General features: G+C 72.2%; 51 protein-coding genes and 2 pseudogenes (2 of these 53 only partly in view). 31 read left to right on the top strand and 22 right to left on the bottom strand.

The window, feature by feature from the left end; translation table 11 throughout:
• Positions 1–553, bottom strand: the 5' portion of a protein-coding gene (locus ACFY2L_RS01695) for a mechanosensitive ion channel family protein (RefSeq protein ID WP_390655859.1). It extends 542 nt beyond the left edge of the window; the window shows 553 of its 1,095 coding nt (coding positions 1–553); the start codon lies at positions 551–553; its stop codon lies beyond the left edge, outside the window.
• 98 nt (positions 554–651) lie between these two features.
• Between ACFY2L_RS01695 and ACFY2L_RS01690 the strand changes: the two genes are divergently transcribed.
• Positions 652–1,221 (top strand): dienelactone hydrolase family protein, encoded by a 570-nt coding sequence (locus ACFY2L_RS01690; protein WP_390655860.1) that lies wholly within the window; start codon positions 652–654, stop codon positions 1,219–1,221.
• 5 nt (positions 1,222–1,226) lie between these two features.
• Here the strand turns inward: ACFY2L_RS01690 and ACFY2L_RS01685 are convergent, their stop codons facing one another.
• The 4 genes from ACFY2L_RS01685 to ACFY2L_RS01670 form a co-directional block, all read right to left on the bottom strand.
• Positions 1,227–2,909, bottom strand: coding sequence for an alkaline phosphatase D family protein (locus tag ACFY2L_RS01685; protein WP_390821241.1), 1,683 nt, complete (start codon positions 2,907–2,909; stop codon positions 1,227–1,229).
• An 81-nt stretch (positions 2,910–2,990) separates the two neighbouring features.
• Positions 2,991–3,803 (bottom strand): DsbA family protein, encoded by an 813-nt coding sequence (locus ACFY2L_RS01680; RefSeq protein ID WP_390655862.1) that lies wholly within the window; start codon positions 3,801–3,803, stop codon positions 2,991–2,993.
• 117 nt (positions 3,804–3,920) lie between these two features.
• Positions 3,921–4,622 (bottom strand): hypothetical protein, encoded by a 702-nt coding sequence (locus ACFY2L_RS01675; protein ID WP_390655863.1) that lies wholly within the window; start codon positions 4,620–4,622, stop codon positions 3,921–3,923.
• An 81-nt stretch (positions 4,623–4,703) separates the two neighbouring features.
• Positions 4,704–6,029 (bottom strand): DUF2252 domain-containing protein, encoded by a 1,326-nt coding sequence (locus ACFY2L_RS01670; RefSeq protein ID WP_390821239.1) that lies wholly within the window; start codon positions 6,027–6,029, stop codon positions 4,704–4,706.
• Between the two features lie 203 nt (positions 6,030–6,232).
• Here ACFY2L_RS01670 and dnaE point away from each other — a divergent pair, with 203 nt between their 5' ends.
• Positions 6,233–9,772, top strand: a complete 3,540-nt coding sequence (gene dnaE, locus ACFY2L_RS01665) for a DNA polymerase III subunit alpha (RefSeq protein ID WP_390655865.1) — start codon at positions 6,233–6,235, stop codon at positions 9,770–9,772.
• A 91-nt stretch (positions 9,773–9,863) separates the two neighbouring features.
• On the opposite strand, the gene ACFY2L_RS01660 is transcribed toward dnaE, so the two are convergent.
• On the bottom strand, positions 9,864–10,028 hold the full coding sequence (locus ACFY2L_RS01660) for a hypothetical protein (protein WP_390655866.1): 165 nt from the start codon (positions 10,026–10,028) through the stop codon (positions 9,864–9,866).
• 224 nt (positions 10,029–10,252) lie between these two features.
• Between ACFY2L_RS01660 and ACFY2L_RS01655 the strand changes: the two genes are divergently transcribed.
• From ACFY2L_RS01655 to ACFY2L_RS01640, 4 genes are all read left to right on the top strand, one after another.
• Positions 10,253–11,473, top strand: coding sequence for an NYN domain-containing protein (locus tag ACFY2L_RS01655; RefSeq protein WP_390655867.1), 1,221 nt, complete (start codon positions 10,253–10,255; stop codon positions 11,471–11,473).
• 118 nt (positions 11,474–11,591) lie between these two features.
• Entirely contained in the window at positions 11,592–12,566 is a 975-nt protein-coding gene (locus ACFY2L_RS01650; protein WP_390821689.1) for an ABC transporter ATP-binding protein, read from the top strand.
• 88 nt (positions 12,567–12,654) lie between these two features.
• A complete protein-coding gene (locus ACFY2L_RS01645) occupies positions 12,655–13,476 on the top strand; it encodes an ABC transporter permease (RefSeq protein WP_390821238.1) in 822 nt (273 codons plus the stop codon).
• 34 nt (positions 13,477–13,510) lie between these two features.
• Entirely contained in the window at positions 13,511–14,200 is a 690-nt protein-coding gene (locus ACFY2L_RS01640; RefSeq protein ID WP_390655869.1) for a hypothetical protein, read from the top strand.
• 475 nt (positions 14,201–14,675) lie between these two features.
• Here the strand turns inward: ACFY2L_RS01640 and ybaK are convergent, their stop codons facing one another.
• The 4 genes from ybaK to ACFY2L_RS01620 all read right to left on the bottom strand — a co-directional run bounded on the left by ybaK (position 14,676) and on the right by ACFY2L_RS01620 (position 18,750).
• On the bottom strand, positions 14,676–15,179 hold the full coding sequence (gene ybaK / locus ACFY2L_RS01635; protein ID WP_390655870.1) for a Cys-tRNA(Pro) deacylase: 504 nt from the start codon (positions 15,177–15,179) through the stop codon (positions 14,676–14,678).
• Positions 15,180–15,207: 28 nt separating this feature from the next.
• Positions 15,208–15,948 carry an LON peptidase substrate-binding domain-containing protein gene (locus ACFY2L_RS01630; RefSeq protein ID WP_390655871.1) on the bottom strand — a complete coding sequence of 247 codons (741 nt, stop codon included), beginning with the start codon at positions 15,946–15,948 and terminating at the stop codon, positions 15,208–15,210.
• 11 nt (positions 15,949–15,959) lie between these two features.
• Complete coding sequence (locus ACFY2L_RS01625) at positions 15,960–17,006, bottom strand: hypothetical protein (RefSeq protein WP_390655872.1); 1,047 nt, start codon at positions 17,004–17,006, stop codon at positions 15,960–15,962.
• 166 nt (positions 17,007–17,172) lie between these two features.
• Complete coding sequence (locus tag ACFY2L_RS01620; protein ID WP_390656198.1) at positions 17,173–18,750, bottom strand: oxidoreductase; 1,578 nt, start codon at positions 18,748–18,750, stop codon at positions 17,173–17,175.
• 178 nt (positions 18,751–18,928) lie between these two features.
• Between ACFY2L_RS01620 and hisD the strand changes: the two genes are divergently transcribed.
• The 8 genes from hisD to hisF are packed head-to-tail and all read left to right on the top strand — an operon-like array spanning position 18,929 to position 24,635.
• Positions 18,929–20,254: a histidinol dehydrogenase gene (hisD, locus tag ACFY2L_RS01615; protein ID WP_390655873.1), complete on the top strand. Its 1,326-nt coding sequence runs from the start codon at positions 18,929–18,931 to the stop codon at positions 20,252–20,254.
• A complete protein-coding gene (locus ACFY2L_RS01610; RefSeq protein ID WP_390655874.1) occupies positions 20,251–21,360 on the top strand; it encodes a histidinol-phosphate transaminase in 1,110 nt (369 codons plus the stop codon). Before hisD ends, ACFY2L_RS01610 begins: the two co-directional genes overlap by 4 nt.
• On the top strand, positions 21,357–21,950 hold the full coding sequence (gene hisB, locus ACFY2L_RS01605; RefSeq protein ID WP_133910108.1) for an imidazoleglycerol-phosphate dehydratase HisB: 594 nt from the start codon (positions 21,357–21,359) through the stop codon (positions 21,948–21,950). The genes ACFY2L_RS01610 and hisB overlap by 4 nt, the downstream gene beginning before the upstream one ends.
• 4 nt (positions 21,951–21,954) lie before the next feature.
• Positions 21,955–22,119 (top strand): hypothetical protein, encoded by a 165-nt coding sequence (locus tag ACFY2L_RS01600; RefSeq protein WP_390655875.1) that lies wholly within the window; start codon positions 21,955–21,957, stop codon positions 22,117–22,119.
• Complete coding sequence (gene hisH / locus ACFY2L_RS01595; RefSeq protein ID WP_390655876.1) at positions 22,116–22,760, top strand: imidazole glycerol phosphate synthase subunit HisH; 645 nt, start codon at positions 22,116–22,118, stop codon at positions 22,758–22,760. The genes ACFY2L_RS01600 and hisH overlap by 4 nt, the downstream gene beginning before the upstream one ends.
• Entirely contained in the window at positions 22,757–23,482 is a 726-nt protein-coding gene (gene priA, locus ACFY2L_RS01590) for a bifunctional 1-(5-phosphoribosyl)-5-((5-phosphoribosylamino)methylideneamino)imidazole-4-carboxamide isomerase/phosphoribosylanthranilate isomerase PriA (protein ID WP_390655877.1), read from the top strand. Before hisH ends, priA begins: the two co-directional genes overlap by 4 nt.
• The gene (locus tag ACFY2L_RS01585) at positions 23,479–23,883 is read left to right on the top strand and encodes a RidA family protein (protein ID WP_390655878.1); all 405 of its coding nucleotides are present in this window, start codon (positions 23,479–23,481) and stop codon (positions 23,881–23,883) included. Before priA ends, ACFY2L_RS01585 begins: the two co-directional genes overlap by 4 nt.
• The gene (hisF, locus tag ACFY2L_RS01580; protein WP_390655879.1) at positions 23,880–24,635 is read left to right on the top strand and encodes an imidazole glycerol phosphate synthase subunit HisF; all 756 of its coding nucleotides are present in this window, start codon (positions 23,880–23,882) and stop codon (positions 24,633–24,635) included. Before ACFY2L_RS01585 ends, hisF begins: the two co-directional genes overlap by 4 nt.
• Positions 24,636–24,825: 190 nt before the next feature.
• On the opposite strand, the gene ACFY2L_RS01575 is transcribed toward hisF, so the two are convergent.
• Together ACFY2L_RS01575 and ACFY2L_RS01570 are read right to left on the bottom strand one after the other, a co-directional pair.
• Positions 24,826–25,224 carry a VOC family protein gene (locus tag ACFY2L_RS01575; protein WP_390655880.1) on the bottom strand — a complete coding sequence of 133 codons (399 nt, stop codon included), beginning with the start codon at positions 25,222–25,224 and terminating at the stop codon, positions 24,826–24,828.
• A gap of 23 nt (positions 25,225–25,247) precedes the next feature.
• Positions 25,248–25,883 carry a TIGR03085 family metal-binding protein gene (locus ACFY2L_RS01570; RefSeq protein ID WP_390655881.1) on the bottom strand — a complete coding sequence of 212 codons (636 nt, stop codon included), beginning with the start codon at positions 25,881–25,883 and terminating at the stop codon, positions 25,248–25,250.
• A gap of 83 nt (positions 25,884–25,966) precedes the next feature.
• On the opposite strand from ACFY2L_RS01570, the gene hisI reads away from it, so the two are divergent.
• The 11 genes from hisI (at position 25,967) to lgt (ending at position 34,855) form a co-directional block, all read left to right on the top strand.
• On the top strand, positions 25,967–26,362 hold the full coding sequence (gene hisI, locus ACFY2L_RS01565; protein ID WP_390655882.1) for a phosphoribosyl-AMP cyclohydrolase: 396 nt from the start codon (positions 25,967–25,969) through the stop codon (positions 26,360–26,362).
• An 11-nt stretch (positions 26,363–26,373) separates the two neighbouring features.
• Positions 26,374–27,852 carry an anthranilate synthase component I gene (locus ACFY2L_RS01560; protein WP_390655883.1) on the top strand — a complete coding sequence of 493 codons (1,479 nt, stop codon included), beginning with the start codon at positions 26,374–26,376 and terminating at the stop codon, positions 27,850–27,852.
• Positions 27,853–27,923: 71 nt separating this feature from the next.
• Positions 27,924–28,571 (top strand): TIGR02234 family membrane protein, encoded by a 648-nt coding sequence (locus ACFY2L_RS01555; protein ID WP_390655884.1) that lies wholly within the window; start codon positions 27,924–27,926, stop codon positions 28,569–28,571.
• Between the two features lie 143 nt (positions 28,572–28,714).
• On the top strand, positions 28,715–28,972 hold the full coding sequence (locus ACFY2L_RS01550; RefSeq protein WP_390655885.1) for an HGxxPAAW family protein: 258 nt from the start codon (positions 28,715–28,717) through the stop codon (positions 28,970–28,972).
• 79 nt (positions 28,973–29,051) lie between these two features.
• Positions 29,052–29,486, top strand: a complete 435-nt coding sequence (locus tag ACFY2L_RS01545; protein ID WP_390821237.1) for a DUF2752 domain-containing protein — start codon at positions 29,052–29,054, stop codon at positions 29,484–29,486.
• Between the two features lie 156 nt (positions 29,487–29,642).
• Complete coding sequence (gene trpC, locus ACFY2L_RS01540; protein WP_390655887.1) at positions 29,643–30,452, top strand: indole-3-glycerol phosphate synthase TrpC; 810 nt, start codon at positions 29,643–29,645, stop codon at positions 30,450–30,452.
• Positions 30,453–30,473: 21 nt separating this feature from the next.
• A complete protein-coding gene (trpM, locus tag ACFY2L_RS01535; protein WP_390655888.1) occupies positions 30,474–30,647 on the top strand; it encodes a tryptophan biosynthesis modulator TrpM in 174 nt (57 codons plus the stop codon).
• Between the two features lie 106 nt (positions 30,648–30,753).
• Positions 30,754–32,037, top strand: a complete 1,284-nt coding sequence (gene trpB, locus ACFY2L_RS01530) for a tryptophan synthase subunit beta (protein ID WP_390655889.1) — start codon at positions 30,754–30,756, stop codon at positions 32,035–32,037.
• Positions 32,034–32,852 (top strand): tryptophan synthase subunit alpha, encoded by an 819-nt coding sequence (trpA, locus tag ACFY2L_RS01525; protein WP_390655890.1) that lies wholly within the window; start codon positions 32,034–32,036, stop codon positions 32,850–32,852. Before trpB ends, trpA begins: the two co-directional genes overlap by 4 nt.
• A gap of 79 nt (positions 32,853–32,931) precedes the next feature.
• Positions 32,932–33,708 carry a DsbA family protein gene (locus ACFY2L_RS01520; protein ID WP_390821236.1) on the top strand — a complete coding sequence of 259 codons (777 nt, stop codon included), beginning with the start codon at positions 32,932–32,934 and terminating at the stop codon, positions 33,706–33,708.
• An 82-nt stretch (positions 33,709–33,790) separates the two neighbouring features.
• A complete protein-coding gene (lgt, locus tag ACFY2L_RS01515; protein WP_390821235.1) occupies positions 33,791–34,855 on the top strand; it encodes a prolipoprotein diacylglyceryl transferase in 1,065 nt (354 codons plus the stop codon).
• Between the two features lie 75 nt (positions 34,856–34,930).
• Here lgt and ACFY2L_RS01510 read toward each other — a convergent pair whose 3' ends face one another.
• The 6 genes and pseudogenes from ACFY2L_RS01510 to ACFY2L_RS01485 all read right to left on the bottom strand — a co-directional run bounded on the left by ACFY2L_RS01510 (position 34,931) and on the right by ACFY2L_RS01485 (position 42,388).
• On the bottom strand, positions 34,931–35,764 hold the full coding sequence (locus tag ACFY2L_RS01510) for an HpcH/HpaI aldolase/citrate lyase family protein (protein WP_390821234.1): 834 nt from the start codon (positions 35,762–35,764) through the stop codon (positions 34,931–34,933).
• Entirely contained in the window at positions 35,761–36,978 is a 1,218-nt protein-coding gene (locus ACFY2L_RS01505; RefSeq protein WP_390821233.1) for a CaiB/BaiF CoA transferase family protein, read from the bottom strand. Before ACFY2L_RS01505 ends, ACFY2L_RS01510 begins: the two co-directional genes overlap by 4 nt.
• A 94-nt stretch (positions 36,979–37,072) precedes the next feature.
• Positions 37,073–38,485, bottom strand: coding sequence for an ADP-ribosylglycohydrolase family protein (locus ACFY2L_RS01500; protein ID WP_390821232.1), 1,413 nt, complete (start codon positions 38,483–38,485; stop codon positions 37,073–37,075).
• Entirely contained in the window at positions 38,473–39,639 is a 1,167-nt protein-coding gene (locus ACFY2L_RS01495) for an ADP-ribosylglycohydrolase family protein (RefSeq protein WP_390655896.1), read from the bottom strand. The genes ACFY2L_RS01500 and ACFY2L_RS01495 overlap by 13 nt, the downstream gene beginning before the upstream one ends.
• A gap of 8 nt (positions 39,640–39,647) precedes the next feature.
• Positions 39,648–40,898 (bottom strand): annotated as a pseudogene (locus ACFY2L_RS01490) (ADP-ribosylglycohydrolase family protein); the annotation flags it as partial.
• A gap of 422 nt (positions 40,899–41,320) precedes the next feature.
• Positions 41,321–42,388, bottom strand: coding sequence for an ADP-ribosylglycohydrolase family protein (locus ACFY2L_RS01485; protein WP_390821230.1), 1,068 nt, complete (start codon positions 42,386–42,388; stop codon positions 41,321–41,323).
• A gap of 283 nt (positions 42,389–42,671) precedes the next feature.
• Between ACFY2L_RS01485 and ACFY2L_RS01480 the strand changes: the two genes are divergently transcribed.
• The 5 genes and pseudogenes from ACFY2L_RS01480 (at position 42,672) to ACFY2L_RS01460 (ending at position 51,665) form a co-directional block, all read left to right on the top strand.
• Positions 42,672–43,403: a VIT1/CCC1 transporter family protein gene (locus ACFY2L_RS01480; protein WP_390655899.1), complete on the top strand. Its 732-nt coding sequence runs from the start codon at positions 42,672–42,674 to the stop codon at positions 43,401–43,403.
• A 374-nt stretch (positions 43,404–43,777) separates the two neighbouring features.
• Positions 43,778–48,379, top strand: coding sequence for a glutamate synthase large subunit (gene gltB / locus ACFY2L_RS01475; protein ID WP_390655900.1), 4,602 nt, complete (start codon positions 43,778–43,780; stop codon positions 48,377–48,379).
• Positions 48,372–49,835: a glutamate synthase subunit beta gene (locus ACFY2L_RS01470; RefSeq protein WP_390655901.1), complete on the top strand. Its 1,464-nt coding sequence runs from the start codon at positions 48,372–48,374 to the stop codon at positions 49,833–49,835. Before gltB ends, ACFY2L_RS01470 begins: the two co-directional genes overlap by 8 nt.
• Before the next feature lie 533 nt (positions 49,836–50,368).
• Positions 50,369–50,867, top strand: a pseudogene (locus tag ACFY2L_RS01465) (ABC transporter ATP-binding protein); the annotation flags it as partial.
• Between the two features lie 75 nt (positions 50,868–50,942).
• Positions 50,943–51,665, top strand: a complete 723-nt coding sequence (locus tag ACFY2L_RS01460; RefSeq protein WP_390821229.1) for a vWA domain-containing protein — start codon at positions 50,943–50,945, stop codon at positions 51,663–51,665.
• 5 nt (positions 51,666–51,670) lie between these two features.
• Here the strand turns inward: ACFY2L_RS01460 and ACFY2L_RS01455 are convergent, their stop codons facing one another.
• A complete protein-coding gene (locus tag ACFY2L_RS01455; RefSeq protein WP_390655903.1) occupies positions 51,671–52,843 on the bottom strand; it encodes a GDSL-type esterase/lipase family protein in 1,173 nt (390 codons plus the stop codon).
• The gene (locus tag ACFY2L_RS01450) at positions 52,840–53,412 is read right to left on the bottom strand and encodes a TetR/AcrR family transcriptional regulator (protein ID WP_390656199.1); all 573 of its coding nucleotides are present in this window, start codon (positions 53,410–53,412) and stop codon (positions 52,840–52,842) included. Before ACFY2L_RS01450 ends, ACFY2L_RS01455 begins: the two co-directional genes overlap by 4 nt.
• Before the next feature lie 70 nt (positions 53,413–53,482).
• On the opposite strand from ACFY2L_RS01450, the gene ACFY2L_RS01445 reads away from it, so the two are divergent.
• Positions 53,483–53,974 carry an FBP domain-containing protein gene (locus tag ACFY2L_RS01445; protein ID WP_390655904.1) on the top strand — a complete coding sequence of 164 codons (492 nt, stop codon included), beginning with the start codon at positions 53,483–53,485 and terminating at the stop codon, positions 53,972–53,974.
• 3 nt (positions 53,975–53,977) lie between these two features.
• Here the strand turns inward: ACFY2L_RS01445 and ACFY2L_RS01440 are convergent, their stop codons facing one another.
• Together ACFY2L_RS01440 and ACFY2L_RS01435 are read right to left on the bottom strand one after the other, a co-directional pair.
• Positions 53,978–54,931 (bottom strand): acyl-CoA dehydrogenase family protein, encoded by a 954-nt coding sequence (locus tag ACFY2L_RS01440; protein ID WP_390655905.1) that lies wholly within the window; start codon positions 54,929–54,931, stop codon positions 53,978–53,980.
• On the bottom strand, positions 54,931–56,027 hold the 3' portion of the coding sequence (locus ACFY2L_RS01435; protein ID WP_390821228.1) for an acyl-CoA dehydrogenase family protein. 43 nt of this gene lie beyond the right edge of the window; only the last 1,097 of its 1,140 coding nucleotides appear in the window; its start codon lies beyond the right edge, outside the window — the gene reads right to left on this strand; its stop codon occupies positions 54,931–54,933. The genes ACFY2L_RS01440 and ACFY2L_RS01435 overlap by 1 nt, the downstream gene beginning before the upstream one ends.

Raw genomic sequence — 56,027 nt, 5'->3', positions numbered from 1 at the left:
GCCCGGCGAACATGTTGCTGAGCGTCGACTGGGCGGCCACACCGGCGACGATGCCGAGGATGCCGGCCGAGGCCAGCAGCGAGGCACCCGCCGCGCGCATCGCCGGGAACGTCAGCAGCATCGCCGCCACCGCCACCACCCCGACGACGGCCGACACCACCCGCATGATCAGCGACACCTGGGTGCGGACCCGCCGCACCCGGGCCGGGTCGCGGTGCACGCGCGCGTAGCGGGAGTACGACGTCTCGACGATCGCCGCCGCGATGCGGATCACCAGCCAGGCGGCCGAGCCGATCAGCACCAGGGTGAGCACCTGGCCGATCCCGGTCCGGTGGTCCTCCAGCAGCTGCGCCTCGTCGTACGCCCCTCTCAGCATCGCCGCGCACAGCACCAGCTGATACGGAATGCGGCCACGGCGCAGCAGACCCCACAGCGGGGTCTCCGGATGCCGTCGGTCGGCCTTGGACAGCAGACGGTCGGTGGCCCAGCCGATGAGTATTCCCAGTACGACCGAACCGCCGACCACGATCACGGGTCGGAGCAGGTTCTCCATGCCTTCGAACGTAACCGGGTCCGCGCGACCTTGAACATGCGGTTTCTGTGAGGAGGCGCACGCACAGGGTCGTCGGTGCAGGCTGGCACCATGGGCGCATGAACATCATGCTCTTTCACTCGACCTACGGACTGCGTCCCGCGGTGCGCGCGGCGGCCGACCGGCTGCGCGCGGCCGGCCACGAGGTGTGGACGCCGGACCTCTTCGAGGGGCGTACGTTCGGGACGGCCGAGGAGGGCATGGCCCACAAGGAGGAGATCGGCAAGGACGAGCTGCTGAGGAGAGCCGTCCTGGCCGCCGCGCCCTACTCGGAGCGAGGGCTCGTGTACGCCGGTTTCTCGCTGGGCGCGTCGATCGCCCAGACCCTCGCCCTCGGCGACGAGAAGGCGCGCGGCCTGCTCCTCCTGCACGGCACCTCGGACCTCGCGCCCCATGTCTCGGTGGACGGGCTGCCGGTCCAGCTGCACGTGGCCGAGCCGGATCCGTTCGAGACCGACGACTGGCTGAGCGCCTGGTACCTGCAGATGGGCAGAGCGGGCGCCGACGTGGAGATCTACCGGTACGCGGGCGCCGGGCACCTGTACACCGATCCCGGCCTGCCGGACTACGACGCGGAGGCCGCCGAGGCCACCTGGCGGGTGGCACTCGGCTTCCTCGAGTCGCTCTAGCCGGCTCAGACCGGGTCGTACGTCCGCTCCACCTTCTGCGTACCGCTGCGCGTGCGGTACGAACGCCACCAGGAGGAGGTCGCGGTGGCGCTGGTGCGGTCGGACAGGACGTAGTAGTCCATCTGCGCGCGGCCGGCGGTGATGTCCAGGACGCCGTAGCCGTGGCGGTCGGTGTCGACGAAGTGGACGTGCCGGTTGGCCGCCTTGATGATCGGCGCGGCGATCGCGGTGAGGGTGCCCTCGGGGACCTTCACGATGTCGTCGAGGTTGTCGGAGGTCACCGAGGTGACCACGAACTCCGTGGCGGCCGAGGCCGACAGGGGGTAGGTCCCGGCGTCCACGGGCACGTCGTTGGCCCACGCCATGTGGATGTCACCGGTCAGGAAGACGGTGTTGCCGATGGCGTTCGAGCGCAGGTGGGCCAGGAGTTCGCGGCGGTCGTCGGTGTAGCCGTCCCACTGGTCGGTGTTGAGGGCCAGGCCCTCCTGGGGCAGGCCGAGCAGCTTGGCGAGCGGCTTGAGCAGGTCCGCCGAGAGGGAGCCGATGGCGAACGGCGAGATCATCACGGAGTTGCCGACCAGCCGCCAGGTGGTGTCCGACGCCTTCAGGCCTGCCTTCAGCCAGTCGAGCTGGGCACGGCCGGTGAGCGTGCGGTCCGGGTCGTCCACCGAGCCGTTGCCGACCTTGACCTGCTGTGAGCGGAAGGAGCGCAGGTCGAGCAGGGACAGGTCGGCCAGCTTGCCGAAGCGCAGCCGGCGGTAGGTGGTGCCGGCGATCGCCGGGCGGACCGGCATCCACTCGAAGTAGGCCTGTTTGGCGGCCGCCTGACGGGCCGCCCAGGTGCCCTCGGTGCCCTCGGTGTGGTTCTCGGCGCCGCCCGACCAGGTGTCGTTGGCGAACTCGTGGTCGTCCCAGATCGCGACGACGGGCGCCTTGGCGTGCAGGGCCTGCAGATCGGGGTCCGTCTTGTACTTGCCGTGCCGGGTGCGGTAGTCGGCGAGCGTGAGGATCTCGTGCGTGGGCGAGGTCTGCCGTACGACGGTGCCGCGCGCGCCGTACTCGCCGGTGCCGTACTCGTAGATGTAGTCGCCGAGGTGCAGCCAGGCGTCCAGGTCGCCGCGGGCCGCAAGATGACGGTACGAGGAGAAGTAGCCGGCCTCCCAGTTGGCGCAGGAGACCACGCCGAAGCGCAGGTTCGCCACCGAGGCGTCCGCCGCCGGCGCGGTGCGGGTGCGCGCCACCGGGGAGTCCGTGCCGCCGGCCGAGAAGCGGAACCAGTAGTCGGTGGCCTGCTCCAGGCCGCGGATGTCGGCCTTCACGGTGTGGTCGGAGGCGGCCGTCGCGGTGGTGGAGCCCTGGGCGACGACGTTCGTCAGCGCCTTGTCCCTGGCCACGGTCCAGCTGACCTCGACGTCCTGGCCGAGCCCCGAGCCCGGCACCGCCTCGGCGGAGGGCGTCACCCGGGTCCACAGCAGGATGCCGTCGGGCAGCGGGTCGCCGGAGGCGAGACCGTGCAGGAAGGACGGAGTGTCCGCGGCGGCGCGGGCCGGCAGGGCGGCGGCGAGCGGGCCGGCCAGCACGGCAGTGGCCGCCGCGGCCTTGACGACCGTACGGCGGCGCGGAGACAGCGCGTTGGGGCGCTCTGACGAGGTGTCGGCGCTCTCGGAGGATCTGAATCGACTGGTCACGGACGATGAGATTACTGACCAGTACGACAAAAGAGCGGGCGAACGTGTAAATGTTCGCCCGCTCTTTGACTCAGCGTCGGATCAGGCCTTGAGCGCCGCCTCGATCGCCGTGTTGAAGTCGGCGACGGTCATCGGCGCGTTCTTCCCGTCGGAGCCGGTGAGGGTCTTGCCGTCCATCTTCAGGGTCGGGGTGCCCGAGACGCCGCTCTTGTCGAAGGTCTTCGACATCTCCAGCGCCCACCGGTCGTAGGTGCCGTTCTTCACGGCCTTCTGGAACTCGGTGTTGTCCTTCAGCTCCGGGACGGTGTTCGCCACCTTGATCAGGTAGGAGTCGTCCTTGAACTTGTCCTCGCTCTCGTCGGGGTGGTACTTCGCCGAGTACATCGCGGTCTTGTACTCGAGGAACGCCTCGGGGCTGACGTCGAGCGCGGCCCCCAGGGCGCTCAGCGCGTTCTTGGAGCCCTCACCGGTCAGGCTGCGGTCGAGGAAGGTGGCGCCGACGTACTGGAGCTTGAACTTGCCGTCGTCGTAGTCCTTCTTCACCGTCGCGCCGACGGTCTGCTCGAACTGGGCGCAGACCGGGCAGCGCGCGTCCTCGTACATCACGAGGGTCTTCTTGGCGCTGTCCTTGCCGAGGACGACGGTCGTGCCGTTCTTGCCGCTGGTGTTGGCCGGCTTGACCAGCTCGGCGGTCTTGGCCTCCTCCCAGTAGCTCGGCTTGTTGGCCTGGACGACGGCGTAACCTATGCCGCCGGCCGCGGCCAGCACGCCGACGGCCGAAGCGGCCACGATGAGCTGCCGCCTGACCTTCGCCCGCTTGGCCTGCTTCTCGCGCTCGATGCGCAGCCGCTCCCGGGCCGCCGTCTTCGCCGCCTGGCTGTTCCGCTTGCTCATGTCGGTGTTCTCCATCAGGGATGCGCACGGGTCGTGCGCGGATACGTGTGAGGGACTGCTCGTGCTCGTGAGGTGCGCGGGCGAGGCCGCGCGAAGGGTGTCTCCGGGCCGTGCCGCTCAGGCGGCGAGGCCGAGGGCGGCCGGGCGCGGTGGTCCGCGCCGGCCCAGGGAGTGCACGAGGATCCGGTCCCTGGCGGTGGCCGTGCGGTGCGCGGGCCGCGGCAGGCGGCGGGCCGCCGGGGCGCGTCGTACGGTCACGGCGGCGACCGCCAGCAGCAGCGGCCGGAAGGTGGTCGCGGCGGTCGCCCGCAGCAGCTGGGCCAGCGCCCGCTCGCCCCGGCGCAGCCAGGCGGCCGCGATCAGGCCGACGGTGACGTGCGCGCCGAGCAGCAGCCAGGCGGTGGCCGGGTCGGCGTGGGCGAGGAGCCCGCCGAGCCGTTCGGGGTCGGTGCCGGTGACCTGGGCCAGGGGGGCGCCGACGCGGGTGCCGTCGCCGCACAGGACGTTCCAGCCGACCGAGGCCAGCGGGCCTGCCACCGGGCCGCCCGCGCGGCCGTAGCAGACGTGCTGGCCCGTGGTGAAGACGGTGTCGGCCGCCAGCTCCAGCGGGATCAGCAGGGCGGCGATCCGCCCGAAGCCGCACTCGCGGCCCGCGAGGGCGTACGCGAGGACGAACACGGCGGCCGCGACGGCGGCCACCGTGTTGAACGGCAGCGGGGCCCGGGACAGCAGGACGTGCGACGCGGTGCTGAGCGTCACGACGACTGCCGTGAACAGCGCCGCGCGTACGGCTCTGAGTCGGGTCCCGGATATGTCCATGGCGGAGGAAGTCTGTCACGCACTCCCGTAAGAGACCCCTAAAGGGGCCCTGTGAGACGGCGGACCGTTAGCGAGCTGTTGTCACAGACCGGGGATCCGGCCGTTGCGGAACAGGTCGACGAAGATCTGGTGGTCCGCACGCGCGCGTGCGCCGTAGCTGTGCGCGAAGTCCACCAGGAGGGGGGAGAAGCCCGCCTCGTCGGCCGCGATCGCCGCGTCGATGGCCCGCTCGGTGGAGAACGGCACCAGCGACTCGCCGGAGGTGTCGTCCGCCGCCGCGTGCATCGTCGCCGTGGCGCGGCCCAGGTCGGCGACGACGCCCGCGATCTCCTCCGGGTCGTCGATGTCGCCCCAGTCCAGGTCCACGGCGTACGGCGAGACCTCGGCGACCAGCTGGCCCGCGCCGTCCAGCTCGGTCCAGCCCAGCCACGGGTCGGCGTGCTGCTGGAGGGCGCGCTGCGAGATCACCGTGCGGTGGCCCTCGTGCTGGAAGTAGCCGCGGATCGCCGGGTCGGTGATGTGACGGGAGACGGCCGGGGTCTGGGCCTGCTTGATGTAGATCACGACATCGTTCTCCAGGGCGTCGGTGTGGCCCTCCAGGAGGATGTTGTACGAGGGCAGCCCGGCCGAGCCGATGCCGATGCCGCGGCGGCCGACGACGTCCTTGACGCGGTAGGAGTCGGGGCGGGACAGGGACGCCTCCGGCAGGGTCTCCAGATAGCCGTCGAAGGCCGCGAGCACCTTGTAGCGGGTGGCCGCGTCCAGCTCGATGGAGCCGCCGCCCGGCGCGAAGCGGCGCTCGAAGTCGCGGATCTCCGTCATGGAGTCCAGGAGGCCGAAGCGGGTCAGCGAGCGGGCGTCGCGCAGCGCGTCCAGCAGCGGGCCCTGAGCGGTGTCCAGGGTGAACGGCGGAACCTCGTCGTTCTTGGCGCCGGAGGCCAGCGCGCGGATGCGCTCGCGGTACGCGCCCGCGTACACCTGCACCAGCTCGGTGATCTGGTCGTCGCTGAGCGCCTTCGCGTAGCCGATGAGGGCGATCGAGGCGGAGAGGCGCTTGAGGTCCCAGGTGAAGGGGCCGACGTACGCCTCGTCGAAGTCGTTGACGTTGAAGATCAGCCGGCCGGTGGCGTCCATGTACGTGCCGAAGTTCTCCGCGTGCAGGTCGCCGTGGATCCACACGCGCGAGGTGCGCTCGTCGAGGAACGGGCCGCCCAGCTTCTCCCCGTCCAGGTCGTGGTAGAAGAGCGCCGCCGTGCCCCGGTAGAAGGCGAACGCCGAGGCCGCCATCTTGCGGAACTTCACACGGAACGCGGCCGGGTCGGCGGCCAGGAGCTCGCCGAACGCGGTGTCGAAGACGGCGAGGATCTCCTCGCCGCGGTGCTCGTCGTTGAGCTGCTGAACCGACATCGCGGGTGCCTCCTGGTGCATGACGTGTACGACAGCGTTTCTGTCGTCTCCAACGGGCGGAGCCGCGCGGAAGTGCCCGCGGACCCCGGTGTGAAGGTACGCGGGGAAGCGGTCCGAGTGTCAGTGGCGAGGCATAGACTTCGACGCTGACCCCCGGACTGTCCCCCAGCCCGTCGTCGAGTGTTTCCCTTGGAGGCCACGCCGTGTCAAAGCCGCCGTTCACGCACCTGCACGTCCACACCCAGTACTCGCTGCTGGACGGTGCCGCGCGGCTGAAGGACATGTTCAACGCGTGCAACGAGATGGGCATGACCCACATCGCCATGTCCGACCACGGCAACCTCCACGGGGCGTACGACTTCTACCACTCCGCGAAGAAGGCCGGAATCACCCCGATCATCGGGATCGAGGCGTATGTCGCCCCCGAGTCGCGGCGCAACAAGCGCAAGATCCAGTGGGGCCAGCCGCACCAGAAGCGCGACGACGTCTCCGGTTCCGGCGGCTACACCCACAAGACGATCTGGGCGGCGAACGCGACCGGCCTGCACAACCTCTTCCGGCTCTCCTCGGACGCGTACGCCGAGGGCTGGCTGCAGAAGTGGCCCCGCATGGACAAGGAGACCATCGCCAAGTGGTCCGAGGGGCTCATCGCCTCCACCGGCTGCCCCTCCGGCGAGCTCCAGACCCGGCTGCGCCTCGGCCAGTACGACGAGGCCCTGAAGGCGGCCGCCGACTACCAGGACATCTTCGGCAAGGACCGCTACTTCCTGGAGCTGATGGACCACGGCATCGACATCGAGCACCGGGTCCGCGACGGTCTGCTGGAGATCGGCAAGAAGCTCGGCATCCCGCCGCTGGTGACGAACGACTCGCACTACACGTACGCGCACGAGGCGACCGCCCACGACGCCCTGCTGTGCATCCAGACCGGCAAGAACCTCTCCGACCCGGACCGCTTCAAGTTCGACGGGACCGGCTACTACCTGAAGTCCACGGAGGAGATGTACGCCATCGACTCCTCGGACGCCTGGCAGGAGGGCTGCGCCAACACGCTCCTGGTGGCCGAGCAGGTCGACACCACCGGGATGTTCGAGAAGCGCGACCTCATGCCCAAGTTCGACATCCCGGAGGGCTACACCGAGGTCAGCTGGTTCCGCGAGGAGACCATGCGCGGCATGCACCGCCGCTTCCCCGACGGCATCCCGGACGACCGTATGAAGCAGGTCGAGTACGAGATGGACACCATCATCTCGATGGGCTTCCCGGGCTACTTCCTCGTCGTCGCCGACTTCATCATGTGGGCCAAGAAGCAGGGCATCGCGGTCGGCCCCGGCCGAGGCTCCGCGGCCGGTTCGATCGTCGCGTACGCCCTCGGCATCACCGACCTCGACCCCATCCCGCACGGTCTGATCTTCGAGCGGTTCCTCAACCCCGAGCGCATCTCGATGCCCGATGTCGACATCGACTTCGACGAGCGTCGGCGCGTCGAGGTGATCCGGTACGTGACCGAGAAGTACGGCGCCGACAAGGTCGCCATGATCGGCACGTACGGCACCATCAAGGCCAAGAACGCGATCAAGGACTCCGCGCGCGTGCTGGGCTACCCGTACGCGATGGGCGACCGCATCACCAAGGCCATGCCCGCCGACGTCCTCGGCAAGGGCATCCCGCTCTCCGGCATCACCGACCCCGCCCACCCCCGCTACTCGGAGGCGGGCGAGGTCCGCTCGATGTACGAGAACGAGCCGGACGTGAAGAAGGTCATCGACACCGCGCGCGGGGTGGAGGGCCTGGTCCGGCAGATGGGTGTGCACGCCGCCGGCGTGATCATGTCCAGCGAGACCATCACCGAGCACGTCCCGGTCTGGGTGAGGCACACCGACGGCGTGACCATCACCCAGTGGGACTACCCGAGCTGTGAGTCGCTCGGCCTGCTGAAGATGGACTTCCTGGGCCTGCGCAACCTCACGATCATGGACGACGCCGTCAAGATGGTGAAGGCCAACAAGGGGATCGACATCGACCTCCTGGCCCTCCCGCTGGACGACCCGACGACCTTCGAACTGCTCCAGCGCGGCGACACCCTCGGCGTGTTCCAGTTCGACGGCGGCCCCATGCGCTCGCTGCTGCGGCTGATGAAGCCCGACAACTTCGAAGACATCTCCGCCGTGTCGGCCCTGTACCGCCCGGGCCCGATGGGCATGAACTCGCACACGAACTACGCCCTCCGCAAGAACGGCCAGCAGGAGATCACCCCGATCCACCCCGAGCTGGAGGCACCGCTCAAGGAGGTCCTGGACGTCACCTACGGCCTGATCGTCTACCAGGAGCAGGTGCAGAAGGCCGCCCAGATCATCGCCGGCTACTCGCTCGGCGAGGCCGACATCCTCCGCCGCGTGATGGGCAAGAAGAAGCCCGACGAGCTGGCGAAGAACTTCACCATCTTCCAGTCCGGCGCCCAGAAGAACGGCTACAGCGACGAGGCCATCCAGGCGCTGTGGGACGTGCTGGTCCCGTTCGCCGGGTACGCCTTCAACAAGGCCCACTCGGCCGCGTACGGACTGGTCTCGTACTGGACCGCGTACCTGAAGGCGAACTACCCCGCCGAGTACATGGCCGCGCTGCTGACGTCCGTCAAGGACGACAAGGACAAGTCGGCGATCTACCTCAACGAGTGCCGTCGCATGGGCATCCGGGTGCTCCCGCCGAACGTGAACGAGTCCGAGGCCAACTTCGCCGCCCAGGGCGACGACGTGATCCTCTTCGGCCTGTCCGCCGTCCGCAACGTCGGCACCAACGTCGTCGAGTCGATCATCAAGTGCCGCAAGGCCAAGGGGAAGTACGCCTCCTTCCCCGACTACCTCGACAAGGTCGAGGCCGTGGTCTGCAACAAGCGGACGACGGAGTCCCTGATCAAGGCCGGCGCCTTCGACTCCATGGGCCACACCCGCAAGGGCCTCACCGCGCAGTTCGAGCCGATGATCGACAACGTGGTGGCGGTCAAGCGCAAGGAGGCCGAGGGGCAGTTCGACCTCTTCGGCGGGATGGGCGAGGAGCAGACGAGCGAGCCCGGCTTCGGACTCGACGTGGTCTTCACGGACGAGGAGTGGGAGAAGACCTATCTGCTCGCCCAGGAGCGGGAGATGCTCGGCCTGTACGTCTCCGACCACCCGCTCTTCGGTCTGGAGCACGTGCTGTCCGACAAGGCGGACGCGGGCATCGCCCAGCTCACCGGGGGCGAGCACGCCGACGGCGCGGTGGTGACCATCGGCGGCATCATCTCGGGTCTGCAGCGCAAGATGACCAAACAGGGCAACGCCTGGGCGATCGCCACCGTGGAGGACCTCGCCGGCTCCATCGAGTGCATGTTCTTCCCGGCGACCTACCAGCTGGTGTCCACCCAACTCGTCGAGGACGCCGTGGTCTTCGTCAAGGGCCGCCTCGACAAGCGCGAGGACGTGCCCCGTCTGGTCGCGATGGAGCTGATGGTCCCCGACCTGTCCACCGCGGGCGCCAACGCGCCGGTGGTCCTCACCATCCCGGCCACCCGGGTCACCCCGCCGATGGTCAGCCGGCTCAACGAGATCCTCACCCACCACAAGGGTGACAGCGAGGTCCGGATCAAGCTCCAGGGGCCGACCAGGACGACCGTACTGCGCCTGGACCGGCACCGGGTCAAGCCCGATCCGGCCCTCTTCGGCGACCTCAAGGTGCTGCTCGGCCCGTCCTGCCTGGCGGGCTGACGAGGACCCGCGGTGGTCCACGCGAGGGGCGCGTCCGGAACCGGACGCGCCCCTCGGTGTGCCTGGGCTGCAACAGCCCGCCGCGCGGATGTCAGTTGTGACCGAAGCGCTTCTGCCGGCCCTTGCGGGCGACGTCCGCGGGAGTCACCCCCGCGATCTGTTGCTCGCCCTGCTCCTGCATCGAGGAGTGCTGCGCCTGCTGCGGACCACGCTCGGACTGCGGCTGCTTACGATCCTGCTTCTTGTTCTTGGCCATGGTGATCTGCCTCCTGTGGGGGATCTAGGGGCCAGGGCCGCGACCAGATTCACATAGGCTGACTTACGACGCATTTCGGATAATTACCGTCCGTGACAGGGATTCTCGGAGCGGATCGCCCCGAAACGCCACGCCGAAGATCGAGTTCGGGCCGTTAACCCCCGCACGGTCGGGCAGACTCGAAGGAAGCCCGAAGCAAACCTCCAGGGAAGAGGGTGAGTCGCGTGGACCGCTGCATCGTCCTGGTGGACGCCGGGTATCTGCTGGGGGCCGCCGCCAGCCTCCTCGCCGGAGAACCCTCGCGATCCCGGATCACCGTCGACCACCCCGCCCTCGTCCAGGGCCTGCGCGAACAGGCCGAGTCCGACACCGAACGCCCGCTGCTGCGCATCTACTGGTTCGACGGCGCCCCCGACCGTGTCCCCCAGCCCGAGCACCGCAGGCTGCGGGTCATGCCCCGGGTCACCGTCCGGCTGGGCGCCCTGACCCGCAGCGACGGGCGGTGGGCCCAGAAGGGCGTCGACGCCGCGATGCACGCCGAACTGACCGAGCTGGCCCGCAACCGCGCCTGCTCCGACGTCGTGCTGGTCACCGGCGACGGCGATCTGCTGCCCGGCATGATGGCCGCCAAGGAGCACGGCGTCGCCGTCCACCTGTGGGCCGTCCAGGCCGCCGACGGCGACTACAACCAGTCCGAGGACCTGGTCGCGGAGGCCGACGAGCGGCGCGTCCTGGACCGTACGTGGATCACCAAGGCCGTACGCGCCAAGGAACTCGGCGGGGTGTGCGCGCCGCCGCCCGCGCCCCGGCCCGAGATCGCCGCGATCCTCTCCGCGCCGCTGCCCGACGCCGGCCTCGCCCCCGCCGCCGAGCGCCCCTCCGAGGAGCCCGAGCACGCCACCGCGGCCTCCGACGACCGGGGCGGCACGCAGGAGCGCGTCCCCGCGCCCAAAGGCGTCCCCACCCCCAAGGACCTCGCGGCCCTGCGCGCGCCCGGCACCCATCCGGTCCAGCACCCCGCCACCGCGACCCTGCGCTGGTCCTCCGACCGGGGCTGGGTCGACCGGCCCGGTGTCGTCGCCGAGCCGCCCGAGGCCACCTCCATGCCGACGCTGGCGCAGCTGACCACGGCGGAGCAGCGGTGGGCGGACCGCGAGGAGGACATCACCACCGTCGGCGGCGATCCGTACGAGGTGGGGCAGGTCTTCGCCCGCCGGTGGATGGGACGCCTCGGCGACCAGAGCCATCTGCAGAAACTGTCCGGCATGTACCCGCGGATCCCGCACCGCATCGACGGCGAGCTGCTCCGGTACGCGGCCCGCTTCGGACTGCTCGCGCACAAGGACGACCAGATCGACGAGCACGACCGCTACGCCATCCGGGCGGGCTTCTGGCGCGAGGTCGACGTCCGGACCGCCGCCGAGCACGCGCCCGCGGGGGACTGACGGGGACCGAACCGGGCACTCGGGGCGCCCCCGACGGCGACCGGGCCGCCCCGACCCCGTACCCTCGTCCCTTGTGAGTACGCGCGCGGCATCGGCCATCCGGCACGAGGACCAGGTCGTGTGCGCCGTGCGCGGACTGACCAAGACCTATCCGGCGGTACGGGGCCGGCGCGGCACCCCTGCGACCCCCGAGGTACGGGCCACCGACGCCGTGGAACTGGACATCCGGCGCGGTGAGATCTTCGGGCTGCTCGGCCCGAACGGGGCCGGCAAGTCCACCCTCGTACGGCAGCTCACCGGGCTGATGCGGCCCGACGCGGGCAGTGTGGAGATCCTCGGACACGACATCGTGCGCCACCCCGAGCGGGCCGCGCGCATCCTCGCCTACCTCGGCCAGGAGTCCACCGCCCTCGACGAGCTCACCGTCTCCCTGGCCGCCGAGACCACCGGACGGCTGCGCGGCCTCGACGTACGCCGGGCCCGGCAGGAACGGGACGCCGTCCTCGACGAGCTGGGGCTCACCCCGATCGCCGGGCGGCCGCTGCGCAAGCTGTCCGGCGGACAGCGGAGGCTGGCGTGCTTCGCGTCCGCCCTGGTGGGGGAACGGCCGTTGCTGGTGCTGGACGAGCCGACCACCGGGATGGACCCCGTCGCGCGGCGGGCGGTGTGGAGCGCCGTCGACCGGCGCAGGGCCGAACGGGGCACGACCGTGCTCCTGGTCACCCACAACGTCATCGAGGCCGAGACCGTGCTCGACCGGGTCGCGGTCCTCGACAAGGGCCGGGTCATCGCCTGCGACACGCCCGCCGGACTCAAGGAGCAGGTCGCCGGCGAGGTGCGGGTCGAGCTGGTGTGGCGGGAGCGGGCGCCGCTGGACGTGCCCGAGGTCGCCGCGCTGCGGGAGCGGGCCGTGGAGTCCGGGCGCCGCTGGACGCTGCGGCTGGCCCCCGACGAGGCCCGCGCGATCGTCGCCACCGTCACCGGCGGGGCCGCCTTCGCCGCCCTGGACGACTTCACCCTCGCCACGCCCAGCCTGGAGGACGTGTACCTGGCGCTGGGCGGGGCCGCGCGGCAGGGGCTGGTGAGGGCGTGAGCGCGAGGAGGCCCGGGGCCGTATCAGACGGTGCCCGCGTGTCCGTATGGGACGCTGTGAGAGCCGTAGGGAAGAGGAGCAGCGCCACGTGAGTGTCGTACCCGCCGAGGTTCTGCCGGGCAGCACCCGGGCCGTCACCGAGACCGTCCGGGGCGCCGCGGAGCTGGCGCCCCGTGCGCGGCTGTGGCCGTCGCTCGTGGCCGTGTACCGGGCGCAGCTGTCCCGGGCGCGGGTGGCGCGGATCCCGCTGCTGTTCGTGGCGACCTTCCAGTCGGTCGGCATCCTGATCATGATGCGGGGCGTCGTGGACGGCGGCAGCGAGGCGGAGTCGGTCGTGGCCGGCTCGGCGGTGCTCGTCGTCGCGTTCGTCGCGCTCAATCTGCTGGCGCAGTACTTCGGGCAGCTGCGGGCGAGCGGCGGCCTCGACCACTACGCGACGCTGCCGGTGCCGCCCGCCGCCGTGGTGCTGGGGGCGGCGGGGGCCTATGCCTCCTTCACCGTGCCCGGAACGCTGGTGACGGCGGTGTTCGGGTGTGTGCTGTTCGGGCTGCCGCTGACGCATCTGTGGGTGCTCGCGGCCGTCATCCCGCTGGCGGGCGCCGCGCTCTCCGGGCTGGGCGCGGCCTTCGGGCTGCTCGCGCCGCGGCCGGAGCTGGCCACCGTGCTCGGGCAGCTCGGGATGTCGGCCGCGCTGCTGCTGGGGGTGCTGCCGCCGGACCGGATGCCGGAGGTGGTGCGGTTCGCGCGGGATCTGCTGCCCTCGACCTACGGGGTCGAGGCGTTCGCGCGGACGTTCGGACCGGATCCCGACTGGGCGTTCGTGCTCGGGGACCTCGCCGTGTGCGCCGGTGTGGGCGTCGTTTCGCTGGCCGCCGCCACCTGGGCCTATCGCCGGGCCGCCGTCCAGTGACGCGCCGCACAGGCGCGCCTGGCACGATGTCAGGGTGACCGCACCGCTGACTCCGCCTCCGCCGCCGCACGAACCGTCTCCGCAGGGCGCCTGGCCGCCCTCGCCGGGCGGGTACGCGGGGGTGGCGGCCGCCGCGCCGCACGACGCCGCGTACGGACAGGACGGGCCTGGCATGAAGACCGAGTTGCGGGAAGCCGCCGTGGTCACGGTGGTCGTGACGCTGGCCGGGGCGCTGCTCGGGTTGCTGTGGAAGTGGCTCGCGCCGTCGGTGCCGCTGGTCGGTGACGTGGTGAGCGGGCAGTGGGTCGTCTACCTCAAGGACACCGAGGGGGAGCAGGCGATCGGGGTGGACGGGACGTTCACCCTGCTGGCGCTGGCGTTCGGGGCCGTGAGCGCGGGGGCGGTGTTCGCCTGGCGGCGGCGCGGCGGTGTGCCGCTGGTGGTGGCGCTGATGGTCGGCGGGCTGCTGGGGTCGGTGCTGGGGTGGCGGCTCGGGGTGTGGCTCGGGCCCGGCTCGGACGTGATCGCGCAGGCCAGGGCCGCGGGCAAGGGGGTGACCTTCTCGGCGCCGCTGAAGCTCGGGGCCAAGGGGGCGTTGCTGGCCTGGTCGCTGGCCGCGCTGCTGGTCCATCTGGGGCTCACGGCGCTGTTCGGCCCCCGGGACCCCGAGCACGCGCCGCAGGGGCCGGTGCCCAAGGATTCCTTCGGGGCGCCGTTCGCCTGAGGTGTGGCGGGAGTTCGGTCCGGTGGCGGCGGGGGCCCCGGGCATGCGCCGCAGGGGCCGGTGCCCAGGGATTCCTTCGGGGCGCCGTTCGCCTGAGGTGTGGTGGGAGTTCGGTCCGGTGGCGGCGGGGGCCCCGGGCATGCGCCGCAGGGGCCGGTGCCCAAGGATTCCTACGGGGCGCCGTTCGCCCAGGGCGTGTTGCGGGAGTTCCGTCCGCCCGGCGACGCCTGGCACGCACGCTCGCCGCGTTGCGGGGGTCGTCCCGACGCACCCGCGGGCGACCCTCCGCCGTGCCGTCGTACCCGCCGGACGCCGTCGGCCCCGCTCTTCGGGCGGACGACGCCCCCTTCGCGACACGCTGGCGGCGGGCGCCGCCCGCCCCGCTTGGACAGGGTCTCGTCTTCGCCCGCCCGGTGTGACGTGTGACGGGTGCGCCGGCGGGCGTCCGCGGTGTGCCGCGGGCCGCCCGGCGGACTCAGCCCCGGCCGATCGGGGCCAGGACCGCCTCGGTCAGTTCGGCCAGGGCGGTGGGGGAGAGCTCCACCTCCAGGCCCCGGCGGCCCGCCGAGACGCAGATCGTGGCGTGGGCCGTGGCCGAGTCGTCGAGGACCGTGGGGAGTTTCCTGCGCTGGCCGAGGGGGGAGATGCCGCCGCGGACGTAGCCCGTGGTGCGCTCGGCCAGGGTGGGGTCGGCCATGGCCGCTCGCTTGCCGCCCACCGCCGAGGCGAGGGCCTTGAGGTCCAGGGTGCCCGCGACCGGGACGACGGCCACGGTGAGGGTGCCGTCCACGTCCGCGACCAGGGTCTTGAAGACCCGGTCGGGCGAGACGCCCATCGCCTCGGCGGCCTCCTCGCCGTAGGAGGGGTGGCTCGGGTCGTGGTCGTAGGAGTGGACCGTGAAGTCCACGCCGGCCGAGGCCAGGGCCACCGTGGCGGGGGTGCCGCCGGACTGCTGCTGCTTCTTCGGCTTCTTCGCCATGCTTCGTGGGCGCCTTCAGGTCGGGACGTCAGTTGAGACTCGTCGGCCCGTGCGTCAGCTCCGACGCGGGCAGCGAGGGCAGGCTGCGGATGATCGCGGTCTCCGAGCGCAGGAGCTTCAGCTCGTCCCGGAGACGGGAGGCCGTGTCGGGGGCCTGCAGGAGGCGCTGCTTGGCCGGGGTGTCCAGCATCATCGCCGCCGCCACCAGGTACGAGACCACGGACGGGTCGTCGGGCAGGTCCGCGCCCGTCGCCAGGGAGCGTTCCCGGGCGCCCGCGAGGCGCTTCTGGTACTGGCGGAAGGCCCGCAGGACGCCCTCCGCCAGCGCTCCCGCCCCGTCGCCCGGCTCTTCCGGGAGTTCCTCCAGCTCCGCCGTGAGGAAGGGGCCCGAGGCGTCCACGGAGAGGAGGCGCACCCGGGTCGTTCCGGTGGCCAGGACCTCGAAGGTCCCGTCCGCGCGTTCGCGGATCGTGGCCGCGTCGGCGACGCAGCCGGTGCCGTGGAACGCCTTGAGGGGGTCCTCGCCGAAGCCGGCCGCCGGGCCGCGCTCGGGCAGCGCCGTCTGGTCGGGCAGGCCCGGGGCGCTGGGCGCGACCTCGTGGCCGTCGCGGATGGAGACGACGGCGAAACGGCGCGGTTCGTCCTCGGGGGTCTTGAGCAGATCGCGCATCATGGCGCGATAGCGCTCCTCGAAGACGTTCAGCGGAAGCACGAGCCCCGGGAACAGCACCGTGTTCAGGGGGAAGAGCGGCAGACGGACGGTGGTCACGGCGCAGAAGCCTAGTGGTCGTCCGGGTGCGCTCGGTCGCCGTGACCATTCCGTGGATGCCCCGGGCCCGTCACGGGCCTCCCCGCGCGCACGTCCTCGCGCACCGCGAGGAAGTGACCGAGCGGGTCGTCGGACAGCCGGTCCCAGGGGAAGGACGTGGCGTACGGGCCGATCAGGCGCAGCTGGACGAGGGCGTCGTCGCGCCGGCCGAGGCGGACGAGGACGTACGTCAGCAGGTTGCGGATCTCGGCCGGCCAGGGGTCCAGGGACGGGAAGCGCGCGGAGAGGGCGATGGCACGGTCGGCCGCCGCGTCCAGCCGTTCGCGCGGGACGTCCGGGCCGCAGCCGTCGGTGAGGTAGGCGAAGGCCGCCCGGACGGGGAGAGCCTGGACCAGTGAGCCCGCAGGGGCGTCCTGTGCCGCCCGGTCGGCGAAGTCGAAGCACTCGCGGTGCGAGCCGTGCCAGGACTCGGCGAGGTAGCGCTTGGCGGCCACATGGCAGCCGTAGTGGTGCGGAGCGCGGCGCACGGCTGCCGTCCACAGCTCGCCGAAGTACTTGTGCCCGGCCCGGGTGCCGCGCGCGTGGTCCAGGGCGATGCGCCACGGCACGGGGTCACGGTGGTCGGCCTGCGCGGCCGCGGTGATCAGCGGGCTCACCTCGCGCAGCAGTTCCGCCCGGGCCGGTGAGCGCCAGGCGCGTTCCACCGCGAGCTGGGCGGAGAGCAGCAGCACGTCCGGGTCGCGCGGAGCGGCCGCGCGCCACTCCTCGAACCACTCGTCGCGCGAGCGGGCGAAGGAGGCGAGCCGGGTCACGTACCGGTCGCGGTACTCCCACTCGGCCCGCTCCCGGGTGCGGGACAGCAGTTCGGCCGCCGGGGCGTGGGCACCCCGGCCCGCCGCGACCAGCGCGGGGCCGAGCCGGTCGTCGGGCACGTCGAGAAGCACCTCGTCGTCGGCGGGGAGCCCGGCGCCGGGGTGGTGGGGGGCGGCGGTCCGGGCCGACCGGGAGATCCGGGAGGCACGGATGAAGGGGGGCAGCAGAGCCATCGTGCGGCCCATTGAAAAGGCGCAGGTCGGGTTGCGCCAGAGGGAGCGGGCAACCTCGGGAAAGTTGTACGCCGCCAGGTCAAGGAAACGTAAAAAGGTGAGACCTGTTCACTCTGTCGCAGCAGCCGCGCCGACCCCGGCCGCAGCAGCCGCGCCGACCCCGGCCGCAGCAGTGGCGTCACCCCCGCCGCAGCAGCCGCGTCGCCCCCGCCGCCACCGTCGTCGCCAGGATCCAGCCGAGCAGGATCAGCGCCGTCGACAGCCACTGCCAGCCGCCGGTGAGCTGCCACTGGCCGACCTGGCCCAGGTCGATCACCGGCAGCAGCAGGTCGAGGGTGAACAGGGCCGGGTTCCAGGGCGGGTGCCCGTCGCGGTCCACGGGGGGATGCGGGGCGTTCGCGAAGGCCAGGGAGCTCGCCGCCCACAGCACCGCCATCCACACCGCCGCCCGGCCGGGCCGGTACCCGTAGGCGACCGTCAGGTCCTGCACATAGCCCCAGAGCTTCGCGGCGGGCGGCAGCGTCTCCCGGCGGCGGCGCTGCTTGGCGAGCAGCACCTCGCGGGCGTCCTCGTCCTCGCCGCCCGCCCGCAGTACCGTCGCCAGCCGCTCGTACGGCTCCGGGGCGTACTCCGCGGTCGCGGCGGCCACCCACTCCAGCCGCGCGGCCAGCGGGAACGGGCCCTGCGGCACCAGATTCTCGTACGCGAAACCGCCCATGTGCAGATTGCCGGGGCCCGGCCAGGCGCTCGCCCGGTCCACCAGGTTGATCACCCGGGCGCCGGACAGCACCACCTTCCCGCGCTGCGGCCGCTCCCCGAGGAACCGCAGCTCGGGCGTCTGGACCCGGCGCAGCGACAGTTCCTGCTCCTCCGTGAAGGAGAAGCGCGCCTGCTCCAGGTCCACGGCGTCCCCGAACCGTCCGTCGTCCAGGCGCACCCCGCCCCGGCACTCGAACCGCTGGACCCGCGTCCCGCGCGCGGGCGTCGTCCCGCTCAGCGCCTGGCCGCCCACCCCGGCGGGCGTCAGGTACAGGGAGCGCTCCACGGTCAGCTGGGGCGCGTTGAGCGCGAACCGGGTGTACGGGTTGGTCAGCCGGGCCCCGCGCAGGCTCAGCGACACGCCGATCTGGGCGCTGCGCAGCCTCAGCTCGCCGTGCGACTCCAGCAGCTCCGCCTGGAGGTCCTGGCCGACGCTCAGTCCGTCGGCGGAGACCGAGCGGCCGGTGCGGTCGCGGTAGACGATCGCCTGGTTGAGCAGCAGGTCCGTGCCGATCTGCGCGTCGGTGAGCCGGACGCCGTTGTGGAAGCGGCAGCGGGGGAGATGCAGATCGCCCTCGGTGTGCAGCCGGGCCGCCTCCAGCCGCGGCACCGAGCAGTCCACCATCCGGAGGGTCGCGAACCGCGCCTCCGGCAGCAGGACGTCCCGCTCGAACCGGCAGCGCCGAAGCTCCACGTACGGCACCACGGTGCCGCCCGCCAGGTCCAGGCTGCCGTTGATCTGCACGCCGACCAGCTTGAGGGAGGACACCCGGCCGGCCAGCGCGGGCGGCCCGTCGAGGAGGAGCCAGGCGACGATCCGGGCCCGCACGGTCCGCGCCGCGCCCCACGGATGACCGCCGTGCGGGTCGTCGACTACCGAGTCCCCGCTGCTCAGGTCGTACACGGTGCCGTTGCGGAAGGCCTGCCACATGCCGGCCTCGGCGGCGGTCAGGTCGTCGGGGATGTCCCCCGTGCCGATTCCGTCCCCTTCGGTCACCATCTGCCCGCCCCCTTTCCCCGTTTCCCTCGCTCACCGGCTCCACCGAGCCGTTGATGCCCCTGTGTGACCCTACGGAAGCAAGACGTGAAGGTGATCTTCCGGGTTCCGGCCACGTTCTGTATCAGCCACTGATACGCGCGGACGGTGCCGGATGCCGGTCTGAGAGAATTGGGCTGTGATCTCTCGAATCGATCTGCGCGGCGACGCCCTTCCCGAGGGCCCCGCCCTGCGTGACCTGCTGCCCCGAGCCGACTTCGACGTTCAGGCCGCCCTGGAGAAGGTGCGTCCGATCTGCGAGGCCGTGCATCATCGGGGCGACGCGGCGCTGATCGACTTCGCCGAGAAGTTCGACGGAGTACGGCTGGAATCCGTCCGCGTCCCCGCGCAGGCCCTCGCCGACGCCCTGGAGCGGCTCGACCCGGCCGTGCGCGCGGCCCTGGAGGAGTCCATCCGGCGGGCCCGTCTCGTCCACCGCGAGCAGCGGCGTACGACGCACACGACCCAGGTCGTGCCGGGCGGCTCGGTGACCGAGAAGTGGGTGCCGGTCGAACGGGTCGGGCTGTACGCGCCGGGCGGCCGGTCGGTCTACCCGTCCTCCGTGGTCATGAACGTCGTCCCGGCCCAGGAGGCCGGCGTCGAGTCCGTCGCCCTCGCCTCGCCCGCGCAGGCCGAGTTCGACGGCCTGCCGCACCCGACGATCCTCGCCGCGTGCGCCCTGCTCGGCGTCGACGAGGTGTACGCGGCGGGCGGCGCCACCGCCGTCGCGATGTTCGCGTACGGCACCGAGTCCTGCGCCCCCGCCAACATGGTCACCGGCCCCGGCAACATCTGGGTCGCCGCCGCCAAGCGCTACTTCACCGGCAAGATCGGCATCGACGCCGAGGCCGGCCCGACCGAGATCGCGGTCCTCGCCGACAGCACGGCCGACCCGGTGCACGTCGCCTCCGACCTGATCAGCCAGGCCGAGCACGACCCGCTGGCCGCCGCCGTCCTGGTCACCGACTCCGTCGAACTCGCCGACGCGGTCGAGAAGGAGCTGGAACCGCAGATCGCCGCCACGAAGCACATCCACGACCGGATCGTCCCGGCCCTCGAGGGCCGGCAGTCCGCGATCGTGCTCGTCGACGGCATCGAGGAGGGCCTGCGGGTGGTCGACGCCTACGGCGCGGAGCACCTGGAGATCCAGACGGCCGACGCCGCCGCGGTGGCCGACCGGGTGAAGAACGCGGGCGCGATCTTCATCGGCCCCTGGGCGCCGGTCTCGCTCGGCGACTACGCGGCCGGGTCCAACCACGTGCTGCCCACCGGCGGCTGCGCCTGCCACTCCTCGGGCCTGTCCGTCCAGTCCTTCCTGCGCGGCATCCACATCGTCGACTACACGAAGGACGCGCTGGCCGAGGTCGCGCACCACGTGGTGACGCTGGCGGAGGCGGAGGACCTGCCCGCGCACGGCGCGGCGATCAAGGCAAGGTTCGGGTGGAAGGTACCGACGAGCAAGTGAACCCCGGAATCGACGATCTTCCCGTACGGGACGAGCTGCGCGGCAAGTCCCCTTACGGCGCTCCCCAGTTGGACGTCCCCGTACGGCTGAACACCAACGAGAACCCCTACCCGCTGCCCGAGGCCCTGGTCGAGCGGATCGCGGAGCGGGTGCGCGAGGCGGCCCGCGACCTCAACCGCTACCCGGACCGGGACGCCGTGGAGCTGCGCACCCGGCTGGCCGCGTACCTGACCGACACCTGCGGGTACGAGGTCGGCCCGGCCAACGTGTGGGCCGCCAACGGCTCCAACGAGGTCATCCAGCAGCTGCTGCAGACCTTCGGCGGCCCGGGGCGTACGGCGATCGGCTTCGAGCCGTCGTACTCGATGCACGGACTCATCGCGCGCGGCACGGGCACCGGATGGATCTCCGGCCCGCGCAACGAGGACTTCACCATCGACGTGGCGGCGGCCGAGAAGGCCATCGCCGCGCACCGACCGGACGTCGTCTTCATCACCACCCCCAACAACCCCACCGGCACCGCCGTGCCCGCCGAGACGGTCCTCGCGCTGTACGAGGCCGCGCAGGCCGCCAAGCCGTCGATGGTGGTGATCGACGAGGCCTACGTCGAGTTCAGCCACGGCGACTCGCTGCTGCCGCTGCTCGAAGGGCGGCCGCATCTCGTCGTCTCGCGGACGATGTCGAAGGCCTTCGGCGCCGCCGGACTGCGCCTCGGCTACCTCGCCGCGCACCCGGCCGTGGTGGACGCCGTACAGCTGGTCCGGCTGCCGTACCACCTCTCGGCTGTCACCCAGGCGACCGCGCTGGCCGCCCTGGAGCACACCGGCACGCTGCTGAAGTACGTCGAGCAGCTGAAGTCGGAGCGCGACCGGCTCGTGACCGAACTGCTCGCGATCGGCTACGAGGTCACGGCGTCCGACGCCAACTTCGTGCAGTTCGGCCGGTTCGCCGACGCCCACGAGGTCTGGCAGCAGATCCTCGACCGGGGCGTCCTGGTCCGGGACAACGGCGTGCCGGGCTGGCTGCGGGTGACCGCCGGAACCCCGGAAGAGAACGACGCGTTCCTCGACGCGGTCCGTGAGTTGAAGAAGGAGCAGAGCGCATGAGCCGCGTAGGACGTATAGAGCGGACGACGAAGGAGACCTCGGTCCTCGTCGAGATCAACCTCGACGGCACCGGCAAGGTCGACGTGTCGACCGGTGTCGGCTTCTACGACCACATGCTCGACCAGCTCGGCCGGCACGGTCTGTTCGACCTGACCGTGAAGACCGACGGCGATCTGCACATCGACTCGCACCACACCATCGAGGACACCGCCCTCGCCCTCGGCGCCGCCTTCAAGCAGGCCCTCGGCGACAAGGTGGGCATCTACCGCTTCGGCAACTGCACGGTGCCGCTGGACGAGTCCCTCGCCCAGGTCACCGTCGACCTGTCCGGCCGCCCCTACCTCGTGCACACCGAGCCCGAGAACATGGCGCCGATGATCGGCGAGTACGACACGACGATGACCCGGCACATCCTGGAGTCCTTCGTCGCCCAGGCCCAGATCGCGCTGCACGTGCACGTGCCCTACGGGCGTAACGCGCACCACATCGTGGAGTGCCAGTTCAAGGCGCTGGCCCGGGCCCTGCGCTATGCCTCCGAGCGCGACCCGCGCGCGGCCGGCATCCTCCCCTCCACGAAGGGTGCGCTGTAACACCATGAACGGTCTGTCGACCCTTCTGATCGTCGTCGGTCTCTTCCTGGCCGGCGGCATCTACTCCTTCGTCAAGCAGGACATGCCCCGGAGCCTGGTCGTGCTGCTGTCGATCGGCGCCGGCATGTGCCTCGTCGCGGGTGTCATGAGGCTGGAGGTGTGGAGTTGAGCGCGGTGAGCAAGAAGGTCGTCGTCTTCGACTACGGCTTCGGCAACGTCCGTTCCGCCGAGCGTGCCCTCGCGCGCGCCGGGGCCGACGTCGAGATCACGCGTGACTTCGACCGGGCCATGAACGCCGACGGGCTGCTGGTCCCGGGCGTCGGCGCGTTCGCCGCCTGCATGCAGGGCCTGCGGGAGGCGCGCGGCGACTGGATCATCGACCGCCGGCTCTCCGGCGGCCGTCCCGTGATGGGCATCTGCGTCGGCATGCAGATCCTGTTCGCGCGCGGCATCGAGCACGGCGTCGAGACCGAGGGCCTCGACGAGTGGCCCGGCGCGGTCGAGCCGCTCCAGGCCGAGATCGTGCCCCACATGGGCTGGAACACCGTGGACGCCCCCGCCGACTCCGAGCTGTTCGCCGGCCTGGACGCGGACGCCCGCTTCTACTTCGTGCACTCCTACGCGGTCCACGACTGGTCCCTGGAGACGTACAACCAGGCCATGCACGCGCCGAGGGTGACCTGGTCGACGCACGGCAAGCCGTTCGTGGCCGCCGTGGAGAACGGCGCCCTGTGGGCCACGCAGTTCCACCCCGAGAAGTCCGGCGACGCCGGAGCCCAGCTCCTCACCAACTGGATCGGAACCCTGTGAGCAAGCTCGAACTCCTCCCCGCCGTCGACGTCCGCGACGGCCAGGCCGTCCGCCTCGTGCACGGCGAGTCCGGCACGGAGACCTCGTACGGCTCCCCGCTCGAGGCCGCCCTCGCCTGGCAGCGGTCGGGCGCCGAGTGGCTGCACCTGGTGGATCTGGACGCCGCCTTCGGCACCGGCGACAACCGGGAGCTGGTCCGTGAGGTCACGCAGGCGATGGACATCAAGGTGGAGCTGTCCGGCGGCATCCGCGACGACGCCACCCTCGCGGCCGCCCTCGCCACCGGTTGCACCCGCGTCAACCTCGGCACCGCCGCGCTGGAGACCCCGGAGTGGGTCGCCGGGGTCATCGCCGAGCACGGCGACAAGATCGCCGTCGGCCTGGACGTACGGGGCACCACCCTGCGCGGCCGGGGCTGGACCCGCGACGGAGGCGACCTCTACGAGACGCTGGAGCGGCTCGACAAGGAGGGCTGCGCCCGGTACGTCGTCACCGACATCGCCAAGGACGGCACCCTGCAGGGGCCCAACCTGGAGCTGCTGAAGAACGTGTGCGCGGCGACGGACCGCCCGGTGGTGGCGTCCGGTGGCGTGTCCTCCCTGGACGACCTGCGGGCCCTCGCCGGGCTGGTGCCCCTCGGTGTCGAGGGCGCCATCGTCGGGAAGGCGCTGTACGCGAAGGCGTTCACCCTGGAAGAGGCCCTGGAGGCTGTGTCGTCATGACGTCCGAAGCCGTGCGGCGGGTGCAGAGCGGAAGTCCCTGGGAAGAGAGTTTCGGTTTCGCACGGGCCGTCATGGCGGGAGACCGTGTGCTGGTGGCGGGCACCACGTCCTTCAAGGGCAGCGTGCTCTACGGGGAGGGCGACCCCTACGAGCAGGCCAAGGTGGCCTTCACCAGCGCGGTCGAGGCGCTCGGCGCGTTCGGACTCGGCGTGGAGTCCGTGATCCGTACCCGGATGTACCTGACGCATCAGCGGGACGTCGACGACGCGGGCCGGGCCCACAAGGAGTTCTTCGACGCGGTGCGTCCGGTGTCCACCCTGCTGGTGGTGGAGGGTTTCGTCGACCCGCGCATCCTGGTCGAAGTGGAACTAGAGGCATTCAGAGGAGCCGTGAACTCATGACCCTGGCGGTCCGAGTCATCCCCTGCCTGGACGTGGACAACGGCCGGGTCGTCAAGGGCGTCAACTTCCAGAACCTGCGCGACGCGGGCGACCCGGTCGAGATGGCCAAGGTGTACGACGCCGAGGGCGCCGACGAGCTGACGTTCCTGGACATCACCGCCTCGTCGGGCAACCGCGAGACCACCTACGACGTGGTGCGCCGCACCGCCGAGCAGGTGTTCATCCCGCTGACCGTCGGCGGCGGGGTGCGTACCCCCGAGGACGTGGACAAGCTGCTGCGGGCGGGCGCCGACAAGGTGGGCGTCAACACGGCGGCCATCGCCCGCCCGGAGCTGATCAAGGAGATCGCCGAGCGGTTCGGCAGCCAGGTGCTGGTGCTGTCGGTGGACGCGCGGCGCACCGGGTCGGGGTCCTTCGAGGTGACGACGCACGGCGGCCGCAAGGGCACCGGCATCGACGCGATCGAGTGGGCGCACCGGGCGGCCGAGCTGGGCGCCGGCGAGATCCTGCTGAACTCGATGGACGCCGACGGCACCAAGGACGGCTACGACCTGGAGATGATCGCCGCCGTCCGCAAGCACGTGACGGTCCCCGTCATCGCCTCCGGCGGCGCCGGAAAGCTCGCCGACTTCCCGCCGGCCGTCGAGGCGGGCGCGGACGCGGTGCTGGCCGCGTCGGTGTTCCACTTCGGCGACCTGCGCATCGGCGAAGTGAAGCAGGCCCTGCGCGAGGCAGGCCACCCGGTGCGCTGACCCCGCGCCGCCTTCTGAGCCCCGGCTGCCCGACGGCGGCCGGGGTCGAAGCCGGGAGGGGCCGGGCGGGTCGCCGGCCGGTCGTTCCTTGCGGGTGCGCTTGGCGTCGGTGCCCTCGCGTACATGCCGAGTGCCGCCGCCTCGGTCGGAGCCTGGGGCACCGGCCCGGTCTTCGTGGTCAGCGCGAGGCTCACTCCTTCGGCTGAGCGAGTTGCACCAGGTTGCCCACCGTGTCGTCGAGCACGGCCGTCACGACCGGGCCCTGCTCCTGCGGGGGCTGGGTGAAGCGGACGCCGAGGGCGCGCAGCCGCTCGTACTCCGCCTCGATGTCGTCGACGGAGAAGACGATGCACGGCAGCCCCGCCTCCTTCACCGCCGTGCGGTAGGGCTCGGCGATGGGGCCCTGTCCCGGCTCCAGCAGCAGCTGGAGGTCCGGCTGGGCGCCCTCGCGCGCGCCGACCGTGACGAACAGGGTGCCGCCGCCCAGGTCCATGTGGAGACGGGTCTCGAAGCCCAGCACCTCCGTGTAGAACGTGTGGGCCTCGGCGACGTCGTCGACGTACACGCTGGTCATGGCGACCTTGATCACGGCGGCGCCTCCCGGTCGGCGGATCAGATTCCGAGCTGCTTGCCGCTGTGCAGCCGCTCGATCGCTTCCTTGTCGCCGTCCAGCTCCACCTTGGCGGCGCTCTGACGCCCGTACAGGAACAGCAGCAGTTCCGACGGCTCTCCGGTGACCGTCACGACCGGGGTGCCGCGCTGGGCGACCACCGTACGGCCGTCCGCGCGGCGCAGCACCAGGCCGGTCGGGGAACCGCGGCCCATCAGGCGCGCGGTGCGCTCCAGACGGGACCACAGCGCGTCCTGGAAGACGGAGTCGAGCTCCCGGGGCGTCCAGTCGGGCTGGGCCCGCCGGACGTCCTCGGTGTGCACATAGAACTCGATCGTGTTGGACGCCTCGTCGAGCTGCTTCAGCTGGAAGGGAGAGAACCTCGGCGGGCCGGTGCGGATCAGCGTGATCAGCTCGTCGTACGGCTTCGCGGCGAACTCCGCCATCACCCTGTCCAGGCGGGGGGCCAGTTGCTTGATGAGGATGCCGCCGGCGGCGTCCGGGCGGCGCTCGCGCACCACCACGTGCGCGGCCAGGTCCTGTGTCTCCCAGCCCTCGCAGAGGGTCGGGGCGCCCGGACCGGCGGTCTCCAAGAGGTCGGCGAAAAGGAGTCGTTCACGCTTGGCGAAGGTCGACATGCAGTCAGCCTACGACTACGTAACAGGTCCGCCCAGTGGACGGCGGGCCGTCACCGTCCGTCGCGCGCGGCACAATGGCACCCATGACCAGCACGCCCTCGCCCAGCCGCCTGGACCCCGAGATCGCCGCGCGCCTCAAGCGCAGCGCCGACGGGCTCGTCCCCGCCATCGCCCAGCAGTACGACACCGGAGAGGTGCTCATGCTCGGCTGGATGGACGACGAGGCGCTGCACCGCACGCTCACCACCGGCCGCTGCACCTACTGGTCGCGCAGCCGCCGGGAGTACTGGGTCAAGGGGGACACCTCCGGTCACTTCCAGTGGGTCAGGTCCGTCGCCCTCGACTGCGACGCCGACACCCTGCTGGTCAAGGTCGACCAGGTCGGCGCCGCCTGCCACACCGGCGCCCGCACCTGCTTCGACGCCGACGTCCTGCTCAAGGACGGCGCCGATTCCGGCGCCGCCGCCTCGGATCAGTAAGGTCAGCCGCCATGGACCTCGAGACGTTCCGCAAGCTGGCCACCGACCGGCGGGTCATCCCGGTCACCCGCAAGCTCCTCGCCGACGGCGACACCCCGGTCGGGCTCTACCGCAAGCTCGCCGCCGAGCGCCCCGGCACCTTCCTCCTGGAGTCCGCGGAGAACGGCCGGTCCTGGTCCCGCTACTCGTTCGTGGGCGTACGCTCCGCGGCCACCCTCACCGCGCGCGACGGCCAGGCGCACTGGCTCGGCGTCCCGCCCGTCGGCGTCCCCGTCGACGGCGACCCGCTGGCCGCCCTGCGCGCCACCATCGAGGCCCTGCACACCCCCCACCAGGAGGACCTGCCGCCGTTCACCGGCGGCATGGTCGGCTACCTCGGCTACGACATCGTGCGCCGCCTGGAGAAGATCGGCCCCGGCGAGCGCGACGACCTGCGGCTGCCCGAGCTGACCATGCTCCTCACCAGCGACCTCGCCGTCATGGACCACTGGGAGGGCTCCGTCCTGCTGATCGCCAACGCGATCAACCACAACGACCTCGACACCGGCGTCGACGACGCGTACGCGGACGCGGTGGCCCGGCTGGACGCCATGGAGGCCGACCTCTCCCGCCCGGTCGCCCAGCCCCCGGCGGTCCTGCCGCCCTCCGAGCTGCCCGAGTACACCGCCCGGTGGGGCGGCCCCGACTTCCAGGAGGCGGTCGAGGACATCAAGGAGCGCATCCGCGCGGGCGAGGCCTTCCAGGTCGTCCCCTCGCAGCGCTTCGAGACGCCGTGCACGGCGAGCGCGCTGGACGTCTACCGGGTCCTGCGGGCGACGAACCCCTCCCCGTACATGTACCTGTTCCGCTTCGACGGATTCGACGTCGTGGGCTCGTCCCCCGAGGCCCTGGTGAAGGTCGAGGACGGACGGGCCATGGTCCACCCCATCGCCGGCACCCGGCACCGCGGCGCCACCCCGCAGGAGGACCAGGCCCTCGCCGACGAACTGCTCGCCGACCCCAAGGAGCGTGCCGAGCACCTCATGCTCGTCGACCTGGGCCGCAACGACCTCGGGCGGGTGTGCGAACCCGGCTCGGTCGAGGTCGTCGACTTCATGTCCGTCGAGCGGTACTCGCACGTCATGCACATCGTCTCGACGGTCACCGGCAAGGTCGCCCGGGGCCGCACCGCCTTCGACGTGCTCACCGCCTGCTTCCCCGCGGGCACCCTCTCCGGCGCCCCCAAGCCCCGCGCCATGCAGATCATCGACGAGCTGGAGCCGTCCCGGCGCGGCCTGTACGGCGGCTGTGTGGGCTACCTGGACTTCGCGGGCGACTCCGACACCGCCATCGCCATCCGCACCGCCCTGCTGCGCGACGGCACCGCCTACGTCCAGGCCGGCGCGGGCATCGTCGCCGACTCCGACCCGGTCGCCGAGGACCAGGAGTGCCGCAACAAGGCGGCGGCGGTGCTCCGCGCGGTCCACACCGCGAACCGGCTGCGCGGGTAGCCCGTTCCCCGCGGCAGTGGGGCGCGAATCACTGAGCCCCGGGTGACGGTTCGCCCGGGGTTCAGGCGATAGTGGACTCCGTGACTGCCGTACCTCACCCCCGTTCCGCATCCGCCGCCTCCGCCCGGGCCGGCCGCCTGAGCCTCGCGCTCGCCCTGCTGTCCGGCGCGCTGGGCGCGGCCGTGGCCCTGCTGGCCACCCGGCAGCGCTGGTCGCAGGGCACGGCGACGGTGGCCGGCGGCGCCTTCCCCCTCACCGCCAAGGGCAGCGACGTCACGGGCGTGCCCGCGGCGCTCGCCATAGTGGGCCTCGCCGCGCTCGTCGCCGTCTTCGCCGTCCGCAGGGCCGGCCGCCTCGCGGTCTCCGCCCTCCTCGCGCTCTCCGGCGCCGGCATCGTCGTCGCGGCCCTGATGGGCGCCTCCGACGACTCCGCGCTCGACGAGCAGGCCGCGAAGGCCTCCGGCGACACCTCCGCCACCGTCGCCTCCTTCACCCACACCGCCTGGCCCTACGTCGCGGCCGTCGGTGGTGTCCTGATCCTCCTGGCGGGTCTGCTGGCCCTGCGCTACGGCCGCCGGTGGCCCGCGATGTCCGGCCGCTACGAGCGCGGCGGCGCCCCCCGCCGGCGCAACGCCAGGCCCGTCGACCCCGACCGGCCCGAGGAGATCTGGAAGGCCCTGGACCGCGGCGAGGACCCCACGGGCGCCGACCCGGCCTGACCGGGATCCGCGTCCGGTTCCCGGTGTGGCGAATCAGACGTCGCAGGAAGCCACCCCAGCGTCCCGGACGCGTCCGCGTACGGGACAATGGACCGCGAGCCTCCGGCTCGGACGGACCCACAGACAGTAATGAGGAGCAAGTCATGGCGGGCAGCAGCCACGGACACACCCCGGCCGCCTGGACCGGTGTCACCATCGCCTTCATCGGTTTCTGCGTCGCGGGCGCGTTCATGGTGATGGCCCAGCCGGTCGGCTTCTGGGCCGGCATGGTGATCGTGGCCCTCGGCGGTGTGGTCGGCGCCCTCATGCGCGCCGCGGGCCTGGGCCAGCCGAAGGAGGCCCGCCCCGCGCACAAGGTCGCGCCGAAGGCGACGGCCGAGCCCGCGAGCGTCGAGGGCTGAGCCTGCCGGACCTCGCGTGAGGGGCGGCCGGGAGCACCCGGCCGCCCCTCACGCGCGTGTACGGCCCGCGCCGGGCAGAATGCGAGGCGTGAACGCCGACAGCCGGACGACGACGCCGACAGCCGTGGGACGACTGGCCGTGCCCGCCGGGATCCTCGCCGCCGTCGCCGGAGCCTTCGCCTACGTCGGGGCCGTCGACCCCAACGAGCCCGGCCACTACCCGGTCTGCCCCCTGCTGCGCCTCACGGGCCTGTACTGCCCCGGCTGCGGTGGCCTGCGCAGCGCGCACGCCTTCGTCCACGGCGACCTCACGACCGCCCTGCACGACAACGCGCTGGCCGTCGTCGCCTATCTGGCCTTCGCCGTCGTGTGGACCGTCTGGGTGGTCCGCGCGGCCCGCGGACGCTCCCTGCGGATCGGCCTCGGCCCCCTGCGGATGTGGTCCCTGGGCGCGTTGGTGCTGGTCTTCACCGTTGTCCGGAACCTGCCCTCCGGTGGCTGGCTGCACCCTTGATCAACAGTCGAATGTCCAGGTAGTGGGACCGCCCTCAACCGGATGTGAGGCCTTCGGCCTCCTCCGGATACCATCGCAGTGACCATCGCTTTTCCACCGGTCGTGGTCGCTGGAACTGTCAGTCGTCTCTCAGCCATCCGGAAGGGGGCCGCTCGCGTGAGTGTGCTCGACGAGATCATCGACGGAGTCCGTGCCGACCTCGCGGAGCGGCAGGCGCGCGTCAGCCTCGACGAGCTCAAGGAGCGCGCGGCGAAGGCTCCCGCCGCCAAGGACGGGGTCGCCGCACTCCGGGGCGACGGTGTCAAGGTGATCTGCGAGGTCAAGCGCTCCAGCCCGTCCAAGGGCGCGCTGGCCGCCATCGCCGACCCCGCGGGCCTGGCCGCCGACTACGAGGCGGGCGGCGCCGCCGTCATCTCCGTCCTCACCGAACAGCGGCGCTTCGGCGGCTCGCTCGCCGACCTCGAGGCGGTCCGCGCGCGCGTGGACATCCCCGTGCTGCGCAAGGACTTCATCGTCACGTCGTACCAGCTGTGGGAGGCCCGCGCGTACGGCGCCGACCTCGCGCTGCTGATCGTGGCCGCCCTCGACCAGCCGGCCCTGGAGTCGCTGATCGAGCGCGCCGTCTCCATCGGCCTCACCCCGCTCGTCGAGGTGCACGACGAGGAGGAGGTCGAGCGGGCGGTGGACGCGGGTGCCAAGATCATCGGTGTCAACGCGCGCAACCTGAAGACGCTGGAGGTCGACCGCTCCACCTTCGAGCGGGTCGCCCCCGAGATCCCGGACCGCATCGTCAAGGTCGCCGAGTCCGGCGTCCGCGGCCCCCACGACCTCATCGCCTACGCCAACGCCGGCGCCGACGCGGTCCTGGTCGGCGAGTCCCTGGTGACCGGCCGCGACCCCAAGACGGCGGTGGCCGACCTCGTCGCGGCGGGCGAGCACCCCGCACTGCGGCACGGCCGGGGCTGATCTTTCGCTAGGCTGGCCCCGATGACTCCGACGACCCCCGCCACCACCACGGACCGGTACGCCCGCCTCGCGCGCGGCTGCCGCCCCCGTGGCTGCCGCGCGCCCGCCCGCAGGGTGCACGGGCGCAGGGTCAGGTACGTCATCGGAGACGAACCGGGACAGGTGAACGGCCGTCGATGGCAGCGCGCCCTTTAGGGGCGCGGGGAACTGCGCGACACGAGCCACGGACGGTCCTTCACCGTCGGACGAGCCCCGCCCCCACGGCGATCAGGTAATTCCCAACTCACCGTGAGGTTTCCGCATGCCCAGCGAGTTCTTCATCCCCGACCCGGAGGGTCGGGTCCCCTCCGCCGAGGGCTACTTCGGCGCGTTCGGAGGCAAGTTCATCCCCGAGGCCCTGGTGGCCGCCGTGGACGAGGTCGCCGTCGAGTACGACAAGGCCAAGCACGACCCCGAGTTCGCCCGGGAGCTCGACGACCTGCTCGTCCACTACACCGGCCGCCCCAGCTCCCTCACCGAGGTGCCGCGGTTCGCCGAACACGCCGGTGGCGCCCGTGTGTTCCTCAAGCGCGAGGATCTCAACCACACCGGCTCCCACAAGATCAACAACGTGCTCGGCCAGGCGCTGCTCACCAAGCGCATGGGCAAGACCCGCGTGATCGCGGAGACCGGCGCCGGCCAGCACGGCGTGGCGACGGCCACCGCCTGCGCCCTGTTCGGGCTCGAATGCACGATCTACATGGGCGAGATCGACACCCGGCGCCAGGCCCTGAACGTGGCCCGGATGCGCATGCTGGGCGCCGAGGTCGTCGCGGTGAAGTCCGGCAGCCGCACCCTGAAGGACGCCATCAACGAGGCGTTCCGCGACTGGGTCGCCAACGTCGACCACACCCACTACCTCTTCGGCACGGTCGCGGGACCGCACCCCTTCCCGGCCATGGTCCGCGACTTCCACCGGGTCATCGGCGTCGAGGCCCGCCGCCAGCTCCTGGAGCGCACCGGGCGCCTGCCGGACGCCGCCGTCGCCTGCGTCGGCGGCGGCTCCAACGCCATCGGCCTCTTCCACGCCTTCATCCCGGACGCCTCCGTCCGTCTGATCGGCTGCGAGCCGGCCGGACACGGCGTGGAGACCGGGGAGCACGCGGCCACCCTCACCGCCGGCGAGCCCGGCATCCTGCACGGCTCGCGGTCCTACGTCCTCCAGGACGACGAGGGCCAGATCACCGAGCCGTACTCCATCTCGGCGGGCCTGGACTACCCGGGCATCGGCCCCGAGCACTCCTACCTCAAGGACAGCGGCCGCGCTGAGTACCGCGCGGTCACCGACGACGCGGCCATGCAGGCGCTGCGGCTGCTGTCGCGCACCGAGGGCATCATCCCGGCCATCGAGTCGGCGCACGCCCTCGCCGGTGCCCTGGAGGTCGGCAGGGAGCTGGGCGAGGACGGGCTGATCGTCGTCAACCTGTCCGGCCGCGGCGACAAGGACATGGACACGGCCGCCCGCTACTTCGGGCTGTACGACACCGACGCCGAGGTCGCCGCCAACGCGGCCGACACCGCCGAGATCGAGGGGGACGCCAAGTGAGCGGGAACATTCAGCTGCTGTCCGACACCCTCGCCGCCGCCAGGGCCGAGGGCCGCTCCGCGCTCATCGCCTACCTCCCGGCCGGGTTCCCGACCGTGGACGGCGGCATCGAGGCGATCAGGGCCGTCTTCGACGGCGGCGCGGACGTCGTCGAGGTCGGTCTGCCGCACAGCGACCCCGTGCTCGACGGGCCGGTCATCCAGACCGCCGACGACATCGCCCTGCGCGGCGGGGTGCGGATCGCGGACGTCATGCGCACGGTCCGCGAGGCGTTCGAGGCCACCGGGAAGCCGGTGCTCGTGATGACCTACTGGAACCCCGTCGACCGCTACGGCGTCGAGCGGTTCACCGCCGAACTGGCCGCGGCCGGCGGCGCGGGCTGCATCCTGCCCGACCTGCCGGTGCAGGAGTCGCAGCTGTGGAGGGAGCACGCCGAGAAGCACGGCCTGGCGACGGTCTTCGTCGTGGCGCCCAGCAGCAAGGACGAGCGGCTCGCGCAGATCACCGCGGCGGGCAGCGGGTTCGTCTACGCCGCCTCGCTGATGGGGGTCACCGGCACCCGTGAGTCGGTCGGCACGCAGGCCCAGAACCTGGTCGAACGGACCCGGGCCACCGGCACCGGACTGCCGGTCTGCGTCGGCCTCGGGGTCTCCGACGCCGGGCAGGCCGCCGAGGTGGCCGGCTTCGCCGACGGTGTGATCGTCGGCTCCGCGTTCGTCAAGCGGATGCTGGACGCCCCGGACCACGCGGCCGGCGTCGAGGCGGTCCGGAAACTGGCGGGCGAGCTGGCGGCGGGCGTGCGCCGCACGGCGTGACACCACCCGCTGTCTCACTCGAAGGGGTGGACCTGGGACCGGGGAGGCGCATTGCGCCTCCCCGGTTCGTTCTGGGGGTGTGAGCGAGAAGAATCGTGAGGGAAAGCGCACCGCCCGGGAGCGACTGGCGGTGGAGCGCGAGAAGCAGAAGGCCGCCGAGCGGCGGCGGCGCACACTGATCGTCGGCGCGAGCGTCGTCTGCGTGCTGGGCCTGGCCGCGGTGATCGGCGTCCTCGCCGCGAACTCCGGCAAGGACGAGGACAGCGCCAAGTCCGGCCCGGTCGTGGCGCCTTCGGGGGCCCAGGGCAAGGACGCCCTGGCGATCCCGGCGGGCAAGGAGAGCGCCAGGTCCACGCTCACCGTGTGGGAGGACTTCCGCTGCCCGGCCTGCAAGGCCTTCGAGACGGCGTACAGACCGACGATCCATGAGCTGACGGACGCCGGCCGGCTCAAGGTCGAGTACCACCTGGCCACCCTCATCGACGGCAACATGGGCGGCAGCGGCTCCCGCAAGGCGGCCAACGCGGCGGCCTGCGCCCAGGACGCCGGAAAGTTCACCGCGTACCACGACGTGCTGTACGAGAACCAGCCGACCGAGACGGACGACGCGTACAGCAAGAACAGCAAGCTCATCGAGCTGGCGGGCAAGGTCGAGGGCCTCGACACGCCGGCGTTCCGCGCCTGTGTCGAGAAGGGCACGCACGACAGCTGGGTGGCGAAGTCCCACGAGGCCTTCCAGAACGGCGGCTTCAGCGGCACGCCCACCGTGCTGTTCAACGGCAAGAACATCTACCAGGACCAGACGATGACCCCGGCGAAGCTCAAGCAGATGGTGGAGGACGCCAACCAGGGGTGAGGGTTTCTCACCGGCCCGTTATGGAGCCGTAGCCGGGCTGCCTGCCGTGGGCCCGCCGCGGCAGGGTAGCGTCGGACCTGCCATGGAACTTGCCTACATTCCCAGCCCGTCGCGCGGAGTGCTGTACCTCGGCCCCGTCCCGCTGCGCGGCTACGCGTTCTGCATCATCATCGGCGTCTTCGTCGCGGTCTGGCTCGGCAACAAGCGCTGGCTCGCCCGGGGCGGGCGCGCCGGCACGGTGGCCGACATCGCGGTCTGGGCGGTGCCGTTCGGACTGGTCGGCGGCCGGCTGTACCACGTGATCACGGACTACGAGCTGTACTTCACCGAGGGCCGCGACTGGGTGGACGCCTTCAAGGTCTGGGAGGGCGGCCTCGGGATCTGGGGCGCGATCTCCCTCGGCGCGGTCGGCGCGTGGATCGGCTGCCGCCGCCGCGGCATCCCGCTGCCGGCGTACGCCGACGCCATCGCGCCGGGCATCGCCCTCGCGCAGGCGATCGGCCGCTGGGGCAACTGGTTCAACCAGGAGCTGTACGGGAAGCCGACCGACGTGCCCTGGGCCCTGCACATCACGTCCTCGGCGGACGGCCGGGTGCCGGGCTACTACCACCCGACGTTCCTGTACGAATCGCTGTGGTGCGTCGGCGTCGCCCTCCTCGTCATCTGGGCGGACCGCCGCTTCAAGCTGGGTCACGGCCGGGCGTTCGCGCTGTATGTCGCCGCGTACTGCGCGGGGCGCGGGTGGATCGAGTACATGCGCATCGACGACGCCCACCACATCCTGGGCATCCGGCTCAACGTCTGGACCGCGATCGTCGTGGGTCTGCTCGCGGTGACGTACATCGTGGTGTCGGCGAAGAAGCGGCCGGGCCGGGAGGAGATCGTCGAGCCCGGAGCGGACGCCTCCGGCGGTGGGAGCGAGGCCGACGGCGCGGGCGAGCCGGACGACGAGTCCAAGACCGAGTCCAAGACCGAGTCCAAGACCGAGTCCAGGGCAGAGAACGAGGACGAGCCCAAGGCCGAGGCGAAGGACGAGGCCACGGCGGCGGGTGAGCCCTCGGACACCGAGGCGGCCGAGGACGAGGCCAAGGACAAGGACAAGGACACGGTGAAGGACGAGGCCGAGTCGGCGGGCAAGAAGAGCTGACGGCCGGTTCTACGACGACGAGGGCGCCCGGGTCTGCCGGGCGCCCTCGTCGCATGCGGGCGAGTGAAGGAGAAGTCAGCTTCTGCGGGCAGCCAGTGACAGGGTCCGCCGGGCTGCCGCCACCACCGCCGCGTCGATGAAGCGGCCGTCCGGGAGGGCCTGGGCGCCCTGTTCCGCCACCGCGGCCTTGACGATCGTCTCGGCCTCGTCCAGCTCCTGCTCGGTCGGCAGGTAGGCGCGTTCGATGATGGGGAGCTGGCGGGGGTGGACGGCGGCGCGGCCCAGGAAGCCGAGGGCGCGGCCGTGGGCGCAGGAGGCCGCCAGGCCGTTCAGGTCCCGGGTGTCGGGGTGGACGGACTGCGAGGGCGGGGCGAGGCCCGCGGCCCGGGCGGCGACGATCACCCGGGAGCGCGACCAGTCGAGGCCCGTGTCGTCACGGATGCCGAGGTCGGCGCGGAGGTCCGCCTCGCCGAGGGCGATGCCCCGCAGCGCGGGGTGCGCGGCGGCGATCGCGAAGGCGTGCTCGATGCCGAGGGCGCTCTCCAGGAGGGCGTACAGCGGCGGTGCCCCGCCGTCGGCCGGAACGGTGGCCTCGGCGATGCGGACGATCTGCCGCGGTGAGGTGACCTTCGGCAGCCGCAGACCGCGTACCCCGGGCAGGGCGGCCACCGCCTGGAGGTCGGCGGAGGCCAGCGGACCGTCGAGGGCGTTCACCCGGACGTGCACCGGAACCGGCTGCGGTTCGGAGAGACGCTCGGCGGTGGCCTTGCGGGCGTACGCCTTGCGGTCCGGGGCGACGGCGTCCTCCAGGTCGATGACGACGACGTCGGCGCCCGAGGCGAGGGCCTTGCTGACGGTGTGGGGGCGGTCGCCCGGGGCGTACAGCCAGGTGAGGGGGAACGGGGTCACAGGGCGCCCTCCGCGCGGAGGGCGGTCAGTTCGGCCGCTGTCAGGCCCAGTTCCGTCAGGACCTCGTCCGTGTCGGCGCCGTGCGGGCGGCCGGTCCAGCGGATCGCGCCGGGGGTGGCGGAGAGGCGGAAGAGGACGTTCTGCATGCGGATGCGGCCCAGCTCGGGGTCGTCGACGGCGGTGACCGTGCCGAGGGCCTGGTACTGGGGGTCGGCCATCACGTCCCGTACGTCCTGGATCGGGGCGACGGCGGCCTCCGCCTTCTCGAAGGCGGCGAGGACATCGGTGCGGGTGCGGGCCGCGATCCAGGTGCCGACCGCCGTGTCGAGGACGTCGGCGTGGGCGGCGCGGCCGGCGCCCGTCGCGAACCACGGCTCCTCGATCAGGTCGGGGCGTCCGACCAGCCACATCACCCGTTCCGCGATCGACTGGGCCGAGGTGGAGACGGCGACCCAGGTGCCGTCGGCCGTGCGGTAGGTGTTGCGCGGGGCGTTGTTGGCGGAGCGGTTGCCGGTGCGCTCCTGGACGTATCCCAGCTGGTCGTACCAGAGCGGCTGGGGGCCGAGCACCGCCAGCATCGGCTCGATGATCGCCATGTCGACGACCTGGCCCTCGCCGGTGCGCTCGCGGGCGGCGAGAGCGGTCATGACGGCGTAGGCCGTGGCCAGGGCGGTGATCGAGTCGGCGAGGCCGAACGGCGGGAGCGTAGGGGGCGCGCCCGGCTCACCGGTGATCGCCGCGAAGCCGCTCATCGCCTCGGCGAGGGTGCCGAAGCCGGGGCGGTGGGCGTACGGGCCGAACTGGCCGAACGCGGTGACCCGGGTGAGGACCAGGCGGGGGTTGGCGGCGGAGAGCTCCTCCCACCCCAGATCCCACTTCTCCAGGGTGCCCGGACGGAAGTTCTCGATGATCACGTCGGCGGTGGCGGCGAGCCGCAGGAGGGTGGCGCGGCCGCCGGGGGTGGACAGGTTCAGGGTGATCGCGCGCTTGTTGCGGCCGAGGAGCTTCCACCACAGGCCGATGCCGTCCTTGGCCGGGCCGTGGCCCCGGGAGGGGTCCGGCTTCGTGGGGTGCTCGACCTTGACGACCTCCGCGCCGAAGTCCCCGAGCAGGGTGGCGGCGAGCGGGCCGGCGAAGAGGGTGGCGAGGTCCAGGACGCGCAGGCCGTGCAGCGGCGCCGACTCGGTCGCGGCGGTGACGGTCTTCTCGGTCATGAGGCGTACCCCACCGCACCGGACCCGTGGGGCACCGGCCGGCCGGCGGAGGCGATGAGGTCCGGGGTCGTGCTGTCTGGCACCACGGTGTCGGTCATGGGCGGAACGCCTCCCGGGGCGTGAGGGACCAGGTGAGGTGGGCGAGGGCGTCGAAGCCGGTGCCGTCGAAGCCGGCGACGGAGGTGGCGAGGCGGTTCTTGAGCGGGGCCGTCCAGCGGTCGGGCAGGGCGGCGGGGTCGCCTGCGAGGAGCGCCGCGATGCCGCCGGCCGTCGCGCCGTTGGAGTCGGTGTCCCAACCGCCTGACACGGCACGGCAGATGGAGCCGCTGAAGTCGCCGTCCGCATGGGTGAGGGCGGCGGCGATCAGGGCGGTGTTGGGGACCGCGTGGACCCAGTGGGCGGTCTTGTGGGCGGCGTGGAGTTCGTCCACCACCGTGTCGAAGTCCCGGTGTGCCTCGGCCAGCCGGACGGCGTGTGTGATCGCTTCGGCGAGGCGGGAGCGGGGTGGCACCACCGTGAGGCCGGCGCGGAGGCAGGTGTGGACGTCGTACGTGCCGGCCGCGGCCGTGGCGACGGTGGCGGCCGTGAACATCGCCGCGTAGACGCCGTTGGCGGTGTGGGTGAGGGTGGCGTCCCGGTGGGCCTGCTCCGCCGCGGCGGCCGGGTCACCGGGGTTGGTCCAGCCGTGGACGTCGGCGCGGATGAGGGCGCCGATCCATTCACGGAAAGGGTTGCGGTGGCGGGCGGTGTGCGGGGGTTCGATGCCGGAGAGGAGGTTGCGGTAGGCGATGCGCTCGGCCGTGAAGGTGCGGCCCGCCGGGAGTTCGTCGAGCCAGAGCCGTGCCACGTCGGTGGTGGTGAAGCCGCGGCCGTGGCGTTGCATCAGGAGCAGGTTGAGGAGGGGGTAGTTGAGGTCGTCGTCCTCCGGCATGCCGTCGATGTTCTCGGCGAGGGAGGTAGGCGCCGAACGGCGGTTCCAGGGGTGTGCCGCGAGGAGTTCCCGGGGGACGCCCCGGGCGGTGAAGTACGTGTGGAGGGGCCAGTTGCCGGTGGACCTGGCGAGGCTGCGGATGGCGTCGAGGGAAAGTTTCTCCACCGGTTTGCCCAGCAGGCAGCCCGCCGCCCTGCCGAGCCAGGCCGCTTCCAGGGCGGCCGGGCCGGGGGCCGGGCGGGGGCGGGTTCCGCCCACCCGCGGCTGCGGGGTGCCGTCCGCGCCGCCCCGGCCGAACGACTGCCCGCGGCTGCGGCGGATGGCGGCCAGGTCGGTCGGCTCGTCGTCCGCCCGTCTGCTCGGCAGGTCCGCCAGTTCGTCCAGCAAGTCCTCCGCCAGCTGGCGCAGATAGCGGGAGGCGCGGTCGGACGACGCTCCTGCCCGGGCGGGGGACGGCGGGCCGCCCGCCGCTCGCCAGCGGGCCGCGATGGCCCAGGGCTCCCGGCCGTCCTCGGTCGCCTGGCGGAGTTCGTGGCCGAGGAGGTCCTCCGGCTGGACCCAGGTCAGGCGCAGCATCCCGGGCCTCCGAGGGTGGTGAAGGCCGCCTCGTGGGCGCGGCGTCCGCGGACGTCCTTCGCGAAGATCTCCCGGGTGACCTCGGTGAGGACGCGGGCCGGTTCCCGCAGGTCCAGCCGGCTGGCCTCCTCGACCTGCTTCGACCAGTCGTCGGGGACCGGAGAGCCCAGGGCGCCGGCCAGCGCGCCCGCCATCGTCGCGATCGAGTCGCAGTCCCGGCCGTAGTTCACCGCGCCGAGGACCGCGTGCCGGTAGTCGCCCCTCGCCACCAGCAACATGCCCAGGGCGACCGGGAGTTCCTCGATCGCGTGCAGACGGGACGGGCGGCGGGCGGCGAGGGAGGGCCGCCGGTAGTCGGGGCCCACCGTGTCGTACGGGGCCACCGCCTGTCGCAGGGGGACCAGCGCCGACTCGAAGTCCCGGTGGCGGGACGCCTCTTCGCAGACCTTCTCGATCGCCGTGCGGGTGCCGTCCTTGGCCAGGGCGAGACAGGCCGAGACGACCGACTCCGCCGTGGCACCCGGTGCGCAGGCCGCCGCGACCGCCGCCGCGAAGACGCCCGCCGCCTCCCGGCCGTACGAGGACTGGTGCGCACCGGCGATGTCCAGGGCCTCGGCGTACGCTCCCGCCGGATGGGCCGCGTTGACCAGGCCGACCGGGGCCATGTACATCGCCGCACCGCAGTTGACGATGTTGCCGACGCCTGCCTCCCGGGGGTCGGCGTGGCCGTAGTGCAGTTTCGTCACCAGCCACTTCTCCGCCAGGAAGAGGCGGTGGAGGGGGAGGGCCTCGGCTTCCAGTTCCGGGATCCAGCGGGGGGTGGTCATCAGGTCAGGGACCAGGTGGTCCGTGATCGCGTAGGCGTCCAGGTGGTCGCGGACGCGGGCGTAGACCCTGATCAGCGCATGCGTCATCAAGGTGTCGTCGGTGACGTGGCCGTCGCCCTTGTGGTACGGGGCGATCGGGCGGGCGGTGCGCCAGGCGTCGCCGTTCCAGGGGCCGACGACGCCGTGGACGCGGCCGCCGTGGCGTTCGAGGATCTGGTCGGGGGAGTAGCCCTCGACGGGGCCGCCGAGGGCGTCGCCGACCGCCGCGCCCACCAGGGCGCCGGTGATCCGGTCTTCGAGACCGCTTTCTGGTTCTTCGGGCGTCATGCCCCGAATCATCCTCCTGGTGGCGCCGGTTGTGCGGCTTCCAGGAGTCCGGCGAGTTCCACCAGGTCGGTGCCGGTGAGGCGGGGGAGGACGCAGCCGGACAGGACACGGCAGGTGTCCCGCCAGGAGGCGGGGATCGCGTCTCCGCCACCGAGGGCACCCGTCAGCGCGCCGACGAGCGCCGGGGCCGAGTCCGCGACGCGGGACAGGCAGGCCGCTGCCGGTACCGCTTCGGAGATACGGCCGTGAGCGGCCAGGGCCAGGGCCAGGGCCACCGGGACCGTTTCCGCCGCCGCGATGCCGTAGCTGTAGACGTGGTCGACGATCTGGTGTTCCAGGAGGGGGATCAGGGCGAAGGCGCTCTCGGCGTCCCGGGCGAGCTCGAGGGCGTGGCGGGCGTTGCGGCCGATCTCGGTGTGCCCCGGGAGTTCGGCGAGCGCCGCGCTCACGCAGGCCTCGGGGGGCGCCCCGGCCAGGGCCACGGCGAGGGCCGCCGCCATCGCCCTGGCGCCGTGCACGCCGTCGCCGTCCTGGGTGTAGCGGGCGTCGAACTCGGCCAGTTCGGCGGCGAGCCGGGGATCGCCGGGGTGGGCGACGGCCAGCACGCAGGCGCGGACGCAGGCGGCGTCGTCGAAGTAGTGGGGGTTGTCGTGGCCGGTCGCCGGGGGGCGCAGGCCGGTGGCGAGGTTGCCGAGGCCGGCCCGGACCGAGATGCGGGCGCGGAGGGGGAGGACGGCGGACTCGATCTCGGGGGCGCGGTCCGCCGCGGCGGCGACCTCGCTCGCGATCGCGTTCCAGGTGAGGTCGATGGCGGCGCGCATACGGCGTTCCCGGCTGAGGTCGCCGAGGACGGTGTCGTCTCCGGCCCTCAGGACCGCCTCCGCCGCGAAGGCCGCCCACTCGGCGTCGTCGGAGGGGCCGAGGCGGAGGGGTTCGGGGGGCTGGTTGAGGGCGATGGGGACGGGGAGGGTGGTGGTGGCGTTCTGCTCGGCGAAGGTGTCCAGTTCGCGGGTGAGGCGGCGGGTCCACTCGGGCATGCGGGCGGCGCGGTGCCGTGCGGCGGGCCAGCCGGCGGCGTCGCCTGCGGCCAGGCCCAGGAGGAGGCCCTCGACGCGGTGCGCGTGCGCGGGCGGAAGCGTGGTCGAACGGGCCTCGGCTTCGCCTTCGGCCCGCCGTCTCCCACCCGCACCACCCGTGCGGGTTGCGTGGTCGGGTGCGGGTGGCCCTTGTGGGGCGTTCTCGCCGTCGGCGGGTGCGGGGGGTGCTTGTGGGGTGTTCTCGCCGTGGGCGGGTGCGGGCCGTGGGTGGGGGGCGGCGTCGTCTTCGGTGGGTGCGGACGGTGTGGACGGGAGTGGGTTGGTGGTGGTGCGGGTTGCGTGGTCGGGTGCGGGTGGTCCTTGGGGGGTGTGCTCGCCGTGGGCGGGTGCGGGGGGTGCTTGTGGGGTGTTCTCGCCGTAGGCGGGGGCGGGCCGTGGGTGGGGGGCGGCGTCGTCTTCGGTGGGTGCGGACGGTGTGGACGGGGGTGGGTTGGTGGTGGTGCGGGTTGCGTGGTCGGGGGCGGGTGGTCCTTGGGGGGTGTTCTCGCCGTGGGCGGGGGCGGGGGGTGCTTGGGGGGTGTGTTCTTCGGGGGCCGGGGGTGTCGAGGCTGTGTTCGGGCCTTCGTCCCAGGGGCCGGGGGGTCTCATACGGGTGCCTCCGTGTCGGTGTCCGCCGCCAGGGCGAAGGGGGCCGGGGTGTCGCGGCGGAGCAGCTCCGACAGCGACTCCGGTACGACCAGGCCCTCTCCCCACTTGCCGCCCTCGCCCGGCACCAGCAGTTCGGCGACGTCCAGGACGTGGTGGCCCGCCATGGAGGGGAGGCAGCTGCCCCGGGCGGGGCCGATCGCGGCCGACCAGGCCGTGGGGATGGCCGAGACGCCTTGCGTGGCCCCGGCGAGGGCGCCCGCCACGGCCGCCGTGGTGTCGGCGTCCCGGCCCATGTTCACGGCCGTGAGGACGGCTTCCGGGAAGTCGCCGTCCGCCGCCGCGTAGGCGCCGAAGGCGAGGGCGACGGCCTCCGGGGCGAGGTCGGTCCAGGGGTAGCCGCCGATGACGACGGCGGAGCGGACCGCGCGTTCGCCGCGGTGGGCGACGGCCACCGCCCGGCGCAGCGAGCGGGCCGTCCAGGAGTCCTCCGGGACCACGGCCAGCGCGGACGCGACCACCGCGATCGTGGACGCGCCCGCCATCGCCGCCGCGACGCCCGCGGCGACCGCCTGGCCGCCGTAGATGCCCTCGCCGTCATGGCTCACCGAGCCGTCGATGGCGACCAGTCGGGCCGCCTCGGCGGGGCGGCCCGCCGCGAAGACGCCGAAGGGGGCCGCGCGCATGGCCAGGCCGTCGCTCCAGGCGTGGCGGTGCTGGGCCGAGATCGGGGCGGCGAGGCCTCGGCGGAGGTTCTCCAGCGTGCCCCGTTCGCTGAAGCCGGCGCCGCGGAAGGGCCCCTCGGCGCGGTCCGCGATCCACTCGTGCCAGGCCGCCTCGACATGGGTCTGGGTGAGGGCCGAGCCGTGCCGGGCGAGGAGGAGGCCGGAGAAGATCGCGTACTCCGTGTCGTCCGTTCCGGCCGGCTTCTCCGTCACGTAGCCCGTGATGCGGCCCCAACGGGCGCGGATCTCGGACGGCTTCAGGTTCTCGGCCGGTGCGCCCAGGGCGTCTCCGACGGCGAGGCCGAGCAGGGCGCCGCGGGCTCGTTCACGGGTCGTCGTCATACGCGGCCTCTCCTGACGGAGGCTCCGCACGGACGCGGAACCGTTTGCGGATGTGTCCCACCATCGGCGGTTGACCCGTGCCTCCCGCCCCCTCATGTCACCCGGTCGACATCTGTGCACCCTTGCGATCGAATGAGCGCTCGAAGGTAAAAGCCCAGGTTAGCCGAGCCTTTCCTTCCTGGCGGACGGGAATCGGGAGGCGTATTTTTGCGTTGTCAGAAATTAGAACCTGTCCAAAGTTAGCTTTGCCTTAGCTTCCTGGCTCACCTGTTCTGGGGGATTCATGGCCATCATCGACGTCGAAGCGCCCTTGCACGAGGCGCACCGTGACAACCACACCCACCGCGATGTGAACGGCGGCTGGCTGCGCCCCGCCGTCTTCGGTGCGATGGACGGCCTGGTCTCCAACCTCGCCCTGATGACCGGTGTCGCGGGCGGGTCGGTGAGTCAGCACACCATCGTGCTCACGGGGCTCGCGGGGCTGGCCGCGGGCGCCTTCTCCATGGCGGCCGGCGAGTACACCTCCGTCGCCTCGCAGCGCGAACTCGTCGAGGCCGAACTGGACGTCGAACGGCGGGAGCTCAGGAAGCACCCGAAGGACGAGGAGGCCGAGCTCGCCGCCCTGTACATGGCGCGGGGCGTCGAGCCCGACCTGGCCCGGCAGGTCGCCGGGCAGCTCTCCCGCGACCCCGAGCAGGCGCTGGAGATCCACGCCCGCGAGGAGCTGGGCATCGACCCCTCCGACCTGCCCTCGCCGCTGGTCGCCGCCGTGTCCAGCTTCGGTTCGTTCGCGCTGGGCGCGCTGCTGCCCGTACTGCCGTATCTGCTCGGGGCGAGCGCGCTGTGGCCCGCCGTCCTGCTGGCGCTTTTCGGGCTGTTCGCCTGCGGGGCCGTCGTGGCCAGGGTGACCGCACGGACCTGGTGGTACAGCGGGCTGCGGCAGCTCGCGCTGGGAGGCGCGGCGGCCGGTGTGACGTACGCCCTGGGCAGTTTGTTCGGAACGGCCGTAGGATAGGTCGACCGCTACTTATGCGTTGGGCCGCATAAGTAGCCGTTACTGACTGGTTTCGAGTGCTTAACCAGCGGGCATGAGCCGTAAGCGCTGTGGGCAATGACGCCTGGGGCGCACTCGCGGGGTGAACGACGACGCTCCTCCCGCCCCCTCGGACCGACGGACATCGATCTGTCCCGTTCGGTCCCCCCATACTTCCAGCCACGCGCGCGGTACCCCCGCCGCAAGCCCGTGGCGTCCGCATGTTGGAACGGAGTATCCGGTTCCCGAGAACCGCTCCATCATGTAACCTGCACGAAATTTTGCGCACACGCAGAGGGCCAACGTCGTCCCTCGGCACGCCAGACATGCCACTTGAGACGACGACGGGAGAGCCGATGCGTACGCCGCGCCAGCCGTCCCAGCATTCCGCGAATGGCCAGAACTGGTCCTTCATGGATGCTCGCCCTGCTGCGCAGGGTATGTACGACCCCCGCAACGAGCGCGACGCCTGCGGCGTCGGCTTCGTGGCCACCCTCACCGGTGAGGCGAGCCACACGCTGGTCGAGCAGGCGCTGACCGTTCTGCGCAACCTCGAGCACCGCGGCGCCACCGGCTCCGAGCCGGACTCCGGCGACGGTGCGGGCATCCTCACCCAGGTCCCCGACGCGTTCTTCCGCGAGGTGGCCGGATTCGAGCTGCCCGAGGCCGGCTCCTACGCCGTCGGCATCGCCTTCCTCCCGGAGGACGGCATCCAGGACGTCGTCTCGCAGATCGAGACGATCGCCGCCGACGAGGGCCTCACCGTCCTCGGCTGGCGTGAGGTCCCGGTCGCCCCGGAGCTGCTCGGCGCCACCGCCCGCTCGACGATGCCCGCCTTCCGTCAGATCTTCGTGACCGACGGGGCCAGCCAGGGCATCGACCTCGACCGCAAGGCCTTCGTGCTGCGCAAGCGCGCCGAGCGCGAGGCCGGCGTGTACTTCCCGTCGCTGTCCGCGCGGACGATCGTCTACAAGGGCATGCTGACCACCGGCCAGCTCGAGCCCTTCTTCCCGGACCTGTCCGACCGCCGCTTCGCCTCGGCCGTGTCGCTCGTCCACTCGCGCTTCTCCACGAACACCTTCCCGTCGTGGCCGCTCGCGCACCCGTACCGCTTCGTCGCGCACAACGGTGAGATCAACACCGTCAAGGGCAACCGCAACTGGATGCGCGCCCGCGAGTCCCAGCTCGTCTCCGACCTGTTCGGCGACCAGGGCCTGGAGCGGATCTTCCCGGTGTGTACGCCGGACGCCTCCGACTCGGCGTCCTTCGACGAGGTGCTCGAGCTGCTCCACCTCGGTGGCCGCTCGCTGCCGCACTCCGTGCTGATGATGATCCCGGAGGCGTGGGAGAACCACGACTCCATGGAGCCCGCCCGGCGCGCCTTCTACCAGTTCCACTCCACGATGATGGAGCCCTGGGACGGCCCGGCCTGTGTCACCTTCACCGACGGCACCCAGGTCGGCGCGGTCCTCGACCGCAACGGTCTGCGCCCCGGCCGCTACTGGGTCACCGACGACGGACTCGTCGTCCTCGGCTCCGAGGTCGGCGTCCTGGACATCGACCCCGCCAAGGTCGTCCGCAAGGGCCGGCTGCAGCCCGGCAGGATGTTCCTCGTCGACACCGCCGAGCACCGCATCATCGAGGACGACGAGATCAAGGCGCAGCTCGCCGCCGAGGCCCCGTACGCCGAGTGGCTCGAGGCCGGCGAGATCGAGCTGGGCGACCTGCCCGAGCGCGAGCACATCGTGCACACCCACGCCTCGGTCACCCGCCGCCAGCAGACCTTCGGCTACACCGAGGAGGAGCTGCGCGTCATCCTGGCGCCGATGGCGAAGGCCGCCGCCGAGCCGATCGGTTCGATGGGCACCGACTCGCCGATCGCCGCGCTGTCCTCCCGCCCGCGCCTGCTCTTCGACTACTTCACCCAGCTGTTCGCGCAGGTCACCAACCCGCCGCTGGACGCGATCCGCGAAGAGCTGGTCACCTCCCTGCGCTCGTCCCTCGGCCCCGAGGGCAACCTGCTGGAGCCCACGGCCGCCTCCTGCCGCTCGGTCACCCTGCCCTTCCCGGTGATCGACAACGACGAGCTGGCCAAGCTCATCCACATCAACGCCGACGGCGACATGCCCGGCTTCAAGGCCGCGACCCTGTCCGGTCTGTACCGGGTGCACGGCGGCGGTGACGCCCTTGCCGCGCGCATCGACGAGATCTGCGCCGAGGCCGACGCCGCCATCGAGAACGGCGCCCGTCTGATCGTCCTGTCGGACCGCCACTCGGACGCCGAGCACGCGCCGATCCCGTCGCTGCTGCTCACCGCGGCCGTCCACCACCACCTCATCCGCACCAAGCAGCGCACCCAGGTGGGCCTGCTGGTCGAGGCCGGTGACGTCCGAGAGGTCCACCACGTCGCCCTGCTGATCGGCTACGGCGCCGCCGCCGTCAACCCGTACCTGGCGATGGAGTCGGTCGAGGACCTGCTGCGCGCGGGCACCTTCATCAGCGGCCTCGAGCCCGAGCAGGCGATCCGCAACCTGATCTACGCGCTCGGCAAGGGCGTGCTGAAGGTGATGTCCAAGATGGGCATCTCCACCGTCGCCTCCTACCGCGGCGCCCAGGTCTTCGAGGCCGTCGGTCTCGACGACGCCTTCGTCGAGAAGTACTTCAGCGGCACCGCCACCAAGATCGGCGGCGTCGGCATCGACGTCGTCGCCAAGGAGGTCGCCGCCCGGCACGCCAAGGCGTACCCGGCGTCCGGCATCGCGCCGGCCCACCGCGCCCTGGAGATCGGCGGCGAGTACCAGTGGCGCCGCGAGGGCGAGCCGCACCTGTTCGACCCGGAGACGGTCTTCCGCCTCCAGCACTCCACGCGCACGGCCCGCTACGACATCTTCAAGAAGTACACGGACCGCGTGAACGAGCAGTCCGAGCGGCTGATGACCCTCCGCGGCCTGTTCGGCTTCAAGACGGGTGCGGAGGGCCGCGCGCCGATCTCCGTCGACGAGGTCGAGCCGGTCTCCGAGATCGTCAAGCGCTTCTCCACCGGCGCCATGTCGTACGGCTCCATCTCCAAGGAGGCGCACGAGACCCTCGCCATCGCCATGAACCAGCTGGGCGGCAAGTCCAACACCGGTGAGGGCGGCGAGGACGCGGAGCGCCTGTACGACCCGGCGCGCCGCTCGGCGATCAAGCAGGTCGCCTCCGGCCGCTTCGGCGTGACCTCCGAGTACCTGGTCAACGCGGACGACATCCAGATCAAGATGGCCCAGGGCGCCAAGCCCGGCGAGGGCGGCCAGCTGCCCGGCCACAAGGTCTACCCGTGGGTCGCCAAGACCCGGCACTCGACCCCGGGCGTCGGTCTGATCTCCCCGCCGCCGCACCACGACATCTACTCCATCGAGGACCTGGCCCAGCTGATCCACGACCTGAAGAACGCGAACCCGCAGGCGCGGATTCACGTCAAGCTGGTCTCCGAGGTCGGCGTCGGCACGGTCGCGGCCGGTGTGTCGAAGGCGCACGCGGACGTGGTGCTCATCTCCGGCCACGACGGCGGCACCGGCGCCTCCCCGCTGACCTCGCTGAAGCACGCGGGCGGTCCCTGGGAGCTCGGTCTCGCCGAGACCCAGCAGACGCTGCTGCTCAACGGTCTGCGCGACCGGATCGTGGTCCAGACGGACGGCCAGCTGAAGACCGGCCGTGACGTGGTCATCGCCGCGCTGCTCGGCGCCGAGGAGTTCGGTTTCGCGACCGCGCCGCTCGTCGTCTCCGGCTGCGTCATGATGCGCGTCTGCCACCTGGACACCTGCCCGGTCGGCATCGCCACCCAGAACCCGACCCTGCGGGACCGGTTCAACGGCAAGGCCGAGTACGTGGTGAACTTCTTCCGGTTCATCGCGCAGGAGGTCCGCGAGCTGCTGGCCGAGCTGGGCTTCCGCTCCATCGAGGAGGCCGTCGGCCACGCCGAGGTCCTCGACGTCCAGCGCGCCGTCGACCACTGGAAGGCGCAGGGCCTGGACCTCGCCCCGCTGTTCTACGTGCCCGAGCTGTCCGAGGGCGCGGCGCTGCACCAGGTCGTCGCCCAGGACCACGGCCTGGAGAAGGCGCTCGACAACGAGCTGATCAAGCTCGCCGCCGACGCGCTGGCCGCCGACTCGGCGAACGACGCCCAGCCGGTGCGCGCCCAGGTCTCGATCCGCAACATCAACCGCACGGTCGGCACCATGCTCGGCCACGAGGTGACGAAGAAGTTCGGCGGCGCGGGCCTGCCCGACGACACCATCGACATCACCTTCACCGGCAGCGCCGGCCAGTCCTTCGGCGCCTTCCTCCCGCGCGGTGTCACGCTGCGCCTGGAGGGCGACGCCAACGACTACGTCGGCAAGGGCCTCTCCGGCGGCCGGGTGATCGTCCGTCCCGACCGGGGCGCCGACCACCTCGCCGAGTACTCCACGATCGCGGGCAACACCATCGCGTACGGCGCGACCGGCGGCGAGCTGTTCCTGCGCGGCCGTACCGGTGAGCGGTTCTGCGTCCGCAACTCCGGCGCGCTGGTCGTCTCCGAGGGCGTGGGCGACCACGGCTGCGAGTACATGACCGGCGGTCACGCCGTGGTCCTCGGCGAGACGGGCCGCAACTTCGCGGCCGGCATGTCCGGCGGTGTGGCCTACGTGATCGACCTCGACCGCGACAACGTCAACGTCGGCAACCTGGACGCGGTCGAGGCCCTGGACGACGCGGACAAGCAGTGGCTGCACGACGTGGTGCGCCGCCACGCCGAGGAGACCGGTTCGACGGTCGCCGAGAAGCTCCTCGTGGACTGGGACGCGTCCGCGGAGCGCTTCAGCAAGATCATCCCCAGCACGTACAAGGCAGTGCTCGCCGCCAAGGACGCCGCCGAGCGAGCGGGACTCTCCGAGTCCGAGATCACCGAGAAGATGATGGAGGCGGCGATCAATGGCTGACCCGAAGGGCTTCCTGAACCACGGCCGTGAGGTCGCCAAGTCCCGCCCGGTCGACGTGCGTCTGAAGGACTGGAACGAGGTCTACGTCCCCGGCTCGCTGCTGCCGATCATCAGCAAGCAGGCCAGCCGGTGCATGGACTGCGGCATCCCGTTCTGCCACAACGGCTGTCCGCTCGGGAACCTCATCCCCGAGTGGAACGACTACGCCTACCGCGAGGACTGGTCGGCCGCGTCGGAGCGCCTGCACGCCACCAACAACTTCCCGGAGTTCACCGGGCGGCTGTGCCCGGCTCCCTGCGAGTCGGCGTGCGTGCTCGGCATCAACCAGCCGGCCGTCACCATCAAGAACGTCGAGGTCTCGATCATCGACAAGGCGTGGGACGCGGGCACCGTCGCCCCGCAGGCCCCGGAGCGCCTGTCGGGCAAGACCGTCGCGGTCATCGGCTCGGGCCCGGCGGGCCTGGCCGCCGCCCAGCAGCTCACCCGGGCGGGCCACACCGTGGCCGTCTACGAGCGCGCGGACCGCGTCGGAGGCCTCCTCCGCTACGGCATCCCCGAGTTCAAGATGGAGAAGCGGCACATCAACCGCCGCATCGAGCAGATGCGCGCGGAGGGCACCCGCTTCCGTACCGGCATCGAGATCGGCCGCGACCTCAAGGCGACCGACCTGAAGAAGCGGTACGACGCGATCGTCATCGCCGCCGGCGCCACGACCGCCCGTGACCTCCCGGTTCCCGGCCGCGAGCTCAAGGGCGTGTACCAGGCCATGGAGTACCTGCCGCTGGCCAACAAGGTCCAGGAGGGCGACTACGTCACCTCCCCGATCTCGGCCGAGGGCAAGCACGTCGTGGTCATCGGCGGCGGCGACACCGGCGCCGACTGCGTGGGCACCGCCCACCGCCAGGGCGCGGCCTCCGTCACGCAGCTGGAGATCATGCCCCGCCCGGGCGAGGAGCGGAACCCGGTCTCCCAGCCGTGGCCGACCTTCCCGATGCTCTACAAGGTCACCTCCGCGCACGAGGAGGGCGGTGAGCGGGTCTACTCCGTCTCCACCACCCACTTCGAGGGCGACGAGGACGGCAACGTCCAGTGGCTGCACCTCGTCGAGGTCGAGTTCGTCGACGGCAAGCTGACCCAGAAGCCGGGCACGGAGCGCAAGATCCCCGCCCAGCTGGTCACCCTCGCCATGGGCTTCACCGGCACCGACCGGGAGAACGGCCTGGTCGAGCAGTTCGGCCTGGAGCTCGACGAGCGCGGCAACATCGCCCGCGACGCCGACTTCCAGACCAACGTGCCGGGCGTGTTCGTCGCCGGTGACGCGGGCCGCGGCCAGTCGCTCATCGTGTGGGCGATCGCCGAGGGCCGCTCGGCCGCCCGCGGCTGCGACCGCTTCCTGACCGGTGCCAGCGACCTGCCGGCGCCGATCCGCCCGACGGACCGCTCGCTCATGGTCTGATCCGTCCCGGATCACAAGACGTCCCGTACAACGGCGTGCGGAACACTGACAGCGTCTGCCCCACAGTCCCCGACCGGACGACTGGGCAGGCGCTGTCGCACGTCCTCAGCCGTTCTCGTCCGGCCGCACCCCGATGTGGTCCTCCTCCAGCTCCAGCACCACCCGGTCCGCCATGCCCAGGGCCGGCGCCACGCAGGGCCGCGTCCCCGGCGGAGCCGGCGAAGGAGGCGAGCGCGGCGAGCACCGAGGTGGTCAGCAGGACGGCGAGCAGGGCGGCCGTGAGCAGCAGCCGGTGCGCGCGCAGGCGCAGCAGCACGAAACGAAGCCCGTCACTCTTCCCCCATGCCCGCCCGAGCCGCCCTTCCCCCAACCGGGCATGCATATCACGGAGTTACCTGTCAGGCGCATGTGTTCGAGGGCAGGTCGTTCCGCTCTTGACCGTCCGGACGGGTTCCGGATGGGATGCGGTGACGACCGAGAACACCAGTCCGGCGTCCGGGGCCGCTCTCGCCGACGGCCCGTCCGAGCGGCCGGTGCTGCGGGTGGAGGGCCTGTACCACTCCTACGGCACGGGCACCGCGGCCGTACCCGCCCCCTGCGCAGGGCCTCCTTCGCCGTCCGGCGCGGCGAACTGGTCGCTCTCAAGGGCCGTTCGGGCTCCGGCAAGACGACGCTGCTCCATCTGATCGGCGGGCTCGACTCCCCGCGGCGCGGCCGGGTCGTCCTCGACGGCACCGACCTGTCGGAGCTCGGCGAGAGCGAGCTGCTGGAACTGCGCCGCGACCGGATCGGCTTCGTCTTCCAATCCTTCGGGCTCATCCCGATCCTCACGGCCGCCGAGAACGTGGGCGTGCCGCTGCGGCTGCGCCGGACCGGTCCCACGAACGCGAGGAACGGGTGGCCCTGCTGCTGGCCCTGGTGGGCCTCGCCGGTCACGCGGCGCAGCGGCCCGCCGAGCTGTCCGGCGGCCAGCAGCAGCGGGTCGCCGTCGCCCGGGCCCTCGCCAACCGCCCGGCCCTGCTGCTCGCCGAGGGCTGAGCACACCCGGCGTCACGGTGATCCCGGCTCACCAGAGCCGGCGCCGGTGGATGTGGGAGGGTGTGCGCCATGGTCGCGATCAGTCTGAGCAAGGTCCAGGAGACCGCTCCCGCGCTGGTGAACCTCTACAAGAGCGCCGGGGTGTCCCTCACGAAGCACGGCCTCGACCGGCAGCGCGCCGCCGTCTACCTGGTGGTGGACTACTCGGGGTCGATGAAGCCGTACTACCGGGACGGCAGTGTGCAGGCGCTCGCCGACCGGGTGCTGGGCCTGTCCGCGCACCTGGACGACGACGGCCGGGTCCCCGTCGTGTTCTTCTCCACCGACGTCGACGCCGTCACCGACATCGAGCTCGCCGGCCACCAGGGGCGCGTGGAGCGGATCGTGGCCGGGCTCGGGCACATGGGCAAGACCAGCTACCACCTGGCGATGGACGCGGTCATCGACCACTACCTCGACAGCGGCGCGCGCGAGCCCGCCCTAGTCGTCTTCCAGACCGACGGCGGCCCGATCAACAAGCTCGCCGCCGAGCGCTACCTGTGCAAGGCGGCGCGGCTCCCGCTGTTCTGGCAGTTCATCGGCTTCGGCGACCGGAGCAGCAAGCAGTTCGACTTCCTGCGCAGGCTCGACGAGCTGGCGGTGCCCGGCAGGCGGGTGGTCGACAACGCGGGCTTCTTCCACGCCGGCCCGGACCCGCGCCGGATGCCGGACGCCGAGCTGTACGACCGGCTGGTCGGCGAGTTCCCGAAGTGGCTGGTGGCGGCGCGGGCGGCGGGGATCGTACGGCCGTAGGTCCCTCACCCGGCTTGCTCCGCGGTCCCTCGCAGGGCGAGGAGGCGTTCGGCGAAGCGCTCTCCGATCCGGCGGTGGGTGGCCGTGTCCGGGTGAAGGCCGTCGGGCAGCGGGAGTTCGGCGGCGTCGGACTCGCCGTAGAGGTCGCGGCCGTCGACGTAATGGAGGTTCGGGTCCTCGGCCGCGCGCTGCTCCACCGTGCGGGCCAGCTCCTCGCGGATGACGCGCAGGGTCAGCTTCCCGCTCGCCACCTCGGCCGGATCGCCCATCGGCTGGAACGACAGCCCCCCTCCGGTGAGGTCGGGGGCGGTCGGGCCGGGTGTGTCCTCGTGCATCGGGCACAGGATCGGTGAGACGACCAGCAGCGGTGCGCTCGGGTGGCCTTCGCGGACGGTGTCGAGGAACCCGTGGACGGCGGGTCCGAAGGCCCGCAGCCGCATCAGGTCCATGTTGACCAGGTTGATTCCGATCTTGACGCTGATCAGGTCCGCGGGGGTGTCCCGCAGGGTGCGGGCGGTGAACGGGTCGAGCAGGGCGCTGCCGCCGAGGCCCAGGTTGACCAGCTCCACTCCGGCGCGGGCCGCGGCGACCGCCGGCCAGATGGCCGTGGGGCTCGCCCCGTCCGAGCCATGGCTGATCGAACTGCCGTGGTGCAGCCACACGCTGCGGCCGGAGGGCCGCGCGGGCTCCACGGGCGCGTCCGTGCGCAGGGCGACCAGTTCGGTGGTCTCGTTGTGCGGCAGCCAGATCTCGATGTCCTTCATCCCGCCCGGCAGCCCGGTGAAGCGGACGGTGCCGACCGGGCCGGACTGCGTGCGGGTGGTGCCGTCGGTCAGGTCGACGGTCAGGACGCGGCCGCCGCCCGTCACGCTCGCCTGCCCGGCCGGGCGGCCGTCGACCAGCAGGTCGTACAGACCGTCCGGCCGGGCCGGGGCGCCGACGTAGACGCGCCGGGTGGGCAGCGCGTCCAGCTCCACGGCGGTGGCCCGGCTGCGGAACACCAGCCGTACGCCCGAGGGCTGGGACTCGGCCGTCGCCAGCTGGTCGTCGGAGCACTGGGCGCGGGCCCGGGCCGGCAGCCGGTGCGGCAGCACGCCGTGCTCGGTGCGCTCGAGGTCGAGGGCGCCGCGCAGCAGGTCTTCGGTGACGGGCGTGGTGATCCACGCGGGCCCGGTCACGGGGCGGCCGGCCAGTTGCGCAGCAGGGCGTCGAGGGCGTCCAGGACGCGGGTCCAGGTCTCGTCCGTGTCGGGGGCGCTGTGGCTGAAGCCGCCGCCGAGCTCCAGGCCGACGTAGCCGTGGAAGACGCTGCCCAGCAGCCGGACCGCGTGGGTGCTGTCCGGCTCGGTGAGGTCGTAGCCGCGCAGGACCGCCCGGGTCATCTGCGCGTGCCGGACGCCCGCGCTCGCGGCGGCCGTCTCCGGGTCGAGGCGGAGCTGGGCGGCGGCGTAGCGGCCGGGGTGGCGGTGCGCGTAGTCGCGGTAGACGTTCGCCAGCGCGGTCAGGGCGTCCTTGCCGGCCCGCCCCGCCAGCGCGTCGGCGGCGGCGTCGGCGAGTTCCTCCAGGGCGAGCAGGGCGATCCGGGTCCTGAGGTCCTGGGAGTTCTTCACGTGCGAGTACAGACTCGCCACCTTGACGTCGAACCGCCGGGCCAGCGCCGAGACGGTCACCTCGTCGAAGCCGACCTCGTCGGCCAGCTCCGCGCCCGCCCGCACCAGGCGTTCCGTGGTCAGTCCGACCCGTGCCATCGCCGTCCTCTCGTCGTCCGAGTCCATTATGCATTTGCCTAAAAGCTTTAGGCAAATTACCGTCATGCATATGAAGCCGTTGACCGAGCAGCAGATCCGCGCCGCCTTCGTGAACTGCACCAAGGGCGAGGCCACCCGCCTGTCCGTGCCGCGCGACCTGGCCGACCGTCCCTGGGACGCGCTCGACTACCTCGGCTGGCGCGACCCGCAGGCCCCCGGCCGGGCCTACCTCGTCGCCGAGCTGGACGGCGGGCCCAGGGCCCTCGTCCTGCGCGCCGCCGCCCCGGCCGTCGGGCAGGCGCGGCGCAGCATGTGCTCGATGTGCCTGACCACCCATTCCGGCGGTGTCTCGCTGATGGTCGCCCCGAAGGCGGGCCGGGCCGGACAGCAGGGCAACTCGGTGGGCGCCTATCTGTGCGCCGACCTCGCCTGCTCGCTCTACGTGCGCGGTCTGCGCGACGCGGGCATCGGCGCCCGGCTGCACGAGACCATCACCCAGGAGGAGAAGATCCGGCGGACCGTGACCCACCTGGCCGCCTTCTTCGCCAAGGTCACCGGCTGACCGTCAGGCGCGGGCGGCCAGCAGCGCGGCCCGGCACTGCGCCGGAGTGCCCCACGCCGTCCGCAGCGCGCGGGCCTTGGCCAGCCAGAGCGACAGGTCGTGCTCCGCGGTGTACCCGATCGCGCCGTGCAGCTGCAGCGCGGTCCGGGCGGTCGTGTACGCCGCCTCGCAGGCGCTCACCTTCGCCGCGGCCACGTCCGCCGGCGCCATCGTCACGGCCGCGCCCCAGACCAGCGGGCGGGCGAACTCCACCGCGATCCGCGCGTCCGCCAGCCGGTGCTTGACCGCCTGGAACGATCCGACCGGCACGCCGAACTGCGTGCGCCGCCCGACGTACGCCACCGTCCGGTCGAGGAGCGCCAGTCCCACGCCGAGGGCCTGGGCGGCGGTGGCGAGCCGGGCCCAGAGCAGGGCACGGCCGAGGGGCGGGCGCGCGCAGAGAAGCTCGCCGCCGGGCCGCAGACGGGTGAGCCGGCGGGCGGGATCCAGGGAGGCGCGGACCGGGCCGTCCCGGCCGGGGGCGAGGCGCAGCCCGTCGGGTGCCAGGGACAGCCGCACGGCCGCCGCGTCCCCGTCCAGCGCGTACGCCCCCTCGTACGCCACCGTGGCCATCGACCCGCCCGAGGCCAGCGCGGGCAGGAAGCGCTCGGCCTGCCCCGGTTCGTCGATCAGGGCCGCCGCGGTGACCGTCTCCACCAGCGGCCCCGGCACCGCGTGCCGGCCCAGCTCCACGAACGCCACCGCCAGGTCGGCGGGCCGGGGACCCAGTCCCTCGTACGCCTCGGGCACCGCCAGGGCGAACACCCCCGCCTCGGCGAGACGGCGCCACAGGGCACGCCCGCGCGTGTGCTCACCCCGACTCCAGTCCCGGACCACCCCCGGGGTGTCGGCCGCCGTCAGCAGCGCGTCCAGGGAGCCGGCGAACGCCCGCTGCTCGGCGTCGAGGAGGAAGCGCATCAGCGGCGTCCCTTCGGCAGGCCGAGCAGACGCTCGGCGACGATGTCGCGCTGGATCTCGTTCGTCCCCGCGTAGATCGGTCCCGCCAGGGAGAACACATACCCTTGCGCCCACTCGGTGTCCGCCGGCTCGCCCTCCTCACCCAGGAGGTCGAGGGCCGTCTCGTGCAGCGCGACGTCGTACTCGGACCAGAAGACCTTGTTCAGGCTGGACTCCGGTCCGAGCCGCTCGCCGGCCAGGAAGCGGGAGGCGGCCGCGTAGGTGAAGAGCTGGTGGGCACGGGCGCCGATGAGGGCGTCGGCGACGCGCGCGCTCGTCTCCGCGGGGCTGCCCCGCTCCCGCCAGAGGGCGTGCAGACGGTCGGCGGCCGCGAGGAAGCGGCCGGGGGAACGCAGGGTGAGGCCGCGTTCGTTGGCGGCCGTCGACATCGCGATCCGCCAGCCCTGGCCGGGCTCGCCGATCACGTCCTCGTCCGGCACGAACACCTCGTCAAGGAACACCTCGGCAAACGCCGGCTTCCCGTCGAGACGGCCGATCGGACGGACGGTGACCCCGGGCGCGCGCAGGTCGAACATGACGTAGATGAGGCCCTGGTGGGGCTTGGGGGTGCCGGGCTCGCCGCGGAACAGGCCGAAGGCGCGGTCGGCGAAGGCCGCGCGGGAGGACCACGTCTTCTGGCCGCTCAGCAGCCAGCCGCCGTCCGCGCGCACCGCCCGGGAGCACAGGGCGGCCAGGTCCGAACCGGCCTCGGGCTCCGACCACGCCTGTGCCCAGACGGTCTCGCCGGTGGCCATGGGCGGCAGCACGCGGGCTCTCTGCTCCGGCGTGCCGTGCTCCAGCAGCGTGGGGGCGAGCAGGCCGATCCCGTTCTGGTTGACGCGCCCCGGGGCGCCCGCCGCGTAGTACTCCTCCTCGAAGAGCAGCCACCGGAGCAGACCCGCGTCCCGCCCGCCGTAAGCCGTCGGCCAGTCGACCACCGACCAGCGGTCCGCGGCCAGTTCGGCCTCCCACGCGCGGTGCGCGGCGAAACCCCCGGCCGTCTCCAGCGAAGGGAGCGGCTCCGGCGGCACATGCGCGCGCAGCCAGTCCCGGGCCT

This window comes from Streptomyces sp. NPDC001381 (assembly GCF_042895685.1).
Taxonomy (GTDB): Bacteria; Actinomycetota; Actinomycetes; order Streptomycetales; family Streptomycetaceae; genus Streptomyces.
This window is presented reverse-complemented; position numbering and strand designations above follow the sequence as displayed.

Coding starts and splice junctions, on each gene's coding strand:
- ACFY2L_RS01550 (WP_390655885.1), top strand. CDS start 28,715: ATGGCGGGCAGCAGCCACGGACACACCCCGGCCGCCTGGACCGGTGTC.
- trpB (WP_390655889.1), top strand. CDS start 30,754: ATGCCCAGCGAGTTCTTCATCCCCGACCCGGAGGGTCGGGTCCCCTCC.
- ACFY2L_RS01675 (WP_390655863.1), bottom strand. CDS start 4,622: ATGGACATATCCGGGACCCGACTCAGAGCCGTACGCGCGGCGCTGTTC.
- gltB (WP_390655900.1), top strand. CDS start 43,778: ATGCGTACGCCGCGCCAGCCGTCCCAGCATTCCGCGAATGGCCAGAAC.
- ACFY2L_RS01560 (WP_390655883.1), top strand. CDS start 26,374: ATGGACCTCGAGACGTTCCGCAAGCTGGCCACCGACCGGCGGGTCATC.
- ACFY2L_RS01545 (WP_390821237.1), top strand. CDS start 29,052: ATGCGAGGCGTGAACGCCGACAGCCGGACGACGACGCCGACAGCCGTG.
- ACFY2L_RS01450 (WP_390656199.1), bottom strand. CDS start 53,412: ATGGCACGGGTCGGACTGACCACGGAACGCCTGGTGCGGGCGGGCGCG.
- ACFY2L_RS01505 (WP_390821233.1), bottom strand. CDS start 36,978: ATGACCGAGAAGACCGTCACCGCCGCGACCGAGTCGGCGCCGCTGCAC.
- trpM (WP_390655888.1), top strand. CDS start 30,474: ATGACTCCGACGACCCCCGCCACCACCACGGACCGGTACGCCCGCCTC.
- hisB (WP_133910108.1), top strand. CDS start 21,357: ATGAGCCGCGTAGGACGTATAGAGCGGACGACGAAGGAGACCTCGGTC.
- lgt (WP_390821235.1), top strand. CDS start 33,791: ATGGAACTTGCCTACATTCCCAGCCCGTCGCGCGGAGTGCTGTACCTC.
- ybaK (WP_390655870.1), bottom strand. CDS start 15,179: ATGGCGAAGAAGCCGAAGAAGCAGCAGCAGTCCGGCGGCACCCCCGCC.
- ACFY2L_RS01470 (WP_390655901.1), top strand. CDS start 48,372: ATGGCTGACCCGAAGGGCTTCCTGAACCACGGCCGTGAGGTCGCCAAG.
- ACFY2L_RS01625 (WP_390655872.1), bottom strand. CDS start 17,006: ATGGGCCGCACGATGGCTCTGCTGCCCCCCTTCATCCGTGCCTCCCGG.
- hisF (WP_390655879.1), top strand. CDS start 23,880: ATGACCCTGGCGGTCCGAGTCATCCCCTGCCTGGACGTGGACAACGGC.
- ACFY2L_RS01500 (WP_390821232.1), bottom strand. CDS start 38,485: ATGCTGCGCCTGACCTGGGTCCAGCCGGAGGACCTCCTCGGCCACGAA.
- ACFY2L_RS01690 (WP_390655860.1), top strand. CDS start 652: ATGAACATCATGCTCTTTCACTCGACCTACGGACTGCGTCCCGCGGTG.
- ACFY2L_RS01485 (WP_390821230.1), bottom strand. CDS start 42,388: ATGACGACGACCCGTGAACGAGCCCGCGGCGCCCTGCTCGGCCTCGCC.
- ACFY2L_RS01670 (WP_390821239.1), bottom strand. CDS start 6,029: ATGTCGGTTCAGCAGCTCAACGACGAGCACCGCGGCGAGGAGATCCTC.
- ACFY2L_RS01440 (WP_390655905.1), bottom strand. CDS start 54,931: ATGCGCTTCCTCCTCGACGCCGAGCAGCGGGCGTTCGCCGGCTCCCTG.
- ACFY2L_RS01660 (WP_390655866.1), bottom strand. CDS start 10,028: ATGGCCAAGAACAAGAAGCAGGATCGTAAGCAGCCGCAGTCCGAGCGT.
- ACFY2L_RS01495 (WP_390655896.1), bottom strand. CDS start 39,639: ATGACGCCCGAAGAACCAGAAAGCGGTCTCGAAGACCGGATCACCGGC.
- ACFY2L_RS01600 (WP_390655875.1), top strand. CDS start 21,955: ATGAACGGTCTGTCGACCCTTCTGATCGTCGTCGGTCTCTTCCTGGCC.
- ACFY2L_RS01680 (WP_390655862.1), bottom strand. CDS start 3,803: ATGAGCAAGCGGAACAGCCAGGCGGCGAAGACGGCGGCCCGGGAGCGG.
- ACFY2L_RS01480 (WP_390655899.1), top strand. CDS start 42,672: ATGGCCATCATCGACGTCGAAGCGCCCTTGCACGAGGCGCACCGTGAC.
- ACFY2L_RS01585 (WP_390655878.1), top strand. CDS start 23,479: ATGACGTCCGAAGCCGTGCGGCGGGTGCAGAGCGGAAGTCCCTGGGAA.
- hisI (WP_390655882.1), top strand. CDS start 25,967: ATGACCAGCACGCCCTCGCCCAGCCGCCTGGACCCCGAGATCGCCGCG.
- ACFY2L_RS01460 (WP_390821229.1), top strand. CDS start 50,943: ATGGTCGCGATCAGTCTGAGCAAGGTCCAGGAGACCGCTCCCGCGCTG.
- ACFY2L_RS01445 (WP_390655904.1), top strand. CDS start 53,483: ATGAAGCCGTTGACCGAGCAGCAGATCCGCGCCGCCTTCGTGAACTGC.
- ACFY2L_RS01570 (WP_390655881.1), bottom strand. CDS start 25,883: ATGTCGACCTTCGCCAAGCGTGAACGACTCCTTTTCGCCGACCTCTTG.